The following is a 57,671-nucleotide window of genomic DNA, read 5'->3' as shown; positions in this document are numbered from 1 at the left end:
AAGTCATCTCTTTTTACAGGTTTGCTCAAATGACATAAAAAGCCATGCTCTTTTGCATACTTTGTTTCTCCTTTTTGATTTACAGAAGTTAAAAGTATTAACTTAACATCCTTTGCAAAAGGCATTGTGTTTAATGTGGTTGCTAGTTCATATGCACTCATATCTGTCATTTGATAATCTATAATAGCAATATTTATTTTATTTTTTGTATTTGCTTTTGCAATAATAGTAGTGATCGCGGTTGCTGCATTCTTAACTTCAAATACCATAAGTCCAATTCCTTGAAGATATGAACCTACAATTTTTCTATTGTTATCATTATCATCAACTACTAAAACATTCATACCACGAAGCTTTTCAAAGTCAAATTTCTGAACTAAAGATCCTTTTACAATCTTTAACTTTATATCAAATTTAAATGTAGATCCTTCCCCTATTGTACTTTCCACTTGGATCTTACCACCCATCATTTTTACTAACTCACTAGATATAGCAAGTCCAAGACCTGTTCCTCCAAACTTTCTAGTAGTAGAAGCATCTGCCTGACTAAAAGATTTAAAAATAGTGTTAATATGTTCCTTACGAATTCCAATTCCAGTATCTTTTACTTCAAAATTAAGAAACGCTATTTTATTTTCTTCCTTTAAGCAATCAACTTTTACAGAAATTTCACCCTTGTTTGTAAATTTTACTGCATTACTTATTAAATTGTTTAAAACTTGTCTAAGCCTTGATGGGTCACCAATAACCTCTTCAGGTACATTAGGACTAATCATGGTATAAAGCTCTAGATTTTTTTCTGCAGCTTTTGGAACAAGTAATGAAACTGCATCTTCAATAACATTTCTTAAATTAAATTTGATTTTTTCCATAGCTAGCTTTCTAGCTTCAATCTTTGAAAAATCTAATATATCATTAATAATATGTAATAATATCTCTGAAGCAGATTTTGCTTCACGCATAAATTCTTTTTGCTCCAAGGATAAATTAGTTGCTTGCAAAAGCTGAAGAAATCCAAATATTCCATTCATAGGTGTTCTTATTTCATGAGACATGTTAGCAAGAAACTGGCTTTTTGCTACATTGGCTGCTTCTGCTTGTTCTTTTGCCTTGTATAATTCCTTTTCTGCCAATCTTTGTTCTGTAACATCATTAGCAGTGCAAATAAGATACTGTATATTACCTTTATCATCTCTTTGAGGTCTACTTTTAATCTTCAGTAGTCTATTTTCACCTTTAAAATTTTTAATTTCAAGTTCTTTTTCTGCTGGTTCACTCTTTTGAAACAATTCCCAATTACTTTTAGAAAGCTTATTGGCAATATCTATATCAAATATATCGTATAAATCTTGATATTCTAAATCACTTTTGGTCTTTCCAAAAAACTTTGCATGCGCCTCATTTGCAGTTGCATAAGAAGTAACATTACTTAAAGCCCAAATTTGTGATTCACAATTATTAAGCAAAATTGATTGTCCATTAATATCTTTCTCATACGCTTTTTCTTTCTCTATTCTTGCCTTTGCATGTGAAAATGCTTTTGAAATATCTCCTAATATTCTAATTTTATCTTCTTTCCAAATTACAGACCTTAACAAGCTTTCATATCCTATGAACCCAATTAAGTTATTTTCACTTTTCAGTGGAATTACAAGAAAAGATTTTACTCCTTCCTTTGAAAAAGTTTCTATTTCTGATACTGCTTCATCTGGAATCTCATTTATGTTATTTATTGCAACATCATTACTATTTTTAATTTTTCGAATTAACCATGGAAAGGTATAAACTACCTCTTCCTCATTAAATTCTCTTTTAAGTCTTACTCCATTCCTATTCCATTGACATTCTATTTGCATAAAAGTAGGATCTTTGGAAAAATAATATATATAAATTCTATCTAAATTAAAAAATGAACCTATTTCCTCCAATGATTTTTTTAATTCAATATGATAATTAGTGCTATGTATATCTAAAAACTTCCGAAAAGTACTATTAACTAGCTTCAGACAGTCAATATTTATACAATTATCTTCACCATTCATAAAATCCCTCCTAAATTTAAAGCTCACAAGTTTTTGAAATAAAAAGAGTTAGCTCCTTTAATAAATCCATTTCATAAGGCTCCGAAAGTATATTTCCTGCCTTGTCATATATAACTTTTATCACTGGTCTTGTTGGCATTGAGTTATTTTGCTTTATTACTAACCCCTTCTCATTTGAACTCAACATAACTCCACTTCCAGTTGGAAATGCAGCTATATTCATAGTAAATTTTCTAACCATTTCTACATCAAAATAAGTGTTACCCATACCTACAAGATATTCAATAACTTCACTGACACTTTTGGCTTCTTTATTATTTCTTCCTGATATCAAATTATCAAATACATCACATATAGATACCATTTTTGCAATTTGGTTTATCTCATCACCTTGCAATTTCAAAGGATATCCACTTCCATCGCTTCTTTCATGATGCATTAATGCAACTACCTTTACAGTTGCATTCCAAACATGCTGATCTCCTAAAAAATCATAACCAACCCTTGGATGCATAAGTGTAATATATTTATCCAATTCTTCTTTGCTTTTAAATTCTGATAAAAGCTTCTTATCATTCAAGATTTTTATTTTACCTATATCATGCAGTAATGCCCCCGCTGCTATATCCTTTAGCTTTAATGGACTATAACCCATATGAGTTGCTATTATTGTAGCTAATACACAAACATTTACAGAATGAGAATATATATTATTATCACTTGAACTTATTTCTGCAACATTTATTAAAACATCTTTATTTGATACTACATCCTCAATTACTGCATTTACTGAATTCATAACACTACTATCATCAGTTTTACCTTCACGACAATATTTCCCAATCATTTCTTTGACAGCATGTTTACCCATTTGCCTTGTCTTTTCAGAAATACTTTCTTCAATAACCACATTTTTCGATATGTCATCATCAATGTATACTGAAATAATTCCAAGTTCTTTAATTCTTTCTATATAATAAGGCTTTAATCGTACTCCAACATTGAGTAAAACCCTTCCTAATTCATCGTAAATCTGCCTTCCAAGTACTTCATTACCCTTCAGGCTAGAGACACCAACAACTCTCATATATACCTCCAAATGAAATAATTAATTTTTGCTATATAATAAAAAAAACTTTTATAAAAAATATTCTATACTAAAAAATACAGCATCCCTTTGTCAACTAAGCATAAAAGCAAAATAACATTAGTAAGCATTATTATTTAAATATATTAGCATATTCTTAAACTTTTTACTACTTATAAGTCTACTATCTCTATAGGTATTTACCTATATTAAGTATAGAATTATATAATTAGACTCTATAGTAATATTGTGCTATTATATGTCCATATTAACATTTATGTTTTAAATTTTATTAATAAGTGCTTAAAAAATTTACATAATTATATAAAAATATTAATGTTTAGGCTGCTAATAGCAGCAGAAAGGAGAATAAAATGATTATTAGTGCAAGAAATCAATTAAAAGGTAAAGTTGAATCCATTAAAGAAGGTGCAGTAAATGCAATTATTACTTTAAAGTCAAATAGTAATGATGTAATTACTTCTACTATTTCCATGGAAGCAGTAAAGGAACTTGGCCTTACTCCAGGCAAAGAAGCAATTGCTGTAATTAAAGCTACAGAAGTAATGATTGGTATTGGAGATATGAAACTTAGTGCAAGAAACCAACTAGATGGTGAAATTGTAAAAGTTCAAGAAGGTGCAGTAAATGCAATCGTAACTTTAAAAACTAATGGTGGAAATACAATTTCTTCTACTATTTCAATGTCCGCAGTAAAAGAACTTGGTCTTTCAGCTGGAGTTAAAGCAAAAGCAGTTATTAAAGCTACATCAGTTATGATAGCTGTATAACACATATAAATTTCCTATTAACTTATATTAGTTTGTTTGAATAATAATAGAAGAGCTTTGTGATTTTGCAAGATAAAAATATTTTATTATAAAACCACAAGGTTCTTTATTTATCATAGCTCATGACATATTTCAATGAAATCCTTCATGGCACTTGTTAAAAACTTATCTTTATGATATATAACTATAAGTTTCCTACTAAGATCTATATCTTTCACCTTCAACTCTCTTAAGCATCCCGAATCAATATGATCTTTAACCAATTCAAAAGGCAACACTGCAATTCCAATCTTATTTTCTGCTGCATTAATTAGAGCTGTAGTACTTGTACTTTCCCAATAAGGCTCAATAACTAATCCAATTTGATTCATCTTTAACTCAAATAGATTTCTTACACCTGCACCCTTTTCTCTCAATAAAAGGTGTTCATTAACTACATCATAGGCGGTTACCTCATTTTGTTGAAACAGAGGATGCTCCGGATCAGCAACAACAACAATACGATCGTTATAAAAAAAATCTTCTATAAAATCAGATTCATTTTTTATTTCTTCTATAAGAGCAAGATCCAATTCATTTTTTCTAAGCATTTCTTTAAGAATAGATGCTTTGTTTACTATCACCTTAATCTCAGAATTAGAGTATAAGCTATTAAACTTTTTAATGTATTTATGTATTAAAACAACACCAACAGTATAATTAGCCCCTATTATAAGTTTTTTCTTAGGAGCATTTTCCTTAAGTCCATCTTCCAATTCATCAAAAAGCTTCATTATATGTTTAGCATATTGATATACTTTTTTTCCCGATTCAGTAACATACAACTTATTAGATATTCTCTCAAATAGCTCAACACCATAATAGTTTTCAAGCTCTTTAATTGCCTGACTTACAGAAGGCTGTGTTATAAATAATTTATTTGCAGCCATAGTCATATTTCGCTCATTATATACAGCTATAAATATTTTTAAATGACGTATTGTCATATTAATTACCTTTCTCCCTTCAAATCCAAAAATATTTCTTCTAGCATACATATCTATATTAATACAAAATTGTCATATTTATATTATAACATCCATATATTAAAATTAAACAAATTTGATTGTTTAAAACCATGAATTTTTTAAGAGCTTTATACCATTTTCTATCTTCTCACAACTCAAATGTCCATATCCCATTATTACCATATTAGGTTTCTTATAATTATTTTGATCAAAATAATAAAATGATATTGGATAAACCTTAACTTCATTTTCTAAGGCTTTATTTATAAGTTCCACTTCATTTAGATTGTTTTTTACTCGAAGTGCAATATTAACTCCTGAGCTTTCACCATAAACCTGAACATTATCTTCAAATTCTTTTCTTATGCAATTTATAAGAAACTGCTGTTTTTTAGCATATATACTTCTCATTTTTCTGAGATGAGTTTCAAATAGACCTTCTTTCATAAATTTTGCAATGGTAAGCTGATGAATTTTTGATGCAGTTTGATTTATAAAACTTCCTTTTTCAATAAAAATATTCATTACACTTTCAGGTAAAATCATATAACCAACATGCATTCCAGGAAAAAGAGTCTTCGAAAAAGTGCCAAGATAAATCACTCTATTTTCACTATCCAAATTTCTAAGTGAAGGTATTGGATTTACATTATATCTAAATTCGCTATCATAGTCATCTTCAATAACATATCCACTACACTTATTAATAAAATTAAGAAGTTTTATACGATTTGAAACAGGCATAGACATTCCTAAAGGATGCTGATTAGATGGTGTTACATATATAAACTTAGGATTTATTTTAATATCTTCAAGTTTTTCTATATTCATTCCCATTCTTGTTAATTCAATTGGATTTATATTATATCCATACCATTCAAAAACCTTTCTTACAGCTGAAAACCCTGGTTCTTCAAAAGCAATATTCTTATTATTTGACTCACTAAATAAATCACATAATATTGCCATTAAGGTTTGAGTTCCTGCACCTATAATTATCTGTTCAGATGAACAAACTACTCCTCTTGAATTTTTGACATATTCTGCAATCTGATTTCTTAATTCAAATTCACCTCTAGGGTCTGAATAAGCTAGTATATCTATGTTTTCTTTTTTCATGACACTTTGCTCAATTTTTCTCCAGGCCGTAAATGGAAAACTTTCCTGATCTACTGAACCAGGTTTAAAATTGTAAATATATACTTTATCATCTGTATGAATACTCTTTAACTTTTTAAGCTTCAAAGATCCGTTTTCATTTGTAATAGTTTTTATTTGGTGTTCTATAGCCTCCACATAATATCCACTTCCATTCTTACTATAAATGTATCCTTCACATAATAATTGATCATATGCAGCCTGAACTGTGTTTCTACTTATACCAAGTCTATTCTTAAGCTGCATTATGGATTCCAGCCTATCATCTTTTTTAAGTATTCCTTCCAGTATGGCTTTTTTATAGAATTGATATATCTGAATATACAGTGGTTTTTCACTATGTCTTTCAATAAATATTGGTATTTCCATAAAAATCATCCCCATAAATTTTATAAAAATCGTACCTTTTTATAATTACGATTTTATAGTATTATTTTATCAAATTTACAACATATAGCAAACAGGGAGGTTATATTATGTTAAAAGAAATACTGTTACTTGGAAATGATGCTTTATATAAAAAAAGTTTACCTGTTAAAAAAGATGAACTAGATTTAATCAAAGAAACTGTTCTAGATTTGCATGATACTTTAATTGACTTTCGTAAAAAATATAATGCTGGAAGAGCAATTGCTGCTCCACAAATTGGTGTATTTAAAAGATTAATATATATGTATATTGATAAACCTATAGTTTTTATTAATCCTATATTAAAATTTGACAACAAGGAAATCATGGAAGTAATGGATGACTGCATGTCCTTTCCAAATCTTTTAGTAAAAGTTAACCGTTATAAAGAATGTACTGTTATATATAAAGATATAGACTTTATAGACAGAACAGTAAAGCTTGAAGGCGATCTATCAGAATTGATACATCATGAATATGATCATCTCGATGGTATTTTAGCTACAATGAGGGCTATAGACAACAAATCTTTCTATCTAAAAAACAAAAACAACTTATAAATTTTGTAAAAAGCAAAGTAAGGGAAGCTATTAGCTTCCCTTAAAAATTATATGAATTCAGTTTAAATATCAAAGCTTTATTTTGTAACACAATAACTTATTGTAAAAATATCACTGCAGATGCATCATCACTTTTTTTAAATCTAGGAAATTTCATTACATCTGCATCCTTTTCTTCAATAAGCCTTATATTCTTATATACTTGATACAATCCTTGTTCTTCAACAATTGAAATAAGATTTTCAGCCTGTAAATATTTATAATTATCAAAAATTGCTGAAAAACCATCTGTCATTAATAATGCCTTTTTGCATTGCTCCAAATCCAAATACCCATAAATAGAATTTTCTACTGCATTTTTATCAAATCCTAATGTCCAATAACCTTCTGAAGTATTTTTTAGCAATCTATGTTTAATAAGTAATGGATTTATTCTCTGTCTAGCCTCAATAAAACTTATTCCTTCATTTAACATTAATTTATTCATTTCAGCTTTTGCTATATTATCTAGTTTATCAAGCAATGTCTGTTTAATAATACTTAACTTTCCATTATTATCCTCAACCATAAGTGTGCAATCGCCAAGTAAAAAGTACTCTACTTTATTATTGTTAATTCTAATTATAGTTATAGAAGCAGCTGGCAAATCAACTTTATCAGGATGCTTTGATGAAGAAATTTTATCAAATTTATTACCTATAAAGCTTATTCCGTTAGAAACAATTTCCTTAATATCTTTTGATTTATCTAAAATATTGTCTTTTAAGTAATTATTCCACTCATTAACAAACCAATATACATCGCCTTTAGAACCTGTCAAATTAGTTTTATTAAGTCCTGTTGCACCATCTATAGCCCATCCATAACTATCATCTGCATAAGCAATATCTTCATTAACCCTATCCTCTGACATCGAAATAAAATCATATGTTGAAAACTTCATAAATCTTAACCCCTTAATCTTATTGAATATTATTTTGTATTTATAGCATAATCTCATATTTCTAATAATATATTTTTCATATAATCCTTTATATTATATCATAACTGAACTTTGGCATATACATAACTTTCAATTAATATAAACACATTACAAAACGAAGCTTCATAAGTTAAAAACTAATAATGAAAGATGATTCTTAGTTATATCAAAAATCTTTAAATTCATATAAATAAATGAACTTTTGGAGGTAAAATTATGAATGTTTCTTCTAATTACTACAACTACAGCTATTATAATCAAGCCTATCAGATAAATGCTCTTTCAAATCCTCAATTATATATTACAAGGACAAGTTCATCTCCTAATTCAGATTCTTCTGAGGTTAAAGTTAAGAAAGTAAGTTCAAAATCCTCTATGCACACTGAATATGATAAAAATCCAACTTATTCTAACTTAAACTATACTTCAAATTCATTAATAAATTTGCTTAAATTAAAAGGTATTAACTTTTTTAAAAATCCTTAATAATTTACGTAAAATATTTAAAAATTTAAGCATAACCTTTCTCATATTTGTTTAAGAAGTATATTATAAAGCCAAAAATTTCAAATATTATTTTGAGTCATTTTACTATAATAAAAAAAGTGATAAACAATTATAAATACAGTTATCACTTTATTTACTAATATCACTTGCTTATGAACTTGTATAAATTTAATATACTTCTATTAAATTTTTTTCTTATTATCTCTGTAACCAGTTTTAAAATCCACTATATTCTTTAGTGGCTGCTGATTTTTAAAATATTCAAGATTTTCAATACTTATGTTAACAATTCTTCTTAAAGTTTCTGGAAGATGAAAAAATCCTGATATATGAGGAGTAATAACAACCCCTGGCGCATCCCATAATCTATGTTCAGGTGGCAGCGGTTCTGGCTGCGTTACATCAAGACCTGCACCACTAATAATTCCATTTTCAAGAGCATCACACAAATCTTCAGTACATATACAGCTTCCTCTTCCCACATTAAGAATGATTGCATCTTTTCTCATTAAATTAAATTTATCCTTATTAAACAAATGGTGAGTATCCTTTGTCCCAGGAAGACTTAAAGCCACTACATCTGCTTTAGGCAAAAGTTCATCCAAAGCTTCCATTGTATATAATTCATCAATATATTCTGGTTTTTCTCCTTTGGTTCTCTTTACTCCTATGGTATAACTTCCAAGTGCCTTCATTTTTCTAGCAAAATCTCCTCCAATGTCACCAAGACCTACAACTAATGTTGTACTTCCTTCTATTGAAGTAACATTTCCTTCATCCTTCCATATATGTTTTTTCTGATTCATATAATATAAATTCAACTTCTTTTTAATTTCAAACAACATACCAAGCATATGTTCAGATATTGCAAGACCATAAGCACCTGATGCATTTGTAAGATACGCTCCTTCAGTAATTACACCAGCTTCGCAATATCCATCAGTGCCTGCACTGTTTAACTGAAGCCATTTAAGCTTCTTACTTCCCTTTATGTATTCTGGAGGAACATTTCCAATAATTATATCAGCACTTTTTACAATTTCATCACTAATTTCTTTAGCTGATATAAAAATATACTCCGCTTCTGGCATCTTTGATTTAAGCTTTTGTTTTTCATCTTCACTTAATGGAATTACAACTAAAACTCTCATGTAATATCACTTCCTTCCAGTACCATTATACTATAAATATAATTATAAATTTAATAAGCTAAAAACTTTATATTTTCAATTTCATATTATTTCTTTATAGAATTATTACTTAATTTCTTACATAGTTGAGTATGTTTATTATGAAAAATATTACACTTATTAAAAATACTTCTTTTTATAGAGGATTATATCATATTATGTAGAATAAATATATTATGGGTTCAAATAGCATTATATTACTATATAATGCTTATCATTTCTGCAACCTTGTTTCAATAAAATAGATAACTAGGATTTGCTTAAATTGCTATGAACCTATTTCTAATACAAAAGGTATCCATTAGTTAAATTCATCCAAATAACGGTTGTAAATTATAAAGGAGACAAAAGAATGAAAGACGATATGATGAAAGCATTATCTCAGCTAAATAGTGAAGAAAAATATGAAAGTATCATAAGCCTTACTTCAACTATTTTAATTGAACATCCAGATGATATCAAAGTTCGCTATTGTCTAGCAATGGCTCATATTGCAAAAGGTGATAAAACTAAGGGATTAAAGCATTTGCAAAATTTAATTACCCAATCATTAAGTACAAATAAGGCAGACAAACTTCATAGACTATTTGCAAATCAGGTAATATTACAGACAGTACAAATTACAGAGCTTACACTTCACGGTGGTGATGTGCTTGGAGCAAATACAATTCAAATGGTTAAAGAAGTAAAACTTTACGCACATAAACTTGGAGAAAGGAATCTAGAACATAGTGCTGAAAATATTTTAAAAAGATGGATACATATAAACTCATACAATCATCCAATAGTAGCATTAATTCCTGATTCACCATTAACTCTTCAAGTAGAGCCAACTAATGCCTGTAACTTAAACTGCACTATGTGCCCTCGCAGTAAGATGACCCGCAAGGTGGGATTTATGGATACAGCGGTTTTCGATGAAATGCTTAACGGATGGAAGAATAGAGTAATTATTAAGCAAGTACAGCATTTAATTTTTGGTACTACTTTCCCCATCATAAAAAAAGGTTCCATTAAACTCTTTTTTATGGGTGAACCTTTGATTCACAATCAACTAGATAAATTAATAGAAAGTGGAAAACGGGCTGGTTGTACTGTTGGAATCCAAACTAATGGCATATCCCTTATAAATAAAGAGGTTCGCCAAAAATTGTTGTCAGCGAAACCTTCAGTAATAGGAATCTCTATTGATGGTATAAATGAAATGTCATATGAAGCTGTTAGACAAGGAGCCCGCTTAATGGATATTTGCAAAGGATTGGAGGCTCTATATAAAGAACGTGAGGAAATGAATTTACATAGAAAGATATGGATTATGATATCTTCTATTATTCCAAAATGGAATCAGCCATCGCTGGAACGTGCACAAAAATTTCTTGAGCCCATCCGTCCTTTTGTAGATCATATTGGATTTATTCCTCTAAGTCGCGAACGAGATCCAAAATTTTATGATGAGAACGGTAATATTACCTTATACAGTAAACAGCCTATAACCAGTGTATCAAAACTGCAACCGTTATGTGTAGAACCATTTACTAAACTTAATGTTCTTTGGGATGGGAGTATCACTCCATGTTGTTATGACATTGATTGTGATATGCCACTAGGTCACATTAAAGATGGTATCGATAATGTGTGGAAGTCCAGTAAAATAAAAGAACTTCAGAATGCTCTTTTAAATCAAGATATTAAGAAATATCACCTATGTTCACTATGTGTGGGCACCAACAAAATATAAAATATTTTAATCGAGGAGGAATGCTCTATGGAATTTAAAAAGAATCAAACACCTACATGGCCACCAACTACAGAAGAAAAAGAAGAATCTGGATTTATTGATCGTGAAGTTAAAGGACAACCTTCAACTGAAAGAAATAAAAAAATCAAACAACGTTATTTAGATGCAAGACTTATGCTGGACCCAGAATTTTCAATTTTATTTACAAAAAAATGGCGTGAATGTGATGGTCAGCCTGTATTAATACGTCATGCTAAAGCTTATGCTTATGCACTAAAAAATGTTACTCCATCAATTCTACCTGATGAATTAATTGTAATGCAGAAAACCCGTTACACACGTGGAGCACCAGTTCATCTTCAGTACAGTCAGCAATTCTATCCAATTATGTTAAGTCACGCCGAATCTTTAGAAGACAAAAAAATATATGATATAGGAATGGGCGGCGGACGTAAACATGTTGAAATAAAAGGTTTAAAGCAGTGTGGAATTTATGCAATCAAAGATGAGGATGTTCAACCACTTTTGGATGCTTGCAATTATTGGAAAGGCAAATGTATTGATGAATCAGCTGAAAAATTTATTAACGAAAATATGCCTGATGCAGAAACCTTTAATAATGGCTATAAAGTAAATATGTGGCCTTTGAGTGTTGTTTCCATAATGGAAGGCAGATGGGTACCTGCTTATGATATAATCGTAGAACGCGGTCTTGAGGATGTTATCAATGAATGTAAGGAACATATTGCCAATACTTTACCTACTACCTATGATGTTGCAGAAAAAATCTTATTCTGGAGAGCTTCAATTATCTCCTGTGAAGCAGTAATAAATTGGGCAAAGAACTATGCAAAAAAAGCTCGCGAAGATGCAGATACTGAAACAGACATAACACGTAAAAAAGAATTATTAAATATAGCAGAAATGCTTGAATGGGTTCCTGCAAAACCTGCACGTAATTTCATGGAGGCACTTCAATCTGCATGGATAGGCCATATTGCTGTAGGACAAGATTGTTCTGTAGTTGGTCTTTCACCAGGAAGATGGGGACAATTGTTGTACCCTTATTATAAAAAAGATCTTGAAAAAGGAAAGTTAACACGTGCACAAGTTATTGAGGCAATGGAACAGATACGTATCAAGTTCTCAGGAAATGAGTACATTGCACCACGTGCATGGTCTGCAATGGCTTCTGGAAATGCATACCAACATTTGGTAGTTGGTGGTGTAAACAAAAATGGGCTGCCAGCAGAAAATGACCTAGAATTTGATATTTTACAAGCCGGCATTAATATGCAGACAATACAGCCAACCCTTGGAGTCCAGGTAAGTTCAAAGACCAGCAATAAGTTGATGATGAAAGCTGCAGAATGCTGTAAGAGTGGCGGTGGATATCCAGCATTCTTCAATAACGATGTTAGCATTCAACATTTATTAATAGATGAAAGTGAAGAGGATATTACTTTAGAGGATGCAAGAGATGTAGCTATTGCAGGATGTGTTGAAATCGGAACACAGGGAACTTCACATGGTATCACACATCCAGCATTCTTTAATGAACCAAAGATTCTTGAAATAGTTCTTAATGATGGTGTTGATCCAAGAACAAATGTAAGATGCTATGATCCTCTAGGAGAAATAGACAGTTATGAAAAGCTGTGGGATGCATGGTGCAAAGTTGAATCAAAATATCTTAAATTTTACATGGATTCATGGAACTATACGGTACAAATGCGTCGTGAAATAAATCCTCTAGTATTTTCTTCGGTGTTAATGAAGGATTGTATTAAGACTGGTAGGCCTATGGACGAAAATGGATGCCGCTATAATAAGTCAGTAACCTTATTGAATTCAGGAATGGTTAATGTAGCAAACAGTTTTGCTGCTATAAAAAAGTGCGTATTTGAAGAAAATTTATTTACTATGGATGAATTAAAACAATCTTTGAAAGAAAACTTCGGTTATGAGAAATCAGATAATCGCACCTCCATGCTTGAACAAAAACGAATTGATATGAAATGGGCTAAGATTCATAAACTATGTCTTGATGCACCAAAGTTTGGTAATGATGATGATTATGTTGATAGTATTTTTGTAGATTTGTGGCAGCATTATAAAGATGTAGTTTCAAAACAAACCACTTATTTGGGCTATCATTGGGTTCCGGCAGCATTATCCATATCATCACATGGCCCATTTGGTCGTGTATGTGGAGCAACACCTGATGGAAGATTAGCAGGTGTAACATTAACCGACGGCATCCTTTCGGCAACTCCAGGAACTGACGTTAATGGTCCCATAGCTCTATTAAATTCTGGGGCTAAACTGGATTGTACTGATATGCGTAGCGTACAGTTGAATATGAAATTTCATCCTAATGCTGTTAAAGGCACTGAAGGATCTCATCACCTTGTAGACCTAATTAGAGGCTATTTTAGCAATGGTGGTTACCATATTCAATTCAATATAGTGGACTCCAAAATGCTTAGAGACGCACAGGCACATCCTGAAAACTACCGTGACTTAATTGTACGTGTTGCTGGCTTTAGTGCATATTGGGTTGAACTTGGCAAACCAATTCAAGATGAGATTATCGCCAGAACAGAATACGGAACATCAGTATAATAATATAAATATGGGATGGAATATACATACACCATCCCATATTTATAAAGGAGGGAATTAAAATAACAAATAAAACAGGAACAGTCTTCGATATTCAAAGTTTTTCAGTTCATGATGGACCAGGCATTAGAACTATTGTATTCTTAAAAGGATGTCCACTGAAATGTTGGTGGTGCTCAAACCCTGAGGGTCAAGATGCCCTACCGGAAGTTGGTTACCACGTGGATAAGTGTCAGCACTGTATGTCTTGTGTAATAGCTTGTAAAAATAAAGCTATAGAAGAAATTACTGAATTAACGTCAAATGAAGATTATATTAAGATAAATAAAGAAAAATGTAGAAAATGTTTGACATTTGATTGCGTTGATGCATGCCCGAATAAAGGATTAGTTACCTGGGGAAATTTAAAGACGGTCGAAGATGTAATGAAATATATAAACCGCGACATTTCATATTTTAGAAAAAATGGTGGCGTTACGTTATCTGGTGGAGAGCCTTTATATCAACATGAATTCGCTTTAGAAATATTGAAAGCATGTAAAGAAGAATATATAAATACGGCAATAGAGACTACACTTTATGCACCTTTTGAAGTTATTGAACCTTTTATACCTTTTGTAGATTTGTTCTTATGTGATATTAAACAAATGGATAATTCAAAACACAAAGAATATACAGGGGTATCCAATAAAATAATATTAAGTAACATTTGTAGTTTAGCTCAGAAAAGCAAAAATATTTTAATAAGAATCCCTTTAATTCCAGGATGTAATGATGATATTTTAAATATTAAAGACACATCAAAATTTGCATACGATAACGGGATAAGTAGAATAAATATATTACCTTACCACAACCTTGGACAGAGCAAATATGATAAATTGGGTAAAGAATATAAATTAAAGGACACAAAATCCCCTGAAGCTGATAAATTAGAACAATTAAAAAAGGTAGTAGAAGAACAAGGTATCAAATGTATAATCGGATAAAATAAACCTATCCATTCTGAAGTAATTTGAAAAGAGTAGAAATACCCTCACATCACATTTATGACATGAGGGCATTTCTACTTTTTCTTAAATATCCTTCTTATATCTTAAACTTTTGTACCAATTTATCAATTTTTTGTATAAGTTCTGCTTGATTTTTCGATATTTGTACCACTTGCTCCATAGATTTTGTGGTTTCATCAATACTACCTTTAATATCTCCAGTACGCTCTGCAGAAAGCTGAGAATTTTCTGCAAAGACTTGTACTGCTGTACTAATTTGATTTACTGTAGCTTCCACTTCTTCGGACATAGATGCAATTTCTTCGGACATGGAACTCACAAATTTACCATCTTCATCATATTGTTTTGCTAAATCTTGATATTCATGCAATGTAGGTCTAATCTGATTTATAACAAATTGAAGTAATTCATTACCACTCTTTGACAAATTTTCAAAAGCATTTTCTACCTTTGCTATGGTACTTTGAATAGAATTTACAGTTTCTGATGATTGTTCTGCAAGACTTTTTACTTCCTCTGCAACTACTGCAAACCCTTTCCCTGCTTCTCCTGCCCTTGCAGCCTCAATAGCTGCATTTAGCGCAAGTAGATTAGTTTGTGATGCAATTGCTGCAATTCCATCTGCCATAGCTTTTATTTCATCTACCACTTTTCCATCTTCTATAGCCTTTATTATATTTTCTTCTTTTTCATCATAAACAGCATGAGCTTCTTCCAATATTTTTTTACTATTTAATTGAGCTTCTTTTGCTCTTTCTTTAATTTGAGAAGCATTACTGCTACCATTCATAGCTTTTGAAGATAGTTCTTCCATACTTGAGTTAACTTCTTCAACAGATGCTGTTATTTCTTCTGATGTGGCACTTTCTTCTTGAACATCTTTATTTACTTCCATTGTTGAGTGATCTATATTTTCTATTTTAGATGTTATTTTCTCAACTAAATGTGATAGTTCCCCAGAAGATGTACTTATCCCCTGCCAATTTTCTATAATAGTATTTATAAGTTCTCTAATATTATTTTGTGCTTTTATTAATGATGCTTCTGTTTGTCCAAATTCATCACTTCTTATGTTCTTAATCTCATATGTAAAGTCACAATTGGAAAGTTTTTCACTAAATAATTTAATCTTGTTTAATGGTTTCATAATACTCTGAATTAATATGTACGCCATAAAAATTATAATTAAAAGTGCTGCCACTGTAATAATTATAATTCCATTTCTAGACCCATCATTTATCTTTGATATACTTTGTGCTGCTATTAAAATCATAAAGATACAAACTATAGAAAATACTGATATGATTTTTTTCTTTATACTTAAATTTTTAAAAAATTGCATTTTAACACTTCCCTTCTATTTTATAATATACTCTTCAAAATTTAGCATGCAAAATAGTTTGCTAATATAGTTATATAAAAAACTTTCCATTCCAAAATTATTTAAATATGTAAGTATATATTATTAATTTCCAGTTTACGCCTTTTTACAATATATTTCAAGGTATTATTCGCTTTTTGTGCAGTTTTCGTCAGATCATTTATTTTTATACTAATTTTCACTTTAAAATATTAATTGATAAATTCTATATATATACTTGTACCAACATTTAACTTACTTTTCACATTAACTTTCCCATTATGTGCTTCTATTATTTGCTTTGCAATTGCCATTCCAAGGCCTGAACCTTTAACACTTATCGAACTTTTTGTACCCCTATAATATCTTTCAAAAAGCTTTTTAACTTCTTCTTCTGACATACCCTTTCCATTATCCTCTATGGTTATATATATTTTGTCCTCTTGTCTTACAGAAACTTTTATTATAGTATCTGCATCATTATGAATTACTGAATTATATAAAAGATTAGTAAAAGCTCTTCTCAAAAGTGTATTATCAAAATTAAAGTTTATCCTATCTTCTATACAATTAAAGATAACATTTCTTTCTTCATATTTAGGGTGGTTCAATATGTTTATAATTACTTCCTTTAACAAACGTACTAAATTTTCCTCGCTGCGATTTATAGGAAGCATTCCATTTTTTAATTGATATGTAAAATTCAAATTTTCAACTATATCCTCTACATTTTCTGCATTTCTAAGTATTACTTCTCCATACTTTTTTACATCTAAAAGACTAACATCATATTTAGCATCAGTTAATATTTCCGCATAACCTTTTATTGGTGACAATGGAGTTTTTAAATCGTGGGAAATATTAGCTATCCATTCTTCTCTTAAAGTTTGATTTCGTCTTCTCTCTTCTTCACTAGCTTTAAGTTTATTATCTAAAAGATTAAGACTGTAAAACAAATCCTTATACATTCCTTCTTCCTTTATAGGAATATAATCATTTGAAGCAAGTCTTTTTATAGCCGTTGTTATATTAGATAATGTACGATTCATCCATATACCATAAACTGCAACAAGAATTATGAGCAATATAAATAAACTTAATATAATAAATTTAATCTTGGCAAACTTATCATAATTCACATACATAGTAATTTTTGATATTTTCGCAGGGAAACCTATAATATACGTCCATTTTTCTCCTCTGTTATTAACACTTCCAACAAACATAGTATAATCTCCTGCACTATATCCATTTTTGTACAATTGAACTATATCTATTGGAGAATAGTGTTTTAAAGCTCCTTTAGGTTCATTATATTCTAATGCTGTATCTCCATTTTTATCAACAATTTGAAAAGAAAGCTTGTATTCCTTCAATTGGCTTACTGCTGAATCCGTAAGCTTTGGTTTTCCTTCTTCAAAGCTAATTTTTTTATAAAAATTTGATGTGAAATATCCAGGCCAGCTGCTCCAATTAGCATAACTATTTTCACTACTAATACTTACATTTAATATATACAATACTATTCCCATAAAAATTGAAATTAAAATAAGAAGACCAATAAAAAATTTAAAATATAAGTTAAATATTATTTTATATTCTGATTTTTTCATTCTATTCCTTCCTTTTTACAAGCTTGTATCCAAGTCCTATTACAGTAACTATAATTTCTGGTTTAGAAGGATTCTTCTCAAGCTTTTCTCTTAAATGTCTTATGTGAACAGAAATTGTATTATCATATCCGATATAATCCTCTCCCCACACTACTTCACATAATCTTTCCTTATTAACTATTTTATTTGAGTTTTCTGCTAAATATAAAAGAAGCTTGTATTCTTTTGCTGTAAGCTTTACTTCTATTTCCTCTTTATATACCTGGCTGTGCAACTTATCAATATAAATATTGCCAATATTTATATTCTCATTTTTATTACCACTGACTTCCTTTTCCTTTATACCATCATACTGCTGTCTCCTAAATTGTGCCTTAATACGAAAAGCAATTTCCTTTGGACTAAAAGGTTTAGTAATATAATCATCCCCTCCCATACTCAATCCAACAATTTTATCAACATCGCTATTTTTTGCTGATAAAAATAAAATGGGGCAGTAAGAAAATTGCCTTATCCTTTTACATACTTCTATACCATCAATATCTGGAAGCATTATATCCAGCACTATTATATCAGGCTTTTCATCCTCACATATTTTTATGCCATCTAAACCACAGTGAGCTTTTTTGATATTCTTAAATCCTTCCTTTAACAAAATATCTTCTATTAAATCTGTTATATCTTCTTCATCATCTATAAGTAGTATTTTTTTATCTGCATTGTTAACTAAATTCACTCTAAAGCACCTCTTTATTATTTAATTATTTTACAAACATAGTTGTTATAGCTTGTTTTACCTAAAAATCACCAGCATTAAATTAAGTAGTTATCAAATAAAAAGCTCAGGTCTCAAATTTACTGAGACTTGAGCTTTTTAACTTTGCTAAAATATATTTATAGACCTATGACCTCTTTTAACTTATTAATTTCTTCTATGCTAAGCTTTGTATATCTTACTATTTTTTCTATCTTCTCATTGTCCAGCAACATGTTTTTAGCTATTTCTATTGCTTTACCCTTTTCAGCTTGATCCCTAGTTTCTTTAATAGCCTCTTCTTTTTCTTTTTCAAATATTTTTTCTACCTTAGTCATTTTTAACCAACTCCTTACCACATTAGCATATTCTTCATCAATAAACTTATCTGTAGAAGTTAAAACTCCTGCTATAATGAAATACTGATTTTTTTCGTCATTTACTTCTTTAGCTAATTCTATGGTATCCTTAATAATTTCATGCTTATCCTTTTTGCTTCTCATTAGTGGAAGTAATATTAAATTCATAAGATCAATATCTTCTAAAATTTTGCCTTCTTTAATCTTACCTTCAACATCTTTATATATAATATCTCCATCATAATTTTTCATAAACACAGACTTTACATTTATTCCAACACTTCCTATATTAAAGATGTCTTCTGCTTTTTCAATATTACTTGCATATATCACTGCAACATTTACTTTTTTAGTACTTTTGTCTTCCTCATAATACTTTCTTGAAATTCTCAAAACATAGTCAATATATTTATACATGTTCTCTGTTATTCTATTATTGCTTTCATACTCAAGCAAAAGTATTGAACCATCTTCCAATAAGAATACACTGTCAGCCCTACGTTCATCTGCTTTTACTTCTGGAAATTCATTTGGAAGCATTTCAACTATCTTAGGATAATCCAATCCATACATAATTAATGCCTTATCTTTAAACATTTCACTTAAAGTCTTAAAAAGTACATCCTTTGCTTGATATGTTATTCCTTTTGCTGACAAAGTTTCATCTCCTTTTAAATTAATTATACAAAATAAACTTTAGATTTTCTATAATTTTCTTTATATTATCCCTATCTATATATTCTCCCATTGCTAACAACGTTAATACATATAAATCTAAATATAATCCCATATCCTAACTCGATAACCATTATTTAAAGAGTGATACCTCTTTATATGTGAGGTTTTCTTACATATCATTAACATACTGTACTTTTGTTTATAATCTTCATATAAGATTTAATAGAAAGAAGATAAAAACATAAATAAATTACTACATATACTCCCATTGTCATACCCATCCATTCCATCTGTGATACTGAAAAGCCACAGAGATATTTCATATAGGCCATAAGTGGAAATATACTATGAAGAATACCAAATAGAAGTGGCATTACAAAAATAAATCCCAATTGCTTTGATATAATTCTTAAAGTCTCTTTTTTAGTCAAACCTATTTTTGAAAGTACAGAGTACCTATTTTTATCTTCATAGGCTTCTGTTAATTGCTTATAATACATTATGCTTCCAGTAGAAATAACAAAGAGAATGCCTAGGAATGCACCTATAAACACATAGCTTCCATACAAAGTATGAACCTCAGTGTACATGTCATAGTAAGAAGAAAAAATTTTGCCCTTTGGCATCATTTGAGAAATCTCTCCAACAACGCTTCCACTTTTTAATACATTATCAAAATTATATGCTCTTATAATAGTTGTATTATTTCTATTATCATTTAAAAGTTTATTAAAAAATATATCTGGTACTACTATAGTTGTTTTTTGAAGTTTAACTCCTAAAACACATTTCTTACTTGAGTCAGAGATATCAAGTTTATAGGCTTTCCCTCCAATAGTTGCATTAAGTTCATCACCTGCAAGCCTTCCTCTTGCCTCAAGTGAATTACTTACTTCAATGAAAAAGCATTGATTTTCTTTATTAATTTTAATATTCTTAGCTCTATCCACAATATCTGTACCATCATTAAAACCTGAATTATTTACAATATCTTCGTATTCAGATGCAGACATTATAAACATATCAAAAGGAGCCTTTAAATCTTTCTCAAAGGGACCCTTATATTTTTGTGCGAGCCCACTTCCATTTATCATTACAATATCTGTTTTATAAGTTGTTTTAACCTCTTTATGATTATTAATAGCAGCTTCAACTTTTTTATTTAATCCTTGGCTGCCACTTTGATACATTATTGAAAAAGGACATCCACTTGGTGCAACTTTATCAAGGGTCAAATTAAGACTAAATGTAAAACTTAATGCGGTAATAGCAACAGCAGATACAACCGCTATAGTTGCCAGAAGATTAGAATTTCCTTTAATTCTGTAGATTATTTGAGATACTCCTATTAGATTTTCTCCTTTATAATAAGCTTTTTTATTTTTTTCAAATAACTTAAAGATATAAATTATGAAATTGTTGAACAATATATAAGTTCCTGCAATAACAAGCAGCGTTATAAGGAGACCTTTGTACAGCATTTGGGCTCCTCCAGACTCCAAATTCATTTTTAATACACCAACATATCCGCTAATTATCATTATTAATGATAATAATGCTAGAAGCTTAGAAAATTTGGGTTTCTTCTCTCCTTCTTTAGCCGCATGTATAAGATCTATAAGCCTGAACTTATATATTATTCCGTAAGCTTTTATGGAATTTAACAAAAATATAATCATAAAAACAAAAATCGTCATTAATATAGATCTAATATCAAAGGTATACTGTATAGGCTTGTTTGATTTCATACATGCATTAAGCATTTTTAAGAAGAACCTGGAGGTAAATGCACCTAAAGGTACACCAACAATTAAGGCTAATATCCCAAGAAAGATATTTTCAAAGAACATCAATGTGCCTATTTCCTTCTTCTTCATACCAAGCAGTGAATAAATAGCAACTTCTTTCTTTTTATTTTTTATAAAAAAGCTATTAGCATAACCTATGAAAATGGCTGAAAATATTATAACTACAAAAGCTGCAGCTTTAAAAATAGCACCAACCTTAACCCTATCTGAACTAAATGAATGTATTTGTCTACTATAATATATAGAATAAAATATCATAAGAATAAAAATTGAGGTTAATGTACTTATAAAATAAGAAACATAATTTTTAAAATTGTGTTTAACATTGTTTATTCCAAGATTAAATAGTGTCACTTTCAGTACCTCCTACTTTAGCAAGAGTGCTTAGTATTTTATTATAGAAATCTTTTCTACTGCCTGTTTTCTCAATCTCAGTATCGAGTATTCCATCCTTTATAAATATAATTCTTTCACAATAGCTTGCTGCAAATGCATCATGAGTTACCATAACAATTGTTGATTCATTATCCTTATTTAATAAAGAAAGGTTGTTTAAAAGCTCTGTTGAAGATTTTGAATCCAGTGCTCCTGTAGGCTCATCTGCAAAGACTATTTCTGGATCTGTTATTATAGCTCTTGCAGCTGCTGCTCTTTGTTTCTGACCTCCTGAAACTTCATATGGATATTTTCCTAATATGTTTCCAATATTCAAGATTCCACTAATTTTTTTTAATTTTTCTTCCATGGCTGCCACATCTACCTTAGATAAAGAAAGTGGTAAAATAATATTCTCTTTTAAGGTTAAAGTATCAAGAAGATTGTAGTCTTGAAAAATAAATCCAAGCTGTTTTCTCCTAAACATTGATAATTCATCTTCATTAAGATTTAAAAAACTTTTTTCTCCCAGTGTAATTGTTCCTGAGGTTGGACTATCAATGGTGGATATTACATTTAATAATGTGGACTTACCTGCTCCTGAAGGCCCCATAATTCCAAGAAATTCACCCTTTTGAACAGAAAAACTCACTCCATTTAGTGCATTTGATTTACTTCCCCCATTTTTTGAACCATACTCTTTTTTTACATCTCTAACTTCCATTATATTCATAGAAATTTCCTCCTGTATTCCTCATATTGTGCTAAAGGATTATCAATCCTTTAGTCTTCTAAATTTGACTACAGTTAGATTGTATATGTATGAGTTTAAGGTGGATTTAAAATGATCTTAATTTCATCTTAAGTTTATTTGGCTTAAGCGGAAATCACTCAATTTGAATTATTGTCATAAGAAAAAGATAGCAAAATCTTAACATAAAGACTTTGCTATCTTTTTCGCACACAAGGCAATAATAATGGGAATCATTAACTTGATTATGATAGATTTTTTTTAACTTATCAAATGAAAGTTTCTTATTTCCCATGTCACATATTAAATCATAAATGGCTTTACACTCCTATAAAATACTTTTTCTATAAACCATAAAATCACCTCTACAAATTATTATAGTACTCTCGAAAACTCTAAATATGTTGAAATCTCTAGATTAATTTTTCTATAGAAATCAAGTTCACCCCAGAATTTTCTCAAGATTTATATTGTACAAATAACTTATATGCAACCCACCTCAAGGTTACCCTCGACGCAGTTTTGGATGGAAATATCCATACTACTGGAACATCATACTAAAGTCTGCACTAATCTTTCAAGAAGAAGCCGCTTCTTGTCGCACTCTTGTTATTAGCCTAAACATGCTAGTATAATTATAGACATCACTAGAATCTAATATTATTAAGTTCAATCTTGTATTAATTATAAACTCTCTAAATAGCATTTCCCTTTTAATTCACTATAAATATTTCATGTTCTACAATAATCCCAATTTAACTTTGTTTCAATCTGTATAAAATTGTATAGTTAGTATATAAAAGTTGTTAAAGAACTATTGTTATTTTAGGTATTTTAATTTTTACTTATAATTTATGTGAAAATTCTTAAAAAACAATTTTAATTATTTGGTTATAATTGAAGTTCAATATGTAGTATCCTAATATAACTTATTATTTTCAGAAAATAGTAATTTCCTTTTCTAAGAACCAATTGTTTTCAATTACACTTTGTTTAACAGCATTACAATCATGCGTATATGCTATAATTGCTAAGCTTTGTTTTGCGCGTGTGCATGCAACATAAAATAATCTTTTTGTTCTTGCAATACTAGTATCCTTTCCTTCATTTTCATTTTTAATATCTGTCTTTGATTTTTCTTTAGCACCAAATAATTTTTCATAACTAAATAGAAAACCTTGTGCTTCATCATCATCAACAATTACTACTACACGTGTAAATTCAAGCCCTTTAACACCTTGGTGTGTTGCAAATGATGTTTCATTATTAATGTATGCCGAATATGCTTCTATTTGGCTAAAAGGTGTAGAAAATGATTTTATTAAGGAGTTCGTAATTTCATCTATATTTTCATTACTTTTTATATCAACTATACCTTGTAGTCTATTGGGAATTTCAAATAGACCAGTACTCTCTATATTCTCAATAACCTCTAAACATGTAGGAATCTTTCCATAATTCCATAATTTACATAACTTCTTTACTGATTGATATGCTCTGTTTAGGCATAATAAAGGTTTCTTAGTCGCTTCACCAAAAGCTTTTTTATTAACAAGTGGAGAATATTGCTTAATCATTTTGGCAACCTGAAATTTATCATCTCTTTTACAAGCCAAGATTAACGGCAAAACTTTATTAGTAAGTAATTGTATCTCAGGAAGTGTTCCGTCAAGAATGCCTGTTTTTAGAGAATCTACTGAATACAACGGCTTGAATAATTCCAAAAATTTCAATCTACTTCCTGCCATATGATGCTCAAGTATTAAAGTTTTACATTCAGTTGCTACTAACCATTTATCATCATCTGTAAGTTTATACATAGAATCTGCAACTAAATTTTCTATTTTAGATTTATCACTATTACTGTCCGCAATAAATAAGTGAACCTTTCCTTCATTGGCATTTGAACGTGGTCTTTGTATTTTATCATCAAAACTTTTTCTTATTTCATTCGCCAATTTAACTATTCTATTGGAACTTCTATGATTCATTACTTTAACAGGTTTAACCCAATCATCTGGAATACATAATGTCAAATCTTCTTTTCCATCTGTATAAACTTTTTGCATGGTATCTCCAAACATACCAATTACTATTTTTGATTTATGCTTTTCATAAAGAAAAAGTAATGCATCTACTAATTCTTTTTTTGTATCTTGACTTTCATCAATAAGAAGAATGGGATATTTATTAATTAAGATGTTTTGCATAGTATCACTTTTAGCAATAAATTCTGATCCCATTTTAATTACTTCAGCATGGCTAAGATAGTCATATCTAAAATTATTTCCATTAGGATTATATGAAAATTTTCTTACCGTTTCAATTTTTAATAAACGTTCCTTTTTAGATTTTATTTTTTTAGTTCTATTATCGTAAGCAGCACCAGCTCGCCCTCTTGATTGTTGTTTTTCCAATTCTAAAATTTCTTCTTCAGTATTATTCTTTATCCAATTTTTTATGTCGCGTTGCTGATTTTTTATAAGTTCCCATAAAAAACTATGAATAGTTGAAACTGCAAATAATGGACTAAAGTTTATACGATCCAATATTTCGTCACACGCAGCATTTGTATATGTAATAACAGCAACTTGTCTTGAATATGTTAAAAGTTCATAACCATACGTATCTTTAATATAAGTTAATGCATTTATGAGACTTTTCGTTTTTCCTGAACCAGCACCTGCAAAAGTAAAAAAACTCTTCTTATTTTTTTTATCAAAACATTTTTTAATTTCTTCGTCAACATGATCATCAATATGATCATCAATTACAAATTCTTTTTCCTCCATAATTATACCTCCTTATAATTATCAACTCCATGTCTTAGTTGCTTCTGTAACCAATCTAATCCATCATCAATATATGGCGGTACATTTAATTCTTCAGGTTCAATAGAATATATTAAGTCAAGTGCAAAACCTGCCTTGTCTGAGCTAGCTTCCCTTAATTTTGAATATAATTCTAAATGAAGCTCATCAAAAGTTTTAGAATTACTAATTACGCTATTAGCTATTTGAAAAATTCCATCCCCATTATGATTTTTAAATAATTCTAAATTAGCATATATCAAAGAATCTTCAAATGTACTTGATAGTGCTTCGACTTCCTTTGAATCAAATAATATTTTCTGTGGTGTTTGATATGCTATACCTATTGAGTAATTATGCGGATATTTGAAATTTACCATTTTTTTATCTGCAGGCAAATCAAGTAAGCTATCCAATGATTTTTCATTTAGTAACCAAGATGTTATTGCGTAATTTCCAGAAATTAATTTTTTATTTCTTTCTGGACATTGAGCTTTGTGATACCCATCTCCATCAGCTGGATCTAAGTCTGTAATCACAAGTGTTAACAAACATAACTTTTCAATTAACGGCTTTAATCTGTGAGAATGCCTTCCATTAATCTCTAATATACTAATATATCTCTGGTTAAGTTCTTGGTATTTCTTTTTTATAAAATGAGGAATCAGCATACTTTCAGCAGAACCTTCAACTAATATTAGTGCATCTGCAAAAAATAAATCGCAATGAGTAGATTTTAAATATCTAGTAACAAACCTATTTGTTCTATTATCTTGTCCAAATACATCGGTAAGGTTAACAACCTCTGATGTTGGAACTTTACAATTTTTTGTAGCTTGTAATCTTTTAAAATACCTTAAATCAGAAAAATTCATTTCATGGGTAATATTACTTGAATGAGAACTTATCACAAGTTGTGTTGAAAAATCTTGATGTGTTTTAAGGAATGAATTATTCCTTAAAACATTATATGCCTTTTTTATAAAAACCTGTTGAACTTGAACATGCAAATGCGCCTCTGGTTCTTCAAGTAATACTAAATGTAGTGGTGGTATTTTGTTTTCTTGCAATCGATGCATTTTTTTTGCTTTTCCTACCTGCATCCAATCATCTCTAAACCGCATTAAAAGAAAAACCATTGAAACTAAATTTTGATATCCTAATCCATTGTATTTTTCAGGTAGTTTTAAATCATTATCATAATCACTTCCTAATGAATATTTAACAGCTGAATCATGATTAAGAGTTTCAGTTGCATTAACTTTTGTTTCTATAGTAATTTGAGGATCGTTCACCCCCGGATATCCAAGTTCCTCCAATTCTTCTATAGCTGTTTTAAATTTCGATTTTAAATTCTGATTAAAAACTGTTTTTGCACTATCAATTGCCTGCAATACCTCAAAATCTTCAGTAGTTGGAGATTTTTCTGGATCAAGATGCTTATCGTAATATTCTCTAAGTTGTGTAGATAAAGAACCACTATGTATTGTTTTTTCACCATTTTCTTCTGAAACAGGATCTGTAAATCCTCTTTGTGCTCCTACCATATCAATACGTATCAAACCATTCAATGGATTTTGTTCAAAACATTCCATTTGAAAATCTGTATTTTGTGGAACATTATTATTAATCTTACTTGGATCTAAAATATAAGCTTTAAGTACAAATATTGATCCAAATCTTTTTTCAATAAAATCACATAAATTCTTTGGCCATAATACTAACCTATTTGTAATATTTTTTGATTCAGTTGTTCTTGCTGAAAAATATGCCTCTCTATATTCTTCAAACAATTTACTTATATCCTTAGGCTGAAGTATGAATCTAACTCCTAAAATGCCCTCTTTCCAATCAAGAGTAGGTATAATATGTGCAACGTATTGCAATTCATTATTTTCAACATTTAACCAAATATCTAACCTTGGGACAATATTCTCCCATAAAACAATTGTATCTGGAGGTAGTGCTTCTTTTTTCCCCCACTCTATGCCAATGCTATTTATTGCTTCATGATTTGATAACGTAATGTCATTAAATACAAAACTTCTATTTGCTAGAAATTTACCAAGTGCATCCATAGCTGACGTTTTTCCACTATTATTTGCTCCAACAAACAACGTAGTTTCTTTACTAAAATCAATGTGGCATTGTTTTAATTTACGAAAATTTTGAATATCAACAAATGCTATTTTCATTATAATTATTCCCTCCGTTTTAAATTATGATAAAGTTATGTTTAATGCTCTTAAAAAATACATTTTTCATCTTTACTCTAAAACTCATCTAGATTATTACTTAATTATAGAAATATCACAATTATTGATTTTCAATCACTATTTGTGTTTACTTCCAGTTATAGACATTGTCTACATTATGTCCATTACCCTAAATATATCTATAATGCAATTATTATATATATATTTCTACAAAAAAAATATATTTCCTCTAAATTATGGTTACAATTCATAAAATATCAAATTCGCATACCTATAAACTCAAAATTAAACCTCTAAGCAATCAAAACTTTTAATTTTTGCAACAACTCTTAAATATTTGCCTTGTTGTGCTACATAACCCCAAAAATTTTGTACTTCTCCATAATTTGATGTAAATTAATAATTATCAATTTAAATTATTCTAAGGAGTGAAAACATGAAAGGAACTATACAAAATTTAAATATCAATGAACATCACTGTTCGCTGTATCTTCCACCTAACTACAATGCACTTGATATTAATTACCCTGTTGTATACATAAATGGAGATAACAATATGGAAGAAATAATAAATTCTATAGAATATCATTTTGATGTAGACTGCAGCACTTTTATACTTGTAACTATTGAATCAAAAAACTGGAATCATGATTTTTCTCCATGGCCTGCACCAGCTTTAAGCAAAAACAGTGAAGATTTTAGTGGGGGTGCATATGAATATCTAAGTAACCTCACTAATGTTATCAAGCCTTTTATAGATGCACACTACAGAACAAAAACCGAACCTGAACATACTATACTGATTGGGTATTCATTAGGTGGACTTTCAACTTTATACAGCCTTTACCTATTTGGAACCTTTGGAAAAGTTGGAAGTTTATCTGGTTCATTATGGTATGATGGTTGGATTGAATTCATGAGTTGTAATTCTCCTATAAACAATACTGCAAAAGTATACCTTTCTCTTGGAAAAAGTGAAGAACGCAGTAGAAATCAACGTATGGCTAAAGTTGGAGATTGCACTGAAAAAACTTTTTCTATATTCTCAAAACAGCTTGTGTCTTCACAAAACATAATACTGGAATGGAACAATGGAGGTCATTTTACTGAAGTTACAAAAAGATTTAGTAAAGCACTGTTATGGCTTATGCATATATAAATACCGTAAATTACACAGACTTGAGAACGCACATAGCTTTGTGTAATTTTAAATTGATACGAATACTTTACTACAAAAAAATAAGAAAGTGCAAATTACACTTTCTTATTTACTTTCTTTTTATTGTTTACCTTTTAAGATGCATTTTAGTGCCTAAACCTCTTTTGTCTCATCTTACATTAGCAATAAGCTTCTACTATATTCTTTTTCCTATTTCCTATGGTTACAGTGGCTTCTTTCAACTTTCCTAATTCATTATTTAATTTTCTAAAATCAAATATTAAAAGATACCCTTCATCTAGTCCATATTGCTCTAAGTATTCTCCTAATTGTACTAAACCCTTTTGATGATACTCCTGCCCATTCCACCTTTTAAGTTCTAATATATACATTTCTTTATTATAAGTTACAACTATATCAAAACGTTTTTCTTCTCCACCTTGAACTTCCTTAAAAGCAAATCCTGTTCCATTTATTATAGGACTTATAAAAGCTAAAAACAATAATCTTCCATCTGCTTCTAAAAATGCTTCTCTTTTCTCTGAATACTCATGCTTCATAAATTCAGAAAATTTCACCAGAATCCTTCTTATATCTAATGTACCATCTTCTTTTATATAGGCGCTTTTTTGATTATAATAACCTATGTTAACTGAAGTTTCTATAAGTGAACTCATATAATTGTAAATTCTTTGCTCATATATTCTATTGTTAACTTTTACTTTATTATTTTCATTTTTAAAAATACCGTAAATTATTCCTATATTTATTACTGGATTGTCAGATATATAAGTTACTTCATCATTATCTAAAATGATTTTCTTTACTAACTTCTTTAATTCACTATTATTTTCAATATTTTTAATAACACTGTCAAAATTAGTATTACTTTCTCTTAAGATTTCTTTAACAGCTAAATCCATATAATCTTTGTCCCATACTAATCTGTCTTCCTGCATTATCTTTTCATCTATTATCTTGCATAATTTACTCACTAAAAAAGGATAACCTGAAGTATAATAATAAAGCCTTTCTGAAAAATATTCTTTATCTAATTTCACACCTTTATTTTCTACATACTCATCCAGCATTGTCACTATTTCCTTTGATGAAAAGCTCATATCCACATCAAAATCCGAGGCTATATTCCAAGGACTGTTGTATTTGTGCTCTTCATCTGGCCTTATCTTAACTTTTAAAGTCTTTACATCATGCACTCCCGCCAGTATTACACTATGAAATGTGTAATCCTTTCCCATATTCCTAAGTAAATATTTATTTCTAAGCATTCCTAAAAAACTTAAGAATAGTTGATTATTACTACTTTTATCTACTTCATCTATCATTAATATAACTTTTTTATTTAAGTTTTTTACTAATCGTGTTATAAAGCTTGATAAATCATCTAAATTCTCTACTGTTTTTTTCTCTTTAGCTATAAAAGCTGCAAGTTCTAAATCTTCTAATTCAACAGTTCTCTTTAATATATTTAAAAAACCTTTTGAAAATTTAGTTTCATCCTCAAATATTAAGTCTCCTATGCCCTCAAAGCTTATGAATATAACAAAACAATCTTCATTTTTATTTAAAGTTTTTTCAAGTAAAAATAGTGTTGTAGTCTTCCCATACTGCCTTGGTCTATTTATTATGAAATACTCTTCATTTTTAACTAATTTTACTATTTTATCTATTTTATTTGATGTATTTACCATATAATGTTTATTTGGTATGCAAATTCCTGTTACATTAAATTTCTTTTCCATAAATGTCTCACCATCCTATATCTATATTTTATCATAGGGTAACCCTATTTAAACAAAAAATCTTTAATATTAAAATCATAAGGGTATGTTTGAATTTCAAAAATACAAAATACTTCAATTCATGATATAATTAGTTAATAATTTAATTTACAAACTTAGAAGTGTAAGGAGGGGTTTTCATGGATGTAAAACAAAATAAAGACATTGAAGCTGTTATGACTGAAGCTGAGAGTATTGCTAGAAATTATTTTAGACAAGGTTTAAACTGTTCAGAATGTGTTTATCGCAGTATTTTAGACTTATATCAACCAGATTTATCACCAGATACCATTTGCCTTGCTTCTGGATTTGGCGGCGGCATGGGACATACGCGAAATACCTGCGGAGCTGTAACAGGTGCTGTATTATCATTAGGTTCTATTAAAGGAAGAAAAAATCCTTTTGAAAAAGAAACACCTGCAGAGAGAGCTCAAGAGCTTAAAGATGTTTATGCTCCTTTTGCTAATATGATTAATGAAATTCAAAACTATTATGGAACATTGATTTGCAAAGAACTTTCAGCACCACATGGTGATTTTGAAAGCAGAGAAAGGAAAAAAAACTGCCAGCAAATAATTGGATACTGTACTTCCTTAGTAGCAAAGTATGCTGTTGAAATCAATAAGAAATAAACTGAATAATCATTTTATTTATAGTTAAATCCTTATTAATGTAATATAAAAAGAGCTGTCACACTAAGAAATTTACATACAATATATTGTATATTTATTCTTAATGCGGCATGCCCTTTTTTATCCGATCGCTACCATTGCTAATATCTCCACGTGAGTCTAAGAATCACTTGATCTTTAATTAGATATCTAATAAGTTATTCTTATATTCATTATATAAGCTTCTAAGTTCAGCTATCTTATCATCCATTTTAATTTGGAGTTCTGAAACTGTTGCATAATCACCAGCATTTATAGCATCTTTTATAGTTGTAAATAAGCTCTTTGTTGAATAGCTATTTTTTAACAAATATTGTCTTAAATTATTAACTTTTTGCCAGTTAGCTACATCAAGGTCTAGAGCATTATCAACACAATGAAGTTTCTTAAAACCTCTAATTTCATAAGTGTAGTTAGAAATTATTCTTGAATCAATTTCAGTTAACCATCTTCTTTCTACACCTATACGGAAACTGTTAAGTATTTCCTCTGTAAATACATTACCAGATTTTAACACATTAACTTTTTCAGGATATTTATCCAATGCTAGTACATTTTCATAAACTGTAGCTGGTGCCTTACCAAATAATCTTGATCTTTCTTCATCAGAGTAATCTTCAAATACATCTTCTTCACTTCTATAAGCTCTATCTTTTTCAAGATATGCAGTTTCTTCTCCAGCAGACTTTGAAAGCTCAGAAAGTAAATCAGCTTCAGTTTTCTTATTTGATATAGCATAATTTATGCCATCAATTGACGTAACAAACAACGCTGCTACTGCTAAATAAGTGTTTGTAAATGGATTTGGTGCTCTAAGTTCAAACCTTGTTGATATTGGATTGTTAATATCTCTAATAGCACCTAATAATATAGTTCTATTTCTTGAAGGAACATCAACTGAATGTCCTAAGGATGTAACTATACATATTGGAGCTTCAAATCCAGGCTTTAATCTTCTTAGTGAATCGTTAGTTGCAGATACAATTGGATTTATAACTTCATAATTCTTTAATATGCCCATTAAGGAACCATATCCATATATACTTAAGAAATTGTTATCAGTTGAAGCATATAAATTAAATCTTTTGCCGTTCTTTAATTTTAAAGCAATACTTAAGTGAGTGTGTTCTCCACTTCCAGCTACTCCATCAATTGGCTTAGCTAAAAATGTAACCTCAAGTCCATGTCTTCTGAAGGTTTCTTTTACTAATGTTCTCACGAAAAGTTCATTATCAGCAGCTTGTAATGCATCAGCATATTTCCAATCTATTTCAAGTTGCTCCATAACATGAGTAAGGTCACCAGTTTCAGTTAAATGAGCCTTTACACCACCAACCTCTTTATGCCCCATTTCAGGATCTAAACCATACATTTCCATTAATAATAAAGTTTCTTCCAAAGCTGATCTTACAACACCTTTAGTTCTAGTCCAATATTGTTCTTGAAGTACTTGAGATGTAAAAAGTTCTTGAACTTCAGCTTTGTCTTCTGGAGTTTTTACCCAAAATTCAAGTTCAGTAGCAGCTGTAGCTATTACATCAGATACATCATCAAATTTAGCTCCATATGCAGTTAATAGTTCAGGATATTTCTTATATGAATCAAATAATGTGTCTTTAACATAAGTTGTTGCAGCTTTTAAAATGTGTCTAGAATCTACAGCCTTACCTTCATGTATTAAGAAACAAGGAATTCTTACCGTTCCTATTGGCTTGCTAGTTTCTTCATCTATAAACTCAAAATTATAGTCTATAAACCAGTTAACCTCTGTATCAGCTATCATATCAACTTTAGCGTTATTTAATGTTGCTATTCCTGGAAGAACAACTGATGATCCGTCTGTTTGAATTGCTCCCTTTATAAAACCAGAAATGTCTTCTAAGAAAACCTTCATAGGAATTCTTTCATCAGTATCATTTCCTGACAAATCTATTCCAATTAGAGACACAAACTTTATTTCAGAATGAGAAATTAAAATATCTCTTAAATCCTCCTCAGAATGTTTTTCTTTTGGTATAACATATATTAGATCTTTAAACATAAACACGTACCTCCTACAGATAATAATAGAGAAATGATTCTACACATAATACTTTTTTAAAAATAGAACTTAAATAATGCTTTTACTTGTTTTATATAATAAAAAAAGATGCCACTAAAAAAGAAAAAATTATAGTTTTTTCTTCCTTAAGACACCGTTGCCTTATCAATCACCTATTTTTTATATTCATATAAATAGTAAACATACCTTTAAGAATTATTTTTAATTAATTATTATTAAAAACTCATTTTCTTGTTTAATTTATACTATTAAAAATATAATACCACTTTTTTGATAAATGTCAATATTTTTTTATTTAAATTCATCATATTTGCATTTTCTAGTATAATTTTTATTTACGAACACTTGTTCTTTTGTGTAAAATGAGTTATACTTAATTCATAAAAATGAAAAGATTGGTGATGAAGTATGGAAATAGATGAAAAGTTAAAGATTTTATCTTCTGCTGCTAAATATGATGTATCTTGTTCATCTTCTGGCTCAAATAGAAGTTCAAAAAAAGGCAATATTGGTTCTGTAGATAGAAGTGGTATATGCCACAGCTTTACTCCAGATGGACGATGTATATCCCTTCTAAAAATACTTTTAACAAATTATTGCATATATGATTGTTCTTATTGTATCAATAGAAGATCTAATGATATTGAGAGAGCTTCTTTTACTGCTGATGAAGTTGTTAATTTAACAATGAATTTTTACAGACGTAATTATATAGAAGGATTGTTCTTAAGTTCTTCAATTATAAAAAATGCTAATTTCACTATGGAACTCCTTACAATAGTTGTTGATAAATTGAGAAATGAACATAACTTTAGAGGTTATATTCATCTAAAAGCAATTCCTGGCGCTGATGAAGAACTTATAAAAAAAGCCGGCTCCCTTGTGGATAGAATGAGTGTAAATATAGAATTGCCTTCATCAAAATCGCTTAAATTATTAGCTCCTGAAAAAAATAAAAATGATATTTTAAAGCCTATGGGTGATATTAAAAATAATATTGTTATAAATAAATATGAACGCAAGAAATACAAAAAATCACCTATATTTGTACCTGGTGGTCAAAGCACTCAGCTTATTGTTGGCGCCACAAAAGAAAGTGATTTAAATATACTAAATTTAACTGAAAATCTATATAGTAAATTTGATCTAAGGAGAGTTTACTATTCAGCATATGTTCCTGTTAACAATAGCAGAAATCTTCCTGAAATTAAGACGCCCCCTACTATTAGAGAACATAGACTATATCAAGGTGACTGGCTGTTAAGAGTTTATGGTTTTAAAGCAAAGGAATTGCTAAATGAAAAAAATCCTAACTTTGATATTAATCTCGATCCTAAAACAACTTATGCTTTAAATAATATTCACCTATTTCCTGTAGAAATAAATAGGGCTCCTTATCATACTCTTATAAGAATACCTGGTATTGGAGTACGTGGTGCATACAAAATCATAAGTGCTCGCAAAATTAGCTCATTAGATTTTCATGATCTAAAAAAACTTGGCATAGTTATGAAAAGAGCTCAATATTTCATTACCTGCAAAGGTAAATATTATGGATCTGTGGCCTTTGATGATATGCACATTAGAAAAGCTCTTACTCCAAAATTTGATTTAAATTCAATACATGAAGGTGCTTATCAGCTAAGCTTTTTTGACAATAATATAAGTAATTTAATTGCTCCTAAAGATATTTCAAATAATAGTAAATTGCTTTTATTAAACGATAAATCCACTTCAATTACTGGTGAATTATAGGAGGTTTTAGTATGAAAGAATACATATACGATAACACTTTTGAAGGTTTGCTTACTGCCATTTTTTATGCTTACAGCTGCAAAGAAGATTGTGTTATAACAAAATCAAGTGACTATACCACCTCATTTCTTAATGAGGTTTTAAATATTACCACTGAATATGATAAGTTCAATAGAGTCTATAAAAGTATTGTAGAAAAACTTAATACTGAAATTTTAACGAATATGTACTACTTATATCTTTGTGGAATTCTAGATTCCAGCTCTATTGCTTTGAAATATCTTAAACTTTGCTATAAATATGGTACAAATATTAACTTAGCTAAAAATAATGACATTATAATTTTAGTTGATAAATACACTAGAAAAGTTACTCATGAAGCCCACATGTTCACTGGATTTGTAAGATTTAAGGAAGTAGCACCATTAAGTTTTTATGCCTCTATAGAACCTGACCATAATATTTTACCTTTAATACTTAATCATTTTACAAAAAGATTTTCCGATCAAAACTTCATAATTCATGATTTAAAAAGAAACTTAGCAATAATATATAATAAACAAAAAGCACTTATAACTGAGTTTAAGAGGGAAGATTCTAAAATCTTCTCTTCACCAGATGGTGAATTTGAAGCTCTTTGGAAAACTTTTTATAAATCTGTTAATATAAAAGAACGTGAAAATCCTAGACTCCGTACCCGCTATATGCCTAAAAGATATTGGTCTCACCTCACAGAATTTAAATAGCCGAAAAAGATTTCTTATTTAATAAAATTCGAAATCAATTCGTATATACCAGGAATTAAAAGTGCTGGCAGCATATTTCCTACATTAAATTTCTTTCCCAATGCAATATTTATACCAACACATAAAATCAACGCTGATCCTACAAAAGACATATTTTCAATTAATGTATTTCCTAAAAATGGACCAATAAAAACAGTAATAAATGTAATACTTCCTTCATACATAAAAATTGCAATTGCAGAAAACATAACACCAAGTCCATGAGTAGAAGCAAAAACTAAAACTATGACAAAATCTAAAATAGATTTCGCAATCAACATTGAGTAATCACCCTTAAGTCCATCCTGTATAGAACCAACTATGGCCATAGCTCCTATACAGATAATAAGAGATGTATTAACAAATCCTTCTACAAACTGATTGTCCTCTTTTACTCTTACAGCACTTTTAATTTTTTCACCCAAACCATCCAACCATTTCTCAATATCTAACATCTGCCCAATAAAGCTCCCTATTACCAATGAAAAAATTAAAAGCATAGTCCCTTTTGTTTCTATTTTTCCATTATGCATAGTAATCATCCCTTGCAAAGTTCCAGTAATTCCAATAAAAATTACTGCTACACCACAAGCCTGCATTAAAATATGCTGCATTTTCTGTTTCATACCATTTTTAAGAAACAAACCAATACCACTTCCAATAATTACAGCTATAGTATTTATAATTGTACCTAATCCTCTCACAATATCATTCCCTTTATCTTTTGTTATGTCAAAATTCTTCTATTAAATCATTACATAATTGCTGACACTAGTGTTGACTTTATTTATCTTAGATTATATCATTATTCATATGATATTAAAATTTAATATATTTAATATTATTATTAAATATTATTTATGGATGGTGAATAATGGAATTAAGAGAAATTAATACATTTCTTGTGGCTGCTGAAAAAATGAACTTTTCCAAAGCAGCAAAACAGCTGGGTTATACTCAGGCAGCCGTCACAATACAAATTAAACAATTGGAAAAGGATTTAGGAGTTCTTTTATTTGATAGAATTGGAAAAAGTGTATATCTTACAGATAGTGGAGAAAAATTTCTTACCTATGCTCAAAAAATTTTATTTTATACGGAAGAAGCAAAAGCAGGGCTTAAGAATGAAAAGTTATATTCAGGGGTTATTCGAATAGGTACTTCTGAATCTATTTTATCTACTTCATTTTCAAGAATAATTAAGGAATTCCATCATATACATCCTAATATGCATATTTGCATAAAAACAGGGACAAGGGATTTTATCTTTAATTTAATGATTCATAATGAATTAGATTTAGCTTATAGTATTGATCAAAATATAATTGACCATGAATGGATTGGAAAAATCATTCAGAAAGATAAAGTATATTTTGTTGCTTCTACCAAAAACTATTTAACTCAAAAAAAAGAAGTTTCCATTGAGGAAATTTTAGAACAGGAACTTATTATGACAGAATGTAATTCCGGTTACAGTTATGAACTTTCTCAACAATTAGCTCAAAATGGTCTATACTTTCATCCTTATTTAGAAATCGGTAACACAGATCTTATTCGTTCTTTTATAGTAGAAAATAGAGGGATTTCATATCTGCCACTTTTTATTATAGAAAAAGAGATAAAGAATGGCACTATTGCTCCAATAAGAATTCCAAAATTTGAGGTTAGTGTTTACCGACAATTATTTTGGCATAAAAATAAATATATTACCAAGCCAATAAATGATTTTTTAGAATTAATTAAAAATATAAAATCATGACTTTATATAAGGATAAAAAGAGAAGGTTACATTTCAATTTACCTCCTCTTTAAAATTCATATTAGTTATATTACAAATCTAAGCTGAATTGTTATAATATACTTGCTGCTACTTATTGATTTCTGACTTTTCTTTTCTTAATTATTCTTATATTTATAATTTTAAAGGATATTTTCCATAAATTTTTCCAGCTTCCATAAACATTTCAACCTTTTCTATTGGTGTGTCCATTGGAATTTGGCAGCCAGTACTCAAAATGTAACCTTTTTTAGAATCATGTCCTTTTCTGATACATTCTTTAACTGAGTTAAAAATATCTTCTTTTGTTCCTTCATACATGACATCTACTGGTGGGACATTTCCGGTAATAACCACTCTATCTCCCATTATTTTTTTAGCTTCTTCTAAATCTTCATAATTATCAATACTAAAATTAGAAATGCCTGCATTTACAACATCTTCCCAAATACCCTTACTTTTACCACAAATATGTATTGCAGGAGAACCTCCTGTTTTTTCTTTTATTCTATCAATGTTTTTCTTAAGAGCAGGTAATGAGAACTCTCTAAATTGTTTTGGACTTATAAGACTAGTGGATGAAACTGGATCTGCAAATCCAATAGATACACCTAACTTAGCTACCTCGTCTATATACCTATTATTACATTCTGCTATTATATCCATTAAAATGTGAACCTTTTCAGGGCACTTAATTATCCATTTTAACAGATTTTCTGTTCCAACTACTGAAGCCGCAACACTAAAAGGCCCCGACATAGCAGCTCCAACATCTACTTCATCAGTAAGTGCATTTTTAGTAAGTCTTATAGCTTCAATTAAAACTGGTAAATTACCATCTTTTAGAGGATTAATAATTTTAAGGGATTCTATTTCCTCTACAGATTTAATTGCAGGCTCTATTAGATAAGATATGCCATGATCAGGATATCCTATTTTAGCTCCCATGGCTTCAGCAACTCCTCTAAGACTGGTGGATATGCTTGCACCATCGTGGCGAAGCCTTTTAAATAAAGCTATTTCTAAATCCGCCATAAGCTGTGCCGAATGATAATATTCGTTAGCTTTAACTCCAATAAAAGGTGTCATAGTAACTCCCATATCAGGAACACATATTATTCTATCAATTTCTTCTCCTTTAGAAAAAGCTTGTACTCTTTCTTTTGGTGTCATTTCTTCTTTAATCAACCAGATCAACTCCTTATTTTATGTCCTTAGTTGAATTTTATCATTACAATAATAATTTTTCTATAACCATATTAAATACCAATAGATGAAACTTTTTCTATAAGACTTTAATATAATGACAAAATGTATTTTTATTTGAAGTAGTCTTTCAATAGCGCGGCTTCCCAAATAGCTTTTGAATTTCCACTTCTGTCAAGAATCTATACTGACCTTTTTTCACTGATTCGTCTAACATTAATCCTCCGATAGAGATCCTTTTTAAATATACCACATAACAACCTGCTGCCTTTAACATTCGCTTTACTTGATGGTTACGCCCCTCTGTAATAGTAAGATATCCAGAGACAACTGGCTGGTTATAATGGTTTGAATCTATATTGTTTAAATTCTCAATGGGCATTTCATGTTTAAAGTCTTTATAAATTCCACATTTATGCACTTCTATTTTTGCAGGCTTTGTTAGTATTTCGCCTTTTCCTATATAAATTCCTTGCTCTAATTGCTTCTTATTTTCCTCGTCTAAAGAACCTAAAGCCCAAAAAAAATAAGTTTTTTCCATATGCTTTTGTGGATACATTAATTTATGTTCAAATTCACCATCATTAGTAAGTAACAATAATCCTTCTGTATCTTTGTCTAATCTTCCAACATGAAATACTCCATTCATTTTGTCATCATCAAAAAAATCAAATACTGTTTTGTTAGTTTTATCCTTTCTTGCAGTAATGCATCCAGCCGGTTTATTAAACATATAATATACTTTTCCAGTATAAGAAACTACTTTATCAAGATACTTAATAACATCAGAATTTTCATTAATTTCTATTGCAGGTTCTGTTATAACTTTTCCATTTACTTTAATCAACCCTTCTTTAATATAAGTCCTAACAACTTTCCTTCTTCCAACAGATGATTCTGCTAAAAATTTATCTAATCTCATATTTAATAACTTCTCTTCCTTTGTAAAATCATTTTACCACCTGGGGTATTATAACAAAATACTTAAATAATGTCTTTAAAATACTGTGTTATTTTAGCCCTGTTTGCTGTACTTAATTTTAAAATTTTACCATTAATGCAAATATTTACTTTATCCACTAAATAAATGTTTACATCATACTTCAAATTTCTTTTGTTATACTCTAATGACATCAATTCATTTATAATCTTCTCAATTTCCTCAAGCATCATATTCTTCTGAAGCATCTTTTTATCCAAAATAGCTTTTTTCAAAGAAGGCTTAACTTCCTTCATTATCTTATAAAGATTTATTTGCTTCCACCTTGCCACTCTAATATTTAAATCTCTAAAAATTTCATTTTCATCTTTTCTTATAATAGGAACATCATGAAGCTGACCTTCAAGCTTTTTTACTGTAGGATTAACGCTGTCAAACTTGCTCATAATAAATAAGTCACCATAATCATATTCAGTTCTTATAATTCTTCCATAAATCTGTTTTAAGTCTATGGACACAATTGGAAAATTAACCTTTGCATAAGCCTGCCAATAGTTTTTTCCTCTTTCAACTTGATTTTCTATTAATGATTTATAAAAAGGTTCCTTACTATTGATATTAGGAACTTTATCTAAAATCACTGTAGTCATTGCATCTCCTGGAATATCTATTCCTTCAAAATATCCCTTTGACCCTAGTAGAATATATCTTTCATCTCTGGATTTCAATCTTTCTATGTCCTTTTTACCATATACAACCTTTATTCCTAAAGTTCTTAAACTTTCTGAAGCTTCTTCTTTAAAGGCATCAAGTCTTTTCCTACTGGTAAATAGAATAATAATATTTCCTTCAACATTATGTAAAAGCTTTATAACAAATTTTTTCATTTCTTCTGAAAAAGCACATATATCGTTAGGATCAATATTCTCCATAGCATATATTACACTTTTACCTTTATAATCAAACACAGGCTTTATAGGCGGAACCTCTACTATTTCTTTATTTTGGGACTTTGCAATGTTTATTCCTAGAGTATTTCTCAAACTATTATAACCACTATCTGTGCTTAAGGTTGCAGATATAAAAAGACAACTCTTAACACTGCTTAGAACTTTTTCATAAAAAGCACCAGATACATCTAAAGGAATACTGGATATTTTCCACCATTTAAAAAATTTATCTACTTCAAAATAAAAACAATATCCTTCTTCACTTTGATTTATTACATCCTCTAAGAGTCTGCTGTAACCATTTATCCCTTCTACTTTTTCCATTAATATTTTAAGTCTTTTATCTTTTTGAAGAGTAGATATATCCTTTAAAACTGAAATAGCCTTCTCCAAGCTTATGTTCAAGCTACTTAAATCTTCTTTAAGATATTCTAAATATCTTATTATGCCTGACATTTTAGCATTGTTTTTATTTAAATGGTCTTTTATATTATAATCCTTACTTATTCCACTTTGAGTTATATAATTTTCAAAGGAAGCTTTAATATTTGCCATTTGTCTTATACACTGCTCTATGCAAGATTCTACTTCACTTAAAGGCAAAGTATCCTTTTTAGCTCTCCTTGATAAATAATATAGATATCCGCTTTTTTTCGGGCTATTATATATTTCCTTAAGATACTTTTCAAATTCATAGGAAACCAAAGAATTTTCAAAAGCATCATAGGCTTCTTGAGTGAGATTATGTGCTTCATCCACTACAATATTTTCAAGAGGAACTATACTCTTATATGGCCACTTTAACAATAAAGAATGATTTACCACAATGAGTTGAGCTTCCTTAAGTGCTTCAACCTTTGCTGCATAATAACATCGATCTTTATATCTACAAGCTCCCACATCACAAAGTTCCGAATCACAATTACACTGATTTATCAAGAAATCTAAATTAAATTTTTCCATTATAACAGGACTTATTTCCTCTATTTCCCCAATACCCTTTTCCAGCATTAGTCTTTTCAAATAGACATATCCAATGAGAGTTTTCATATCCACAGGATATTCTATATCACCAAACCTGTCAAAACAGAGGTAATTACTTTTCCCTTTTATCAGGGTATAGCTTACATCTCTCTTCAAATTTAGTGCTTCTAAAAGATTAGGAATATCCTTATCAACCAGTTGATTTTGCAGCCCCTTTGTATTAGTAGATACAATAACCTTCTGCTGCTTGAGATGCGTATATATAGCTGCTGGAAGTAAATACGCCATGCTTTTTCCAAGTCCAGTTGGTGCTTCCATTATGGTAATTTTACCTTTTTCCAATCCTTCTCTTATAAATTTTGATGCATCTCTCTGCTGCGGTCTTAGGGTATAACTTCTCCCATTTCTCCTCCATATTTCTTTATGCTCAAAAAGTTTTTCATAATCCTTCAGTGCAAAAACTGGATATGGTTCATTAGCTTTCTCTTCAAATACAACAGATTTATTTTCTATAAAGCATTTTACATCCTCCATATTTACCTTTGTAATATGCTTATACCAATTCCACTTTTCCAGTTCTGTAATACTCATAGACAGCGAATAACCATTTTCATAATAAAAATGGCTTATAGCATAATTAACCATAAGTATTATATCTTCTACATAACTGAACTCCCTGCAATTATCTTCCTTATAATCAGGAATAAACTTCTTTAATAAATATTGAAGTTCAAAGGACCTAAGCTCTGGAAAAAGAATGGCAAGAAGTTCTATTATATCTAAAAATTCATTATGTATATTAAAAAGCTTTTCTTTAAAAGTTCCATCAAAACAAACCAATGGCATTTCTTCAATAAAAGTTTGTAGTTTTTTAAGCACTTCCTTAAGGTTACAAGAACTATCCAGTTCTTTTTGTGTAATTCCCCTTAAAAGCTGAGAGTCACTTAATTCCACCAATTTACCAGGATTAATCAAGCTTGAAAACCTTGAAATCTCATTGCTTTTTATTTTAACAGCACAAATCCTTATAACTTTATTATCCGTATGTGCAGTTTCTATATCTAAAAATATTACATCATTTAGTACACTATATGTTTTCATATCTTCTCCTTGATAAATAAGTTAAATATTAAAATACAATTTTCAATGTTAAAATATCTTCTTCAATTTCTGCATAAGCTTTAGCATTTATCTTTTCAGCAAGTAATTTCACAATAGAAAGACCTAAACCTGTACTACCTGAACTTCTTGACCTGTCAGCTATATAAAATTTTTCAAATAATAAGTTTACATCTATTTTTTCAGGGTTTTTAACCTTATTTGCAAAACTAAGTTCAACATTTTCTTTTCTTGTAAGTGAAATTTTAACATAGCTTGAGCCATATTTTAATATGTTGGATATTAAATTTTGAACAATTCGTTGTAAAACCATTTTATCTGCTTCAATAAAAATCGTAGTATTTGGCAAGTCAAAAATTGGCTCAATCCCTGCTTCTTTAAAGGAAACAATATTCTGCAGCAAAGCATCTGAAAGGAAATTATTCAAATTAACTTTTTCTAAGTTTATATGTATATTATTATTTTCAATAACTGTTATCTCAAAAAAACTAGTAACAAGATTTTGCAATGTTTCTGATTTCTTTTTTAAAATATTTATTTTTTCTCTTTGCTTTTCTGATAGCTCACTTTTTTCTAATAATTGAAGATAACCCATTATAGAAGTAAGGGGTGTTCTTAAATCATGGGATATATTTGCAATGGAATCCTTAAGCTTTTGTTCATCCCTTAAAACCTCTATTCTCAGCTGCTTTTGAAAATTGATATTTCTATTAATATTACCTGCAAGATATTCTATATCCCTATCCAGCAGAGATATGTCTATTTTCTTTTCTGTTTTACCTTCCAGAATATTTTCTAACTGTTTTCCTATACTTCTTATCTGAACCTTCAAATGAAATACATAAGAAATTAATAAAATAACAGAAATACTTAATATTAGTATAGTAGCCATTATGATCATCCTCATATAATAAACTTATTTTAATTCACATTTACGAAATATATTATAGCTTACTAATAATATAACACTTAATAATACTATTGAATATAGAGAAAACATTACAAATTGATACCAGGAATTATTAGTTAAAACAGTTCTTAATAAATGCATTGGATGCATAGATATTGGTACTTTTAAAGCATTAGCATAGGCCAAATACAATGCATTAAAAAATATTGTGATAACTGATGCTGCAACTGTTCTTACTGTATCCCTAAATATTACTCCAAAGAATATTATAACTGAAAAAATAACAAAGTCTAGTAATGCGCTGCAAACTACTATTTTAAATGAAGTAACTATGGATTGTAGTATTGGGGCATTCCATCCATACCTTAATGTGATAACTACGGCTCCCATAATAGGAAAAATGAGCATAGCTATAGTCGAAACCATAAGTATTGAAAAAACCTTGCATAAAAAAACATTACTTCTACTATTTCCAGACATTATTTTTAATTCTATTATTCTATTTGAAAAACTTTTTCCCATTAATAATGCTATAAAAACACTGGTTAATATAATAAACCCTGTAGAATCGTGCAGCATTGCAATAAATACTTGATATCCACCTAAAGGTAAATTGAAATAATCATTCTCCAAATAACCGCTTGCCATAAAAATTCCAAGAATGAAATTCATGCCAATAGTTAATAGGCAAATATAATCGTGTGTAAGTTCATACATTTCCATTTTTAATAATTTTTTCATTTTATACACTTCCTTTTAATGCAGTTCTGACTTTTTAAAACATAAATATGAAGCTGTTAAAAAAAGTACTATTGTAATAAATCCAATTAATGCTGCTTTTTCAAACTGGTTTGGCACTATTGGTCTATATAAAATAAGACGCATTTGTGCTAGTGGTAATACTTTGAAAGAATTCTCCATTATATTACGTGTTGAATTTAAAAGAACAACATTCATCAAATATACTAAAGTAGAAAATCCAACAGACTTTCCAATGTCTTTAAATATAAAAGTAATAAATACACTTATACTTGATATAGCCATTCCAAGTAAAGAAGTTACTAAAAAAGTTTTTACTAAAACATTTCCATTACTCATCAAATTATGAGAAGTATATCTGTGAAATGCATTATTGGCAATTATACTAATAATTGGACTTGACAAGAGTACAATATTCACTCCAATAAGATAAGCTAAAACCTTACAAATGAATATTTTTGCTCTACTGTGTCCTGCACAAACTGCATTATTTATAGTTCTGTCAATAAAATCATTTCCAAAAGATAATGATCCAAGTAATATAGGAAATATCATAAGTAAACATGTATTATAAAAGCTGGCACCAACATTTTCATATTGTGTAATGTATCCATAACCATCTAAAGGTATAGTGACTCCAATAAATGTACTTATGAAAAATATTATCCAAAAACTCTTGCTTTGAAATAATTTATAAACCTCTATGCGAAAAAGATTAATCACATTTATTACCTCCAATTCTACGGATAAAGTAATCTTCAAGATTATCTCCATCTAGAGAAATTCCAGTTATTATTAAATTATTTCTTGATAATGCTGTTGAAACAGATTTAATGTCTTCCAAATAATCATATAAACGAATTGATTTATCTGGCATAATTTGATAGTTCATTGTATGAAGCTGTTCTTCCAAAATAGCTGCTGCTGCTGATACATCATCTACTTTAATTGAAATATGCTTTTTACATTTCTCATTTAGTTCTGCTTGAGTTAAATTTTCTAAAATCACACCATGAGAAATGATAATATAATGATCAACAGTTTGATAAAGTTCCTCCAAGATATGGCTGGAAATTAGAATAGTCATTCCCTTTTCCTTATTTAATCTTTTTATAAGTTCCCTTATTTCCACAATACCAATAGGATCAAGTCCATTTACAGGTTCATCCAAAATTAAAAATTCAGGATCGTTAATTAAAGCAAGAGCAATTCCTAAACGCTGTCTCATCCCCAGTGAAAAATCCTTTACCTTCTTTTTTCCCGTACCCTTTAATCCAACTAATTCTAATGTATCATAAATAACCTTTTTATCGGGAATACCTCTTTGAATACGTTGAATTTCTAAATTTTGATAAGCTGTCATATTAGGATATAAAGCTGGAGTTTCAACCATACAGCCTATGCGCTTTCTTTGTTGTTGAAGCTGCTTTTCTCCAGTTTGTCCAAATAAATATAATTCACCAGAAGTAGGAAAAGATAACCCAGTAATAAGTCTTATTAAAGTAGTTTTTCCTGCTCCATTTTGTCCAACAAAACCATAAGTATTTCCCTTTGCAAGCTTTATATTTATACCATCCAATGCTTGTGTATTTTTATATTTTTTTGTTAAGTTTTTAGTTTCTAAAACGTAAGTCATAGTTACATCTCCTTTGCTTTTCTATATTTTCATTTTAAAAATTTTATATAAAGAAAAACTTAAATCAATTCTAAAGAAAACCTTAAATAATTTTCAACATAAGAAATAAGCAGGTGTTGTTCCTGCTTATTTATATTAGTATATAATTTATTCATGCAACTTATAGCCCATTCCCCAAATGGTTTCTATATATTCTTCATTAGGATTTGCACTTTTAAGTTTATTTCTAATATTGCTTATATGAACATTTAATGTATTATCCTCACTAAAATATTCCTCTTTCCAAATGCTTTCAAATAAATTAGCCTTTGAAAAAACTTTTTGCGGATGACTTAATAATAACAACAAAATGCCATACTCCTTTGATGTGAGCACTAATGTATTCCCATTTACTATTACCTTTTTTTCTTCTTCATTTAAAGTAATGTCTTTATAAGTTAAAATTAGCTCTTTTTCAATTGTACTTGATGTATCTGACTTACAACGTCTTAAATTGCTCTCTATCCTTGCTAGTACTTCATTTAAATCAAAGGGCTTGGTCACATAATCATCTGCACCCAAACGTAATAAATCCACCTTTGTATGTACCATATCTTTAGCAGATAATATTATTACAGGAATATCCGAAAAAGAACGAAGTTCTCTTAATATTTCATCCCCACTTTTAAATGGCAGCATTAAATCCAAAAGAACTAAATTATAATTTAAAGTCCTTAACTCCCTCATGCCATCTATTCCAGTATTAGATACTTTTATATCATATCCGCTTTCCTCCAAAAATTCCTTAAGTAAACTACAAATTTCCAAGTCATCTTCTATAATTAAAATCTTTTTCTGCATTCTTATCACCAACCAAATTACTCTTTTTCTGTATATTACTAAGTATATACTATACGCTTCAGCTTATCAAACAGAGGCTTTCAGTAGGCTTCTATTGACTATTAAATGCACTTTATTTAATTTAATAAAAAAATTACAATCTATGTAATACTTCCCAATTGTAGGGGTTTTGCTGTATATTATAATAAGAAGATATATAATTTGGTAACATTTATTATTTAATAGTTGAAAAAAATTTAAAATTTTAATGTCTAAAAGGTTACATAAATTAATTGTTTGTGAAATCCCATAAGCAACTATAATAATAAATACAGCCGATATAGGGGGTTTTAAAATGAAAAAAGAAAATAATGAAGATGGATTAAAAAGAGAAGTTGGTCTTGGAGTGGCTATACTTTTTGTAATCGGAAGCACCATTGGATCAGGAATATTCATGGCTCCACAAAATTTAGCTAAATCATCATCACCTGGTGTTTCAATTCTTGCATGGATTATTACCGAACTAGGAGCTATTATGATAGCCTTAAGTTTTTCTAGCGTTGCTGCTAAAATTCCTAAGACAGGAGGTTGTGTAGAATATACTCGCGTTGCTTTTGGTGAATTTGCTGCTTTTATTGTAGCTTGGTTTTATTGGGTTGGACAATCCACTGGAGGAGCCGCACTTATTATTGCTTGTTTAAGATATATGAGCAAAATTTTTCCTGTAATTGCAACTAGTAATTTACTGGCATTTGCTATTGGATGTATAATATTTTGTTCATTAACTTACATAAACATTAGAGGTATAAGGCAAGGTATGATGATATCAACAATAACAACCATTTGTAAGTTGTTACCTTTAGGATTATTTGTATTACTTGCAATTTTCCATTTTGACCCTGCGAACTTTCATACTGTTTCACAAGTATCTGTTCAAAAAAATGGTTCAAATGGCCTCTCTTCGCTTTCAGCTGCAATAGCAATTACTATGTGGTCATTTACAGGAATAGAAAGTGCAACAACAGCAGGTGGTGAAATCAAAGATCCTGAAAAAAATATAAAAAGAGCAACTATTTTTGGAACGTTAGGCTTAGTGGTTGTTTACTTATTAGTCAGTATCCTTTCTACAGGTATATTGCCACAAGATCAACTTGCACAATCAAAAGCTCCAATTGCAGATATGTTAAACAAAATGACAGGTGGAACTTGGGGTGGTTTATTTATTGCAGCTGGTGTTGTCATTTCTACACTTGGATGTGCTAATGGTGGAATAATAGTAGCATCTCGTTCAGCTTTTTCAGCTGCACAAAATAATTTATTTCCTCCAATATTTTCAAGATTAAATAAGAAATACAATACACCTTCTGCTTCTATTATAATCAGCAGTATATTTTCATTAATACTAATTTCAATGAATTATTTTAAGGGACTTAATGCAGCCTATGAATTTGTTATGTTACTTGCAACAATGGTAGCACTGCCACCTTATGTATTTGTTGCAGCTGCTGATATTGTAATTGCTAGAAAACAAGGTAATAAAATTACAATATTTAGTTTTATCAAAAATTCACTTGTACCACTTCTAGCATTTATCTATGCTTTATATACAATATATGGAACTGGATCTGAATCTGTTATGTGGGGATTTTTACTTATGCTTGGTGGTATTCCACTCTACTTATTTGTCAGATTAAGAGCTAATGTAAAAGAATCAGCTTAAACAAATTTATATTTAGGAAAATCTTATTAATTTGTAATTTAAATTATTTACAATTAGAAATTCAGATTAGCTAATATTAAGCATCTTGAATTTCTAATTGTTTTGATTATATAAAACAACTTATAGTAACTAATTATTTAATACCTTATTTAATAATCCTTTTGAATAAACATTTGTATAAATTTTTACAAATACAATCTGAATAATGATAACTATTATTGAAACTATGCCACAATACTTCGCAGCTGTCCATCCATAATCACAAATAGTATTGATGGAATAATTATAAAACATAGCAATGATAGCTCCAATAAATACAGGAACCATAAACATAAAATAATGCTTATTTAAAATCAAATGTTTAGCTTCCTCTTCCTTCATCCCCATTTTATACAAGTCCCTATATTTCCTATATTCATCTTCAAATTCTAATTGTAATTTTAAATGCAGTATTATGTTTGCTGAAAACCAAAACAAAATCACCACAAAAGCTACAGTAACAGTCAAAAACAATGATGATTGCTCAGCTGTTTTATATTGCTCAATTCTTGAACTAATTTTATAACGCTTTAACTCCGAACCATCTTCATGGTTTAACTTATTTAATTGTTGTTGTAGTGTTTCCACTATATCTCCTGATTTTTTCCAATCCTCAAAGTTAAATAATTTTGAAACCACAATTTGATAATCCTTAGAAGTATTTTTAATTTGTTCATAATCATCATTATTGACTATTATTGTTCTATCAGCCATATAATTTTTATCAACCAATATGTCTACTTTGCTTCCTGCCGATTTTAGATTTAATTCTTTGTCACTGCATGTAAAAAGCATCTTCTCTGGAGCACTTAAATCATGTGCATAACCATCTTTTAAATCATACATAAATATTGTCATGAAAGTACCCTTTTTTATATTATAATTTCGCTTTAAAGTAGAATTCACCTGTGATTCCGACAATATATTAAATGCCCCATTTCTTAAGAATTCCATTGATTTTTCTTCTGTTACTTTTGTACTTCCACCCTTCAATATTTCTTCTAAAGCTTTATCAGAAATTTGATTTATTTTGCCCATTTGAGCAAACTCCATTTCATATGGAGTATATGTAACAGCATTTTTAGTAAAACTAGGATATGTTATCATACAAAGTGCAACAAAAAATATGGCAAATTCAAACAACCATACCATTGAAGTTAAAATCTTCTTAGTGGAGTGAAAATGATACTTTAAATCAGAAAAAAACAAACTATTTTTGAGATAATATGATTTATTATTTTTTTCTAACCATAGTATAATAATATCCGAATTACCAATAATGAAATAGGTTCCTATAAGGCATAAAAGCATGCTGTAAAACCACACATCAGTAGAATGTCCTGCTTTATAGTTTCTTATCATAATAGTTACTGCAGTGATTAACATAACTATACCAATATAAAATATTGCCTTATGAGTTTTTTTCTCTTTATCTGCTTTATATCGTTCCTTTATTAAATCTATAATCTTCATTTTTAATGATTGAAAAATACTTATTATTACAGTAATTATAAATACTGCTCCATAAAAAAGTATTGTAACCCCATAAGCTTTAATATTCATCTGATACTTTAAAGCTGAAATGCCAATAAATTTTATTATAACTTCATAAAAAGCCATAGAAATAAAAGTTCCTATAAACAATCCAGATGCAACAGAAATTAAAGCAATTATTCCATTTTCAAACAACATATTGATTAAAACCTCTTTTTCTGTCATTCCCAGTGTCATCAAAATTCCATAATCATTTCTACGAAGCTTTTGAAATGCATTATGAGAATATGGAACAAACAATACAATAAATATTGAAACAAGAAGACTTGGAGCTATAATATTACTTGAAATACTTGTATCAATTACTGATGGATTCTTCATAAATGAATTGTTTGTAAATAAAGCAGCAAAACAATAAAATAAGATAACAGAAAATGTATTACATATAAAATACAATAAATACCGTTTAAAGTTTACTTTAAGCATTTTTAAAGCTATCTTATTAAAATTCATCAAAATCACCACCAATTAAAGAAAGTACATCTAATATTTCATGAAAAAATTCCTTTCTAGATGCTTTTTTTGATATATCTGAAATGATTTTCCCATCCTTTAACAAAACCACTCGGCTGCAGTAACTTGCAGCAAAAGAATCATGTGTTACCATCAGTACACTTGTCCCCAAATTTTCATTTACTTTGCTCAAATAATTCATAACATCCTTTGTTGATTTAGAATCCAAGTTTCCTGTAGGTTCATCTGCAAATATTATATCTGGCTCATTTACAAGTGCTCTGCATATAGCTGCACGCTGTTTTTGTCCTCCAGAAATTTCATATACATTTTTGTTCAATATATCTGAAATTCCAAGCAGCTGTGTAAGTTCTTGAGTTTTAGCCTCCATTTCTTCCATTTCCCTTTTATCCAAAATCATTGGCATCATTATATTTTCTTTTACATTTAAGCTGTCAATCAAATTAAATTCTTGAAAAACCATTCCCATCTTATGTCTTCTAAACAATGCCAATTGTGATTTGCTCATATTAATTAAATCATTTCCATTAAATAAAACCCTTCCCCCATCAGCAGAATCTATTCCACTTATTATATTTAATAAGGTGGTTTTCCCGCTACCAGATGGTCCCATAATTGCAAACAATTCTCCTGTTTTTACTTTCAAATTAACTTCACTTAAAACTTTAACCTTATCTTTCTTGCTCAATTTATAGCTTTTTTCCAATTTTTCAATATCCAATATATTCATCTTATTTTCTCCAATTATTTTTATTATATTATAATTTTAAATCTAAAGTGACTACATCAACTAATCAAGTGATTCTTACAATCAAAAGTCATAAAATAAATGTAGCATAGTTACAATTATACTCTTAATTACTATACTTTTTCATCTGTATAATAATTAAGATAGTCTCATATGTAAAAAAATATAATTTTTTCAAATATAATTTCCTCGGAATCGATAAAGTGATACTGAAATTGGTTAACTATTTTCACTCCGCAGCTATAAGAGTTAAAAAACTTGAACCAGATAAAACCTTTATGATAGTTTTCTTTGGCCAAACAGATTAGAATTTGCAAATGAACCTATGTATTAATATATACTTACAACAATATTTTTTTCTTTTCCAATTGCACTCTCATAAAATTCCAAAAGTCCTTTGATCTCAGAAATAATTTCATTATACAAGCTTTCTTTATATTTAAGATCTTTTAGTGCAGGACTCCATATATTAGGATATATTTCATTACTAATAAAATCCTCTATCTTAAATTTTGTGTGTAATTTTTCATAATCAATACATTTTAATAAATAAACTATTTCCTTTATATCTTTTATAAGAATTCTAATCTATTTCTTTATCTTATGAGCGGTAATAATGGTATAACTATATGCATTAACTGTTATTTCACAACTATCTATTCTTATATACCAATTTTTTCCTCTCATAGTTATTGTGGCATTGAGATTTAGTATTTTGTTTCTGCACCATTTTACTACATCCCCCACATCTAAAGAAAGATTCTTTTTAATTCGTCCAACTCCTAGCTTCGTTGTATGCAGCTTATCTAAGTTTTGTATTAATTCATCTTTGTTATCATTCATTTTTGTCACCATATATTTTCCTTTGCAAAATTGTTCTTTGTGAATAAGTAATGGCTAAGGAAGAATAGTTAATAATATGAAGTTTTAAAGAAAGGTACTGAATCCATAGTGAAAAGAATTAATCCTATAAGTAAAATATAAGATTAATTCTTTTGCTATACTTATAAATTTTTTGTTTCATCAACAAGAGTTTTTGAGATTGTGGTTATTTCATCTATTGTGGCATTCATTTCTTCTGTAGCTGCAGCATGATTTTCAGCAACTGCATTAGCTTCATTTACTTGGTTAACTATAGCATCAATAGATTTTTTCATTTCAATTAAGGAAGACATAACCTTCTTAGACGATTCGCTGCTGTTTTGTGATAATTTTCTCATTTCCTGAGCTACAACAGAAAAGCCTTTGCCTGCATCTCCAGCTCTTGATGCTTCTATTGCGGCATTTAGTGCTAATAAATTAGATTGTGAGGCTATACTCTGAATAGAAGTAATTATCGAATCAGTTTCATTAATTTTCTCATTTGTGTCATTAGCAGCAGATAAGATACCATTAATGACATTAGATAACTTTTGAGAACCTCCAGCAATTTCTTCAATTGCGCCATTTGTTTGACCAAGAGAAGTGAATAAATTTTTAGCTGAATTCTCTATACGCGCTTGTTTGTCTAAACTTTTACCTAATCCTACAGCTCCAATTACTTTTCCATTAGAATCTCTTATTGGATAAGCAATTGCCTTGAAATCAATTCCATAAGCTTCCTTAGGTACTACAGCAGAAAATACTCTATTTTTTTCCATAGCTATAAATAATGGGTTGTCTTTTGGAACTTTGTCCCCTTCCTTAAAAGCTACAGGAACCTTATCATTTATAAATACTGCGATACATTTTTCCCTATCAGTAATACATGTAGATACATCTTCTTGAATAAGCTCTCCTAAAATTGGTAGTATACTTTTTAAAGAGTTAATTATACCATTTTCCATACTATTCCTCCATGGGGTATTAAATATTTTATTCTGTAATTTAAATATCGAATAATTTTTTATAAAATTTACCTTATAACAACTATTACTACCGCCCCCATCTTCTATCAAAGATTTAGCCATCCTCTCCTACTTTAACAAGATGCGAGTATTAGAGCGGGTAGTTATCGGATAAAAGAAGATCATATTAAATTTTAATTGATTTAACATGATCTTCTATATACTGAATTGATTTTAGCTAGAATCTAAAATCTCTCTTTCCTTCTTTTAATTCTGTAAGATGCTCTTTTACAATTGCTTTAACTTTTTCATTAGGTATCTTTTCTACTTCTTCCATTATTAAAGCTTCTCCTTTTCCCCTTGTAATACTGGAAGCATAATCTTCTAAATATTCCTTAAGAGTCATTAAAGCATTGGGCTGACAACAATTTGCAATCTGTCCTGATTTAACAAGGCTCATGAACCTATCACCAGTTCTTCCCTCACGATAACAGGCAGTACAGAAGCTTGGAATATAATTCATTTCTAAAAGCCAGTTTACAATTTCATCAAGAGTACGATTATCATTAACATCAAATTGTGCTGAATTGTCATCTTCTGTTTCAGGTTCTGCATAACCACCAACACTAGTTTTAGAACCACCACTGATTTGTGATATACCCAATTCAAGTACACGTTCACGTGTTTTCTTTGATTCACGAGTAGATACAATCATACCTGTATATGGCACTGCAATACGAATAACTGTTACAATTTTTGCAAAAATATCATCTGATATTGCATTTGAAAAGTTTTCAGGATCAATGTCATCTGCTGGACGAATACGAGGAACACTTATAGTATGTGGTCCTACTCCAATAGCAGCTTCTAAATGTTCAGCATGCATCAAAAGCCCTACAAAATCATATTTATACATATTAAGTCCAAATAAAACACCCAGTCCTACATCATCAATACCACCTTCCATAGCACGATCCATGGCTTCAGTGTGATATGCATAGTCATGTTTTGGTCCTGTAGGATGGAGTTCTTCATAACTCTTCTTATTATACGTCTCTTGAAAAAGTATGTATGTTCCAATCCCTGCATCTTTAAGTTTCCTATAATTTTCTACAGTAGTAGCAGCAATATTTACATTTACACGTCTTATTGCTCCATTTTTATGTTTTATTCCGTATATTGTTTCAATACATTCAAGAATATATTCAATAGGATTATTTACAGGATCTTCTCCTGCTTCTAAAGCTAGTCTCTTATGTCCCATATCTTGAAGTGCAATAGTCTCCTGCTTAATTTCTTCTTGAGACAACTTTTTTCTTGCTATATGTTTATTTTTATAATGATATGGGCAATAAACACATCCATTTATACAATAATTTGAAAGATAAAGAGGAGCAAACATTACTATACGATTTCCATAAAATTTTTGTTTTATTTCTTTAGCAAGTTTGAATATCTTTTCATTTTCATCTTCCAAATCACATTCTAATAATACTGCAGCCTCTCTATGTGTCAAGCCCTTACAGTCCTTTGCTCTTTCAATAAGACTATTTATAAGTTCACGATTATTTTTATTTTTTTCTGCATAATCAAGTGTTTCCTTAATTTCTTCATCATTAATAAATTCAGTTGCAATTTTAGATTTACAGTTATACATTACAATTCCTCCAATTTTATTCAATTATTATTGGGTAGTTACTTTCGAATAAACTGTTTTAATATTTACATTTGGTATCATGCCTAATTTTCCAGAAAGAGCACTGATAACATCATTAGGTGCCTCTATAACAATAGTTATTATATTCATATGTCGCTTTGCTTGTGGAATTCCCATTCTTCCCAAAATATAATCACTATATTCATGCAAAACAGCATTTATTTTTTCTACAGCCTCCGAATTTTCAACAATAGTTCCAATGATAGCAATCCTGTTTTCCATACCAAAAATCCTTTCCTAATAATAAAATAAAAAATCCTTGTTCCCAAAAAGGTACAAGGATAGCAAACAAATCGCAAACAACCACATATAAATGGATTTCCCGAATTTATAACAACTATTCTCTCGCCTTCTCATTTGGGACGAACCCTCATGTATTAGTACGATACTTTTTTAATTAATACTTTTATGACTATCTCTAAGAAGACACACAAAAAGCAAATTCTCAGATACCAAGCCAAAAGTAATTTATCCTATTATCAATCATTTTATCAAATTTTTTTACATAATTCAATCATATTTATTCTCTAGCTGCTTTTTCATTTACTATTTTCTCAAACTTCTTATCTGAGAGAATTTCATTTGTCATGAATTCACCATTATAAAATAAACTATAAGTAACAAAAGGAGCTGGTGCCATTTTTGCTTCTTCAGTGGATTCAATTTTAATTGCCTTAAAGGCAATTTTTTTGTCATGAGCAATTTTTTCAATGATAGGTACATATTTTGCAGTAAATGGACATTGGTTTGAGTAATACAAAACAAAACCTTGCTCTTTAATTGAAGGTGATTTTATATGTTTCATAAAACAAGGTTTACATGCATTTTCACTAAAAGGTAAATAGAATAATTCATAAAAAGGTCCTGAAGTATCAGCTAGTTTAAATCCCTTATATTTTAAATACTTGGGATCTGAAATATATGGAATTTTCTTTTTGGCAGACAATATTACCAATCCTAACTTTCCTTTTTTCTTACTATCAGCAATACAAGCCTTCAGAAGTTCATTTGAATATCCTTCTCCTTTAAATTTCCCTGATACCCACAAGCAATCAATAAACATATAATCATTTGCTTCAATAGGACACCATGCATTTTCTGCTGGCACATATTCTATAAAACATTTTCCCCTGACATTTCCCTTTAGAAATACTAAGCCTTCTTTAAAACGTTTCTTCAACCATTGTTTTTTGGATACAACTTGACAATCTTCATTGTTCGAAATTGCACAACAAATATGTTCTTCTTCTATATTTTTCTCCGTAACCTTTATCAGTTCCATCATATTCTCCTCCTAATTTTATTTTACCATATATCGTAATACTGTCTTCAATTTGTCTTCCTCAACTTTTCTGGCATCACTAAGATAAATTTCTCTATGAATCATTAATTTCCTTTGAAGGCCACTATTCTCCATAAATTCTTTCATCTTTGCAAAGTTTTCTGGCTCATTGTCATAAGATCCTTTGTGCAGCATTTGAATACTTAAACCGTCCTCTAACTCATCAAACACAATTTCATCTAATAGTGGATGAGGTTTTTTCTTGCAGGCAATTGCTAGTGCCTTTTGTGCAACATTTTCATCCACAAAGTCAGGTTGCCTGATCATAATAGTATATAATAACTCATCTTTATTTAAAATCTCTGCTTTTTTACCTTTTTCTGTTAAATCCCACAAACCTTCTAGTGGATATACTGTATATTCAAAATATCCTTCTGGTGTAAATCCATTCTTAGGCATCATTCTAACAGCATATGACATAGTATATAGCACTCCTATTCTCTCCGAAAAATCTTCATCATTAGGGTTTCCTTTACCCTTTATCATAAAAAATTTCTGTTTTGGAATTTTAACTAACTCAGGAATTGCTTTTGGCAAATATAATTCTTTTTCATGTTTTCTCCATTCATGTTTCATGCTACTTATCTCCTTTATACTAACATTTGTAATGATTGATTCTTAATAAATTTAATTTCAAATCTACACTATATAATGATATTCTTGATCTTTCTTTTTTATAGTATAACAAAAGTAACATGACAACTGTATGTCATATTTGCTAATTACTCAACTCTTAAACATAACTATTTCTTTTTTGTGAGAAAAAATTTTTATAATTGTATTAACAAATTTACATATAAGTGGTATTATAGGAATTGTTAGTAAAGTTCGAACATTATTAATGATATCAAAAGTAATAAAAATGAATATTAACTATATTTTAATGGGGAGCTCATGTTTTGGGCTGAGAAAGGACTAGTAAGTGCCTGACTCTTATAACTTGATCGGAGTAATGTCCGCGTAGGGAAGGTTTAAAATATTTAGCACACCTGTTTCTACAGATGTGCTTTTTGATTTATAAATTTATATATAGATGATTGCAGAATTGAAAGTTGAAAAATGTGGATAACTTTTGGAGCTTTGCT

The 57,671-nt window shown here is 29.4% G+C and carries 46 protein-coding genes, 1 pseudogene and 1 riboswitch (1 of these 48 running past the window's edge); of the genes and pseudogenes, 13 read left to right on the top strand and 34 right to left on the bottom strand.

Annotated features, from left to right (window positions below; genetic code table 11):
- A protein-coding gene (locus tag EG57_RS0203845) for a hybrid sensor histidine kinase/response regulator (RefSeq protein ID WP_032075972.1) crosses the window boundary here: on the bottom strand, window positions 1–2,042 show its 5' portion. 796 nt of this gene lie to the left of the window's left edge; only the first 2,042 of its 2,838 coding nucleotides appear in the window; it begins with the start codon at window positions 2,040–2,042; its stop codon lies off the left edge, out of view.
- Between the two features lie 16 nt (window positions 2,043–2,058).
- On the bottom strand, window positions 2,059–3,129 hold the full coding sequence (locus EG57_RS0203840) for an HD-GYP domain-containing protein (RefSeq protein WP_032075971.1): 1,071 nt from the start codon (window positions 3,127–3,129) through the stop codon (window positions 2,059–2,061).
- A gap of 374 nt (window positions 3,130–3,503) precedes the next feature.
- Here EG57_RS0203840 and EG57_RS0203835 point away from each other — a divergent pair, with 374 nt between their 5' ends.
- A complete protein-coding gene (locus EG57_RS0203835; protein WP_032075970.1) occupies window positions 3,504–3,920 on the top strand; it encodes a TOBE domain-containing protein in 417 nt (138 codons plus the stop codon).
- Window positions 3,921–4,033: 113 nt separating this feature from the next.
- Here the strand turns inward: EG57_RS0203835 and EG57_RS0203830 are convergent, their stop codons facing one another.
- Window positions 4,034–4,906 carry a LysR family transcriptional regulator gene (locus tag EG57_RS0203830; protein WP_032075969.1) on the bottom strand — a complete coding sequence of 291 codons (873 nt, stop codon included), beginning with the start codon at window positions 4,904–4,906 and terminating at the stop codon, window positions 4,034–4,036.
- Between the two features lie 123 nt (window positions 4,907–5,029).
- The gene (gene pdxR / locus EG57_RS0203825; protein ID WP_032075968.1) at window positions 5,030–6,454 is read right to left on the bottom strand and encodes a MocR-like pyridoxine biosynthesis transcription factor PdxR; all 1,425 of its coding nucleotides are present in this window, start codon (window positions 6,452–6,454) and stop codon (window positions 5,030–5,032) included.
- Between the two features lie 107 nt (window positions 6,455–6,561).
- Between pdxR and EG57_RS0203820 the strand changes: the two genes are divergently transcribed.
- On the top strand, window positions 6,562–7,053 hold the full coding sequence (locus EG57_RS0203820; protein WP_032075967.1) for a peptide deformylase: 492 nt from the start codon (window positions 6,562–6,564) through the stop codon (window positions 7,051–7,053).
- A 97-nt stretch (window positions 7,054–7,150) separates the two neighbouring features.
- On the opposite strand, the gene EG57_RS0203815 is transcribed toward EG57_RS0203820, so the two are convergent.
- The gene (locus EG57_RS0203815; RefSeq protein WP_032075966.1) at window positions 7,151–7,996 is read right to left on the bottom strand and encodes a protein phosphatase 2C domain-containing protein; all 846 of its coding nucleotides are present in this window, start codon (window positions 7,994–7,996) and stop codon (window positions 7,151–7,153) included.
- 255 nt (window positions 7,997–8,251) lie between these two features.
- Between EG57_RS0203815 and EG57_RS0203810 the strand changes: the two genes are divergently transcribed.
- Window positions 8,252–8,521 carry a hypothetical protein gene (locus EG57_RS0203810; RefSeq protein WP_029161915.1) on the top strand — a complete coding sequence of 90 codons (270 nt, stop codon included), beginning with the start codon at window positions 8,252–8,254 and terminating at the stop codon, window positions 8,519–8,521.
- A gap of 203 nt (window positions 8,522–8,724) precedes the next feature.
- Here the strand turns inward: EG57_RS0203810 and EG57_RS0203805 are convergent, their stop codons facing one another.
- A complete protein-coding gene (locus tag EG57_RS0203805; RefSeq protein ID WP_032075965.1) occupies window positions 8,725–9,693 on the bottom strand; it encodes a D-2-hydroxyacid dehydrogenase in 969 nt (322 codons plus the stop codon).
- 391 nt (window positions 9,694–10,084) lie between these two features.
- On the opposite strand from EG57_RS0203805, the gene EG57_RS0203800 reads away from it, so the two are divergent.
- The 3 genes from EG57_RS0203800 to EG57_RS0203790 are packed head-to-tail and all read left to right on the top strand — an operon-like array spanning window position 10,085 to window position 15,084.
- Window positions 10,085–11,470 carry a radical SAM/SPASM domain-containing protein gene (locus EG57_RS0203800; protein WP_032075964.1) on the top strand — a complete coding sequence of 462 codons (1,386 nt, stop codon included), beginning with the start codon at window positions 10,085–10,087 and terminating at the stop codon, window positions 11,468–11,470.
- A gap of 27 nt (window positions 11,471–11,497) precedes the next feature.
- The gene (locus tag EG57_RS0203795; protein ID WP_032075963.1) at window positions 11,498–14,095 is read left to right on the top strand and encodes an indoleacetate decarboxylase; all 2,598 of its coding nucleotides are present in this window, start codon (window positions 11,498–11,500) and stop codon (window positions 14,093–14,095) included.
- Between the two features lie 8 nt (window positions 14,096–14,103).
- Window positions 14,104–15,084, top strand: a complete 981-nt coding sequence (locus tag EG57_RS0203790) for an indoleacetate decarboxylase activase (protein ID WP_341350099.1) — start codon at window positions 14,104–14,106, stop codon at window positions 15,082–15,084.
- Between the two features lie 100 nt (window positions 15,085–15,184).
- Here the strand turns inward: EG57_RS0203790 and EG57_RS0203785 are convergent, their stop codons facing one another.
- From EG57_RS0203785 to EG57_RS0203750, 8 genes are all read right to left on the bottom strand, one after another.
- The gene (locus EG57_RS0203785; RefSeq protein WP_052037734.1) at window positions 15,185–16,450 is read right to left on the bottom strand and encodes a methyl-accepting chemotaxis protein; all 1,266 of its coding nucleotides are present in this window, start codon (window positions 16,448–16,450) and stop codon (window positions 15,185–15,187) included.
- A 230-nt stretch (window positions 16,451–16,680) separates the two neighbouring features.
- Window positions 16,681–18,081, bottom strand: coding sequence for a sensor histidine kinase (locus tag EG57_RS0203780; protein WP_032075961.1), 1,401 nt, complete (start codon window positions 18,079–18,081; stop codon window positions 16,681–16,683).
- A 1-nt stretch (window position 18,082) separates the two neighbouring features.
- On the bottom strand, window positions 18,083–18,817 hold the full coding sequence (locus EG57_RS0203775) for a response regulator transcription factor (protein ID WP_032075960.1): 735 nt from the start codon (window positions 18,815–18,817) through the stop codon (window positions 18,083–18,085).
- Between the two features lie 158 nt (window positions 18,818–18,975).
- The gene (locus EG57_RS0203770; RefSeq protein ID WP_032075959.1) at window positions 18,976–19,851 is read right to left on the bottom strand and encodes an RpnC/YadD family protein; all 876 of its coding nucleotides are present in this window, start codon (window positions 19,849–19,851) and stop codon (window positions 18,976–18,978) included.
- Window positions 19,852–20,051: 200 nt separating this feature from the next.
- The gene (locus EG57_RS0203765) at window positions 20,052–22,034 is read right to left on the bottom strand and encodes an FtsX-like permease family protein (RefSeq protein WP_032075958.1); all 1,983 of its coding nucleotides are present in this window, start codon (window positions 22,032–22,034) and stop codon (window positions 20,052–20,054) included.
- Window positions 22,021–22,788, bottom strand: coding sequence for an ABC transporter ATP-binding protein (locus tag EG57_RS0203760; RefSeq protein WP_032075957.1), 768 nt, complete (start codon window positions 22,786–22,788; stop codon window positions 22,021–22,023). The genes EG57_RS0203765 and EG57_RS0203760 overlap by 14 nt, the downstream gene beginning before the upstream one ends.
- A 956-nt stretch (window positions 22,789–23,744) precedes the next feature.
- Entirely contained in the window at window positions 23,745–25,598 is a 1,854-nt protein-coding gene (locus EG57_RS0203755) for a UvrD-helicase domain-containing protein (protein WP_032075956.1), read from the bottom strand.
- A 2-nt stretch (window positions 25,599–25,600) separates the two neighbouring features.
- Window positions 25,601–27,811: an AAA family ATPase gene (locus EG57_RS0203750; RefSeq protein ID WP_032075955.1), complete on the bottom strand. Its 2,211-nt coding sequence runs from the start codon at window positions 27,809–27,811 to the stop codon at window positions 25,601–25,603.
- A 457-nt stretch (window positions 27,812–28,268) separates the two neighbouring features.
- On the opposite strand from EG57_RS0203750, the gene EG57_RS0203745 reads away from it, so the two are divergent.
- Entirely contained in the window at window positions 28,269–28,991 is a 723-nt protein-coding gene (locus tag EG57_RS0203745) for an alpha/beta hydrolase (RefSeq protein WP_032075954.1), read from the top strand.
- Between the two features lie 179 nt (window positions 28,992–29,170).
- Here the strand turns inward: EG57_RS0203745 and EG57_RS0203740 are convergent, their stop codons facing one another.
- Window positions 29,171–30,754, bottom strand: a complete 1,584-nt coding sequence (locus EG57_RS0203740; RefSeq protein ID WP_032075953.1) for a P-loop NTPase family protein — start codon at window positions 30,752–30,754, stop codon at window positions 29,171–29,173.
- Between the two features lie 179 nt (window positions 30,755–30,933).
- Between EG57_RS0203740 and EG57_RS0203735 the strand changes: the two genes are divergently transcribed.
- Complete coding sequence (locus EG57_RS0203735) at window positions 30,934–31,425, top strand: C-GCAxxG-C-C family protein (protein ID WP_032075952.1); 492 nt, start codon at window positions 30,934–30,936, stop codon at window positions 31,423–31,425.
- 181 nt (window positions 31,426–31,606) lie between these two features.
- Here EG57_RS0203735 and EG57_RS0203730 read toward each other — a convergent pair whose 3' ends face one another.
- The gene (locus EG57_RS0203730) at window positions 31,607–33,505 is read right to left on the bottom strand and encodes a glutamine synthetase (RefSeq protein WP_032075951.1); all 1,899 of its coding nucleotides are present in this window, start codon (window positions 33,503–33,505) and stop codon (window positions 31,607–31,609) included.
- 429 nt (window positions 33,506–33,934) lie between these two features.
- Here EG57_RS0203730 and EG57_RS0203725 point away from each other — a divergent pair, with 429 nt between their 5' ends.
- Window positions 33,935–35,281 carry a putative DNA modification/repair radical SAM protein gene (locus tag EG57_RS0203725; RefSeq protein ID WP_032075950.1) on the top strand — a complete coding sequence of 449 codons (1,347 nt, stop codon included), beginning with the start codon at window positions 33,935–33,937 and terminating at the stop codon, window positions 35,279–35,281.
- 11 nt (window positions 35,282–35,292) lie between these two features.
- Window positions 35,293–36,027, top strand: coding sequence for a TIGR03915 family putative DNA repair protein (locus EG57_RS0203720; protein ID WP_032075949.1), 735 nt, complete (start codon window positions 35,293–35,295; stop codon window positions 36,025–36,027).
- A 14-nt stretch (window positions 36,028–36,041) separates the two neighbouring features.
- On the opposite strand, the gene EG57_RS0203715 is transcribed toward EG57_RS0203720, so the two are convergent.
- Window positions 36,042–36,770: a DUF554 domain-containing protein gene (locus tag EG57_RS0203715; protein ID WP_032075948.1), complete on the bottom strand. Its 729-nt coding sequence runs from the start codon at window positions 36,768–36,770 to the stop codon at window positions 36,042–36,044.
- Window positions 36,771–36,940: 170 nt separating this feature from the next.
- On the opposite strand from EG57_RS0203715, the gene EG57_RS0203710 reads away from it, so the two are divergent.
- Entirely contained in the window at window positions 36,941–37,825 is an 885-nt protein-coding gene (locus EG57_RS0203710; protein ID WP_032075947.1) for a LysR family transcriptional regulator, read from the top strand.
- A 153-nt stretch (window positions 37,826–37,978) separates the two neighbouring features.
- Here EG57_RS0203710 and EG57_RS0203705 read toward each other — a convergent pair whose 3' ends face one another.
- The 8 genes from EG57_RS0203705 to EG57_RS0203670 form a co-directional block, all read right to left on the bottom strand.
- Window positions 37,979–39,031: a methylcobamide--CoM methyltransferase gene (locus EG57_RS0203705; RefSeq protein WP_032075946.1), complete on the bottom strand. Its 1,053-nt coding sequence runs from the start codon at window positions 39,029–39,031 to the stop codon at window positions 37,979–37,981.
- A gap of 148 nt (window positions 39,032–39,179) precedes the next feature.
- Window positions 39,180–39,971: a pseudouridine synthase gene (locus EG57_RS0203700; protein ID WP_032075945.1), complete on the bottom strand. Its 792-nt coding sequence runs from the start codon at window positions 39,969–39,971 to the stop codon at window positions 39,180–39,182.
- Between the two features lie 62 nt (window positions 39,972–40,033).
- Window positions 40,034–43,024: a helicase C-terminal domain-containing protein gene (locus tag EG57_RS0203695; protein WP_032075944.1), complete on the bottom strand. Its 2,991-nt coding sequence runs from the start codon at window positions 43,022–43,024 to the stop codon at window positions 40,034–40,036.
- A 28-nt stretch (window positions 43,025–43,052) separates the two neighbouring features.
- Window positions 43,053–43,934, bottom strand: coding sequence for a sensor histidine kinase (locus tag EG57_RS0203690; RefSeq protein WP_032075943.1), 882 nt, complete (start codon window positions 43,932–43,934; stop codon window positions 43,053–43,055).
- 24 nt (window positions 43,935–43,958) lie between these two features.
- A complete protein-coding gene (locus tag EG57_RS0203685; RefSeq protein ID WP_032075942.1) occupies window positions 43,959–44,693 on the bottom strand; it encodes an ABC transporter permease in 735 nt (244 codons plus the stop codon).
- 15 nt (window positions 44,694–44,708) lie between these two features.
- Window positions 44,709–45,434, bottom strand: a complete 726-nt coding sequence (locus tag EG57_RS0203680; RefSeq protein ID WP_242859804.1) for an ABC transporter permease — start codon at window positions 45,432–45,434, stop codon at window positions 44,709–44,711.
- Window positions 45,427–46,347 (bottom strand): ABC transporter ATP-binding protein, encoded by a 921-nt coding sequence (locus tag EG57_RS0203675; protein WP_032075940.1) that lies wholly within the window; start codon window positions 46,345–46,347, stop codon window positions 45,427–45,429. Before EG57_RS0203675 ends, EG57_RS0203680 begins: the two co-directional genes overlap by 8 nt.
- Window positions 46,348–46,494: 147 nt before the next feature.
- Entirely contained in the window at window positions 46,495–47,187 is a 693-nt protein-coding gene (locus EG57_RS0203670; RefSeq protein WP_032075939.1) for a response regulator transcription factor, read from the bottom strand.
- Between the two features lie 334 nt (window positions 47,188–47,521).
- Here EG57_RS0203670 and EG57_RS0203665 point away from each other — a divergent pair, with 334 nt between their 5' ends.
- The gene (locus EG57_RS0203665) at window positions 47,522–48,886 is read left to right on the top strand and encodes an APC family permease (protein ID WP_032075938.1); all 1,365 of its coding nucleotides are present in this window, start codon (window positions 47,522–47,524) and stop codon (window positions 48,884–48,886) included.
- A 129-nt stretch (window positions 48,887–49,015) separates the two neighbouring features.
- On the opposite strand, the gene EG57_RS0203660 is transcribed toward EG57_RS0203665, so the two are convergent.
- Together EG57_RS0203660 and EG57_RS0203655 are read right to left on the bottom strand one after the other, a co-directional pair.
- A complete protein-coding gene (locus EG57_RS0203660; protein WP_032075937.1) occupies window positions 49,016–50,932 on the bottom strand; it encodes an FtsX-like permease family protein in 1,917 nt (638 codons plus the stop codon).
- Window positions 50,922–51,683 (bottom strand): ABC transporter ATP-binding protein, encoded by a 762-nt coding sequence (locus EG57_RS0203655; RefSeq protein ID WP_032075936.1) that lies wholly within the window; start codon window positions 51,681–51,683, stop codon window positions 50,922–50,924. Before EG57_RS0203655 ends, EG57_RS0203660 begins: the two co-directional genes overlap by 11 nt.
- Before the next feature lie 173 nt (window positions 51,684–51,856).
- Between EG57_RS0203655 and EG57_RS27435 the strand changes: the two are divergent.
- Window positions 51,857–51,949, top strand: a pseudogene (locus tag EG57_RS27435) (hypothetical protein); the annotation flags it as partial.
- Between the two features lie 82 nt (window positions 51,950–52,031).
- On the opposite strand, the gene EG57_RS27430 reads toward EG57_RS27435, so the two are convergent.
- The 7 genes from EG57_RS27430 to EG57_RS0203625 all read right to left on the bottom strand — a co-directional run bounded on the left by EG57_RS27430 (window position 52,032) and on the right by EG57_RS0203625 (window position 57,162).
- Complete coding sequence (locus EG57_RS27430; protein ID WP_414629338.1) at window positions 52,032–52,268, bottom strand: DUF1877 family protein; 237 nt, start codon at window positions 52,266–52,268, stop codon at window positions 52,032–52,034.
- Window positions 52,269–52,289: 21 nt separating this feature from the next.
- Window positions 52,290–52,544: a DUF3781 domain-containing protein gene (locus EG57_RS0203650; RefSeq protein ID WP_029161880.1), complete on the bottom strand. Its 255-nt coding sequence runs from the start codon at window positions 52,542–52,544 to the stop codon at window positions 52,290–52,292.
- Between the two features lie 161 nt (window positions 52,545–52,705).
- Window positions 52,706–53,527 carry a methyl-accepting chemotaxis protein gene (locus tag EG57_RS0203645; protein ID WP_032075934.1) on the bottom strand — a complete coding sequence of 274 codons (822 nt, stop codon included), beginning with the start codon at window positions 53,525–53,527 and terminating at the stop codon, window positions 52,706–52,708.
- Between the two features lie 238 nt (window positions 53,528–53,765).
- Entirely contained in the window at window positions 53,766–55,184 is a 1,419-nt protein-coding gene (hydG, locus tag EG57_RS0203640) for a [FeFe] hydrogenase H-cluster radical SAM maturase HydG (RefSeq protein ID WP_032075933.1), read from the bottom strand.
- A gap of 27 nt (window positions 55,185–55,211) precedes the next feature.
- Complete coding sequence (locus EG57_RS0203635; RefSeq protein WP_029161877.1) at window positions 55,212–55,466, bottom strand: TM1266 family iron-only hydrogenase system putative regulator; 255 nt, start codon at window positions 55,464–55,466, stop codon at window positions 55,212–55,214.
- 298 nt (window positions 55,467–55,764) lie between these two features.
- Window positions 55,765–56,526 (bottom strand): YoaP domain-containing protein, encoded by a 762-nt coding sequence (locus EG57_RS0203630; RefSeq protein ID WP_032075932.1) that lies wholly within the window; start codon window positions 56,524–56,526, stop codon window positions 55,765–55,767.
- 18 nt (window positions 56,527–56,544) lie between these two features.
- The gene (locus EG57_RS0203625; protein ID WP_032075931.1) at window positions 56,545–57,162 is read right to left on the bottom strand and encodes a GyrI-like domain-containing protein; all 618 of its coding nucleotides are present in this window, start codon (window positions 57,160–57,162) and stop codon (window positions 56,545–56,547) included.
- Window positions 57,163–57,460: 298 nt separating this feature from the next.
- Window positions 57,461–57,570: riboswitch (TPP riboswitch) on the top strand.
- The last annotated feature ends 101 nt before the right edge of the window (window positions 57,571–57,671 follow it).

The organism is Clostridium drakei (assembly GCF_000633595.2).
GTDB classification, from domain to species: domain Bacteria; phylum Bacillota; class Clostridia; order Clostridiales; family Clostridiaceae; genus Clostridium_AM; species Clostridium_AM drakei.
Note: the sequence above shows the minus strand (reverse complement) of the source record. Positions and strands in the feature narration are given on the sequence as shown.

Excerpts from the sequence above, each read along its gene's own strand:
- EG57_RS0203730 (WP_032075951.1), bottom strand. The coding sequence starts at position 33,505 with ATGTTTAAAGATCTAATATATGTTATACCAAAAGAAAAACATTCTGAG.
- EG57_RS0203755 (WP_032075956.1), bottom strand. The coding sequence starts at position 25,598 with ATGGAGGAAAAAGAATTTGTAATTGATGATCATATTGATGATCATGTT.
- EG57_RS0203830 (WP_032075969.1), bottom strand. The coding sequence starts at position 4,906 with ATGACAATACGTCATTTAAAAATATTTATAGCTGTATATAATGAGCGA.
- EG57_RS0203675 (WP_032075940.1), bottom strand. The coding sequence starts at position 46,347 with ATGACTTACGTTTTAGAAACTAAAAACTTAACAAAAAAATATAAAAAT.
- EG57_RS0203630 (WP_032075932.1), bottom strand. The coding sequence starts at position 56,526 with ATGGAACTGATAAAGGTTACGGAGAAAAATATAGAAGAAGAACATATT.
- EG57_RS0203795 (WP_032075963.1), top strand. The coding sequence starts at position 11,498 with ATGGAATTTAAAAAGAATCAAACACCTACATGGCCACCAACTACAGAA.
- EG57_RS0203785 (WP_052037734.1), bottom strand. The coding sequence starts at position 16,450 with ATGCAATTTTTTAAAAATTTAAGTATAAAGAAAAAAATCATATCAGTA.
- EG57_RS0203810 (WP_029161915.1), top strand. The coding sequence starts at position 8,252 with ATGAATGTTTCTTCTAATTACTACAACTACAGCTATTATAATCAAGCC.
- EG57_RS0203725 (WP_032075950.1), top strand. The coding sequence starts at position 33,935 with ATGGAAATAGATGAAAAGTTAAAGATTTTATCTTCTGCTGCTAAATAT.
- hydG (WP_032075933.1), bottom strand. The coding sequence starts at position 55,184 with ATGTATAACTGTAAATCTAAAATTGCAACTGAATTTATTAATGATGAA.
- EG57_RS0203805 (WP_032075965.1), bottom strand. The coding sequence starts at position 9,693 with ATGAGAGTTTTAGTTGTAATTCCATTAAGTGAAGATGAAAAACAAAAG.
- EG57_RS0203690 (WP_032075943.1), bottom strand. The coding sequence starts at position 43,934 with ATGGCTACTATACTAATATTAAGTATTTCTGTTATTTTATTAATTTCT.
- EG57_RS0203820 (WP_032075967.1), top strand. The coding sequence starts at position 6,562 with ATGTTAAAAGAAATACTGTTACTTGGAAATGATGCTTTATATAAAAAA.
- EG57_RS0203735 (WP_032075952.1), top strand. The coding sequence starts at position 30,934 with ATGGATGTAAAACAAAATAAAGACATTGAAGCTGTTATGACTGAAGCT.
- EG57_RS0203695 (WP_032075944.1), bottom strand. The coding sequence starts at position 43,024 with ATGAAAACATATAGTGTACTAAATGATGTAATATTTTTAGATATAGAA.
- EG57_RS0203745 (WP_032075954.1), top strand. The coding sequence starts at position 28,269 with ATGAAAGGAACTATACAAAATTTAAATATCAATGAACATCACTGTTCG.
- EG57_RS0203700 (WP_032075945.1), bottom strand. The coding sequence starts at position 39,971 with ATGAGATTAGATAAATTTTTAGCAGAATCATCTGTTGGAAGAAGGAAA.
- EG57_RS0203650 (WP_029161880.1), bottom strand. The coding sequence starts at position 52,544 with ATGAATGATAACAAAGATGAATTAATACAAAACTTAGATAAGCTGCAT.
- EG57_RS0203625 (WP_032075931.1), bottom strand. The coding sequence starts at position 57,162 with ATGAAACATGAATGGAGAAAACATGAAAAAGAATTATATTTGCCAAAA.
- EG57_RS0203635 (WP_029161877.1), bottom strand. The coding sequence starts at position 55,466 with ATGGAAAACAGGATTGCTATCATTGGAACTATTGTTGAAAATTCGGAG.
- EG57_RS0203645 (WP_032075934.1), bottom strand. The coding sequence starts at position 53,527 with ATGGAAAATGGTATAATTAACTCTTTAAAAAGTATACTACCAATTTTA.
- EG57_RS0203710 (WP_032075947.1), top strand. The coding sequence starts at position 36,941 with ATGGAATTAAGAGAAATTAATACATTTCTTGTGGCTGCTGAAAAAATG.
- EG57_RS0203665 (WP_032075938.1), top strand. The coding sequence starts at position 47,522 with ATGAAAAAAGAAAATAATGAAGATGGATTAAAAAGAGAAGTTGGTCTT.
- EG57_RS0203670 (WP_032075939.1), bottom strand. The coding sequence starts at position 47,187 with ATGCAGAAAAAGATTTTAATTATAGAAGATGACTTGGAAATTTGTAGT.
- pdxR (WP_032075968.1), bottom strand. The coding sequence starts at position 6,454 with ATGGAAATACCAATATTTATTGAAAGACATAGTGAAAAACCACTGTAT.
- EG57_RS0203840 (WP_032075971.1), bottom strand. The coding sequence starts at position 3,129 with ATGAGAGTTGTTGGTGTCTCTAGCCTGAAGGGTAATGAAGTACTTGGA.
- EG57_RS0203780 (WP_032075961.1), bottom strand. The coding sequence starts at position 18,081 with ATGAAAAAATCAGAATATAAAATAATATTTAACTTATATTTTAAATTT.
- EG57_RS0203760 (WP_032075957.1), bottom strand. The coding sequence starts at position 22,788 with ATGAATATAATGGAAGTTAGAGATGTAAAAAAAGAGTATGGTTCAAAA.
- EG57_RS0203685 (WP_032075942.1), bottom strand. The coding sequence starts at position 44,693 with ATGAAAAAATTATTAAAAATGGAAATGTATGAACTTACACACGATTAT.
- EG57_RS0203720 (WP_032075949.1), top strand. The coding sequence starts at position 35,293 with ATGAAAGAATACATATACGATAACACTTTTGAAGGTTTGCTTACTGCC.
- EG57_RS0203815 (WP_032075966.1), bottom strand. The coding sequence starts at position 7,996 with ATGAAGTTTTCAACATATGATTTTATTTCGATGTCAGAGGATAGGGTT.
- EG57_RS0203740 (WP_032075953.1), bottom strand. The coding sequence starts at position 30,754 with ATGGAAAAGAAATTTAATGTAACAGGAATTTGCATACCAAATAAACAT.
- EG57_RS0203660 (WP_032075937.1), bottom strand. The coding sequence starts at position 50,932 with ATGAATTTTAATAAGATAGCTTTAAAAATGCTTAAAGTAAACTTTAAA.
- EG57_RS0203655 (WP_032075936.1), bottom strand. The coding sequence starts at position 51,683 with ATGAATATATTGGATATTGAAAAATTGGAAAAAAGCTATAAATTGAGC.
- EG57_RS0203800 (WP_032075964.1), top strand. The coding sequence starts at position 10,085 with ATGAAAGACGATATGATGAAAGCATTATCTCAGCTAAATAGTGAAGAA.
- EG57_RS0203835 (WP_032075970.1), top strand. The coding sequence starts at position 3,504 with ATGATTATTAGTGCAAGAAATCAATTAAAAGGTAAAGTTGAATCCATT.
- EG57_RS0203750 (WP_032075955.1), bottom strand. The coding sequence starts at position 27,811 with ATGAAAATAGCATTTGTTGATATTCAAAATTTTCGTAAATTAAAACAA.